The sequence below is a fragment of the Chondromyces apiculatus DSM 436 genome, from assembly GCF_000601485.1.
Taxonomy (GTDB): domain Bacteria; phylum Myxococcota_A; class Polyangia; order Polyangiales; family Polyangiaceae; genus Chondromyces; species Chondromyces apiculatus.
Window position 1 is genome coordinate 1 of sequence record NZ_ASRX01000083.1, and the last position, 57,671, is coordinate 57,671.

Annotated in this window: 45 protein-coding genes and 4 tRNA genes (1 of these 49 running past the window's edge); 29 read left to right on the plus strand and 20 right to left on the minus strand. The window is 69.7% G+C overall.

Annotation, left to right across the window (positions count from 1 at the left end):
* From tuf to CAP_RS36460, 5 genes are all read right to left on the minus strand, one after another.
* A partial coding sequence (gene tuf / locus CAP_RS36440; protein ID WP_044249522.1) for an elongation factor Tu occupies window positions 1-1,184 on the minus strand: 1,184 nt, incomplete at its 3' end.
* A gap of 63 nt (window positions 1,185-1,247) precedes the next feature.
* A tRNA-Thr gene (locus tag CAP_RS36445) sits at window positions 1,248-1,323 on the minus strand.
* 18 nt (window positions 1,324-1,341) lie between these two features.
* Window positions 1,342-1,414 (minus strand) — tRNA-Gly (locus CAP_RS36450).
* A gap of 86 nt (window positions 1,415-1,500) precedes the next feature.
* Window positions 1,501-1,582: transfer RNA gene (locus tag CAP_RS36455), tRNA-Tyr, on the minus strand.
* Between the two features lie 100 nt (window positions 1,583-1,682).
* Window positions 1,683-1,758 (minus strand) — tRNA-Thr (locus CAP_RS36460).
* A 391-nt stretch (window positions 1,759-2,149) separates the two neighbouring features.
* On the opposite strand from CAP_RS36460, the gene CAP_RS36465 reads away from it, so the two are divergent.
* The gene (locus CAP_RS36465) at window positions 2,150-3,919 is read left to right on the plus strand and encodes a serine/threonine-protein kinase (RefSeq protein WP_044249524.1); all 1,770 of its coding nucleotides are present in this window, start codon (window positions 2,150-2,152) and stop codon (window positions 3,917-3,919) included.
* Between the two features lie 809 nt (window positions 3,920-4,728).
* Here the strand turns inward: CAP_RS36465 and CAP_RS46345 are convergent.
* The gene (locus tag CAP_RS46345) at window positions 4,729-6,276 is read right to left on the minus strand and encodes an MXAN_5187 C-terminal domain-containing protein (RefSeq protein WP_052376623.1); all 1,548 of its coding nucleotides are present in this window, start codon (window positions 6,274-6,276) and stop codon (window positions 4,729-4,731) included.
* A 6-nt stretch (window positions 6,277-6,282) separates the two neighbouring features.
* Window positions 6,283-6,888 (minus strand): DUF6250 domain-containing protein, encoded by a 606-nt coding sequence (locus CAP_RS36475; protein WP_231511910.1) that lies wholly within the window; start codon window positions 6,886-6,888, stop codon window positions 6,283-6,285.
* Window positions 6,889-7,158: 270 nt separating this feature from the next.
* Between CAP_RS36475 and CAP_RS36480 the strand changes: the two genes are divergently transcribed.
* The 8 genes from CAP_RS36480 (at window position 7,159) to CAP_RS36520 (ending at window position 17,776) form a co-directional block, all read left to right on the plus strand.
* The gene (locus CAP_RS36480; RefSeq protein WP_052376624.1) at window positions 7,159-8,712 is read left to right on the plus strand and encodes a prolipoprotein diacylglyceryl transferase; all 1,554 of its coding nucleotides are present in this window, start codon (window positions 7,159-7,161) and stop codon (window positions 8,710-8,712) included.
* Window positions 8,713-8,837: 125 nt separating this feature from the next.
* Window positions 8,838-10,706, plus strand: a complete 1,869-nt coding sequence (locus CAP_RS36485) for a thrombospondin type 3 repeat-containing protein (protein WP_044249527.1) — start codon at window positions 8,838-8,840, stop codon at window positions 10,704-10,706.
* Between the two features lie 59 nt (window positions 10,707-10,765).
* Window positions 10,766-12,436 (plus strand): BamA/TamA family outer membrane protein, encoded by a 1,671-nt coding sequence (locus CAP_RS36495; protein ID WP_231511911.1) that lies wholly within the window; start codon window positions 10,766-10,768, stop codon window positions 12,434-12,436.
* Window positions 12,433-13,164, plus strand: a complete 732-nt coding sequence (locus tag CAP_RS36500; RefSeq protein WP_231511912.1) for a hypothetical protein — start codon at window positions 12,433-12,435, stop codon at window positions 13,162-13,164. Before CAP_RS36495 ends, CAP_RS36500 begins: the two co-directional genes overlap by 4 nt.
* A gap of 12 nt (window positions 13,165-13,176) precedes the next feature.
* Window positions 13,177-13,881, plus strand: coding sequence for a precorrin-2 dehydrogenase/sirohydrochlorin ferrochelatase family protein (locus CAP_RS36505; RefSeq protein WP_044249530.1), 705 nt, complete (start codon window positions 13,177-13,179; stop codon window positions 13,879-13,881).
* A gap of 344 nt (window positions 13,882-14,225) precedes the next feature.
* The gene (locus tag CAP_RS36510) at window positions 14,226-15,440 is read left to right on the plus strand and encodes an outer membrane protein assembly factor BamD (protein ID WP_044249532.1); all 1,215 of its coding nucleotides are present in this window, start codon (window positions 14,226-14,228) and stop codon (window positions 15,438-15,440) included.
* A gap of 66 nt (window positions 15,441-15,506) precedes the next feature.
* On the plus strand, window positions 15,507-16,478 hold the full coding sequence (locus tag CAP_RS36515; protein ID WP_044249534.1) for a hypothetical protein: 972 nt from the start codon (window positions 15,507-15,509) through the stop codon (window positions 16,476-16,478).
* A gap of 308 nt (window positions 16,479-16,786) precedes the next feature.
* Entirely contained in the window at window positions 16,787-17,776 is a 990-nt protein-coding gene (locus tag CAP_RS36520) for a hypothetical protein (protein ID WP_044249537.1), read from the plus strand.
* A 90-nt stretch (window positions 17,777-17,866) separates the two neighbouring features.
* Here CAP_RS36520 and CAP_RS36525 read toward each other — a convergent pair whose 3' ends face one another.
* The gene (locus CAP_RS36525) at window positions 17,867-18,187 is read right to left on the minus strand and encodes a hypothetical protein (protein ID WP_044249539.1); all 321 of its coding nucleotides are present in this window, start codon (window positions 18,185-18,187) and stop codon (window positions 17,867-17,869) included.
* Between the two features lie 398 nt (window positions 18,188-18,585).
* Between CAP_RS36525 and CAP_RS36530 the strand changes: the two genes are divergently transcribed.
* Together CAP_RS36530 and CAP_RS52915 are read left to right on the plus strand one after the other, a co-directional pair.
* The gene (locus CAP_RS36530; protein WP_044249540.1) at window positions 18,586-19,806 is read left to right on the plus strand and encodes a tetratricopeptide repeat protein; all 1,221 of its coding nucleotides are present in this window, start codon (window positions 18,586-18,588) and stop codon (window positions 19,804-19,806) included.
* Window positions 19,806-20,510, plus strand: a complete 705-nt coding sequence (locus CAP_RS52915; protein WP_052376625.1) for a hypothetical protein — start codon at window positions 19,806-19,808, stop codon at window positions 20,508-20,510. Before CAP_RS36530 ends, CAP_RS52915 begins: the two co-directional genes overlap by 1 nt.
* Before the next feature lie 39 nt (window positions 20,511-20,549).
* Here CAP_RS52915 and CAP_RS46355 read toward each other — a convergent pair whose 3' ends face one another.
* On the minus strand, window positions 20,550-21,110 hold the full coding sequence (locus CAP_RS46355; RefSeq protein WP_052376626.1) for a Uma2 family endonuclease: 561 nt from the start codon (window positions 21,108-21,110) through the stop codon (window positions 20,550-20,552).
* Between the two features lie 415 nt (window positions 21,111-21,525).
* On the opposite strand from CAP_RS46355, the gene CAP_RS36545 reads away from it, so the two are divergent.
* The 6 genes from CAP_RS36545 to CAP_RS51385 all read left to right on the plus strand — a co-directional run bounded on the left by CAP_RS36545 (window position 21,526) and on the right by CAP_RS51385 (window position 29,723).
* The gene (locus tag CAP_RS36545; RefSeq protein ID WP_044249542.1) at window positions 21,526-22,416 is read left to right on the plus strand and encodes a hypothetical protein; all 891 of its coding nucleotides are present in this window, start codon (window positions 21,526-21,528) and stop codon (window positions 22,414-22,416) included.
* Window positions 22,417-22,820: 404 nt separating this feature from the next.
* Window positions 22,821-24,605, plus strand: coding sequence for a serine/threonine-protein kinase (locus CAP_RS55365; RefSeq protein ID WP_052376627.1), 1,785 nt, complete (start codon window positions 22,821-22,823; stop codon window positions 24,603-24,605).
* Between the two features lie 45 nt (window positions 24,606-24,650).
* Window positions 24,651-25,676 (plus strand): tetratricopeptide repeat protein, encoded by a 1,026-nt coding sequence (locus CAP_RS36555; RefSeq protein ID WP_044249544.1) that lies wholly within the window; start codon window positions 24,651-24,653, stop codon window positions 25,674-25,676.
* A gap of 11 nt (window positions 25,677-25,687) precedes the next feature.
* Window positions 25,688-26,257, plus strand: coding sequence for a hypothetical protein (locus CAP_RS46360; RefSeq protein ID WP_156041471.1), 570 nt, complete (start codon window positions 25,688-25,690; stop codon window positions 26,255-26,257).
* A 374-nt stretch (window positions 26,258-26,631) separates the two neighbouring features.
* On the plus strand, window positions 26,632-28,701 hold the full coding sequence (locus CAP_RS52920) for a serine/threonine-protein kinase (RefSeq protein ID WP_197041509.1): 2,070 nt from the start codon (window positions 26,632-26,634) through the stop codon (window positions 28,699-28,701).
* Between the two features lie 407 nt (window positions 28,702-29,108).
* Window positions 29,109-29,723 (plus strand): cupredoxin domain-containing protein, encoded by a 615-nt coding sequence (locus CAP_RS51385; RefSeq protein WP_156041472.1) that lies wholly within the window; start codon window positions 29,109-29,111, stop codon window positions 29,721-29,723.
* 127 nt (window positions 29,724-29,850) lie between these two features.
* On the opposite strand, the gene hflX is transcribed toward CAP_RS51385, so the two are convergent.
* Window positions 29,851-31,758 (minus strand): GTPase HflX, encoded by a 1,908-nt coding sequence (gene hflX, locus CAP_RS36575; RefSeq protein ID WP_081865637.1) that lies wholly within the window; start codon window positions 31,756-31,758, stop codon window positions 29,851-29,853.
* Window positions 31,759-31,993: 235 nt separating this feature from the next.
* Between hflX and CAP_RS36580 the strand changes: the two genes are divergently transcribed.
* The 6 genes from CAP_RS36580 (at window position 31,994) to thiL (ending at window position 39,192) form a co-directional block, all read left to right on the plus strand.
* The gene (locus CAP_RS36580; protein WP_044249546.1) at window positions 31,994-33,034 is read left to right on the plus strand and encodes a homoserine kinase; all 1,041 of its coding nucleotides are present in this window, start codon (window positions 31,994-31,996) and stop codon (window positions 33,032-33,034) included.
* Window positions 33,035-33,086: 52 nt separating this feature from the next.
* Window positions 33,087-33,980 carry a M48 family metallopeptidase gene (locus CAP_RS36585; RefSeq protein WP_044249548.1) on the plus strand — a complete coding sequence of 298 codons (894 nt, stop codon included), beginning with the start codon at window positions 33,087-33,089 and terminating at the stop codon, window positions 33,978-33,980.
* A gap of 35 nt (window positions 33,981-34,015) precedes the next feature.
* Window positions 34,016-35,842, plus strand: coding sequence for a dynamin family protein (locus tag CAP_RS36590; protein ID WP_081865638.1), 1,827 nt, complete (start codon window positions 34,016-34,018; stop codon window positions 35,840-35,842).
* Window positions 35,843-35,996: 154 nt separating this feature from the next.
* The gene (locus CAP_RS36595; protein WP_044249549.1) at window positions 35,997-36,731 is read left to right on the plus strand and encodes a GTP-binding protein; all 735 of its coding nucleotides are present in this window, start codon (window positions 35,997-35,999) and stop codon (window positions 36,729-36,731) included.
* Window positions 36,728-38,206 (plus strand): sensor histidine kinase, encoded by a 1,479-nt coding sequence (locus CAP_RS36600; RefSeq protein WP_052376631.1) that lies wholly within the window; start codon window positions 36,728-36,730, stop codon window positions 38,204-38,206. The genes CAP_RS36595 and CAP_RS36600 overlap by 4 nt, the downstream gene beginning before the upstream one ends.
* Window positions 38,203-39,192, plus strand: coding sequence for a thiamine-phosphate kinase (gene thiL, locus CAP_RS36605; protein WP_044249551.1), 990 nt, complete (start codon window positions 38,203-38,205; stop codon window positions 39,190-39,192). The genes CAP_RS36600 and thiL overlap by 4 nt, the downstream gene beginning before the upstream one ends.
* A gap of 5 nt (window positions 39,193-39,197) precedes the next feature.
* Here the strand turns inward: thiL and CAP_RS36610 are convergent, their stop codons facing one another.
* The 3 genes from CAP_RS36610 to sppA all read right to left on the minus strand — a co-directional run bounded on the left by CAP_RS36610 (window position 39,198) and on the right by sppA (window position 45,415).
* Window positions 39,198-39,653, minus strand: coding sequence for a hypothetical protein (locus CAP_RS36610; RefSeq protein WP_044249554.1), 456 nt, complete (start codon window positions 39,651-39,653; stop codon window positions 39,198-39,200).
* Window positions 39,654-39,760: 107 nt separating this feature from the next.
* Window positions 39,761-43,015 (minus strand): vitamin B12-dependent ribonucleotide reductase, encoded by a 3,255-nt coding sequence (locus CAP_RS36615; RefSeq protein WP_081865639.1) that lies wholly within the window; start codon window positions 43,013-43,015, stop codon window positions 39,761-39,763.
* A gap of 630 nt (window positions 43,016-43,645) precedes the next feature.
* The gene (sppA, locus tag CAP_RS36620; RefSeq protein ID WP_044249556.1) at window positions 43,646-45,415 is read right to left on the minus strand and encodes a signal peptide peptidase SppA; all 1,770 of its coding nucleotides are present in this window, start codon (window positions 45,413-45,415) and stop codon (window positions 43,646-43,648) included.
* 77 nt (window positions 45,416-45,492) lie between these two features.
* Here sppA and CAP_RS36625 point away from each other — a divergent pair, with 77 nt between their 5' ends.
* The 3 genes from CAP_RS36625 to CAP_RS36635 all read left to right on the plus strand — a co-directional run bounded on the left by CAP_RS36625 (window position 45,493) and on the right by CAP_RS36635 (window position 48,921).
* Window positions 45,493-47,199: a ribonuclease J gene (locus tag CAP_RS36625; protein ID WP_081865640.1), complete on the plus strand. Its 1,707-nt coding sequence runs from the start codon at window positions 45,493-45,495 to the stop codon at window positions 47,197-47,199.
* Entirely contained in the window at window positions 47,196-48,386 is a 1,191-nt protein-coding gene (locus tag CAP_RS36630; RefSeq protein WP_052376632.1) for a CHAD domain-containing protein, read from the plus strand. The genes CAP_RS36625 and CAP_RS36630 overlap by 4 nt, the downstream gene beginning before the upstream one ends.
* Before the next feature lie 166 nt (window positions 48,387-48,552).
* Window positions 48,553-48,921: a YciI family protein gene (locus CAP_RS36635; RefSeq protein WP_044249558.1), complete on the plus strand. Its 369-nt coding sequence runs from the start codon at window positions 48,553-48,555 to the stop codon at window positions 48,919-48,921.
* A gap of 76 nt (window positions 48,922-48,997) precedes the next feature.
* Here the strand turns inward: CAP_RS36635 and CAP_RS36640 are convergent, their stop codons facing one another.
* The 5 genes from CAP_RS36640 to CAP_RS36660 form a co-directional block, all read right to left on the minus strand.
* A complete protein-coding gene (locus CAP_RS36640) occupies window positions 48,998-49,570 on the minus strand; it encodes a peptidylprolyl isomerase (protein WP_044249561.1) in 573 nt (190 codons plus the stop codon).
* A 65-nt stretch (window positions 49,571-49,635) separates the two neighbouring features.
* A complete protein-coding gene (locus tag CAP_RS36645; RefSeq protein WP_044249563.1) occupies window positions 49,636-50,847 on the minus strand; it encodes a thiolase family protein in 1,212 nt (403 codons plus the stop codon).
* A 194-nt stretch (window positions 50,848-51,041) separates the two neighbouring features.
* Window positions 51,042-51,497, minus strand: coding sequence for a hypothetical protein (locus CAP_RS51390; RefSeq protein ID WP_156041473.1), 456 nt, complete (start codon window positions 51,495-51,497; stop codon window positions 51,042-51,044).
* Window positions 51,494-52,894, minus strand: coding sequence for a helix-turn-helix domain-containing protein (locus CAP_RS51395; protein ID WP_156041474.1), 1,401 nt, complete (start codon window positions 52,892-52,894; stop codon window positions 51,494-51,496). Before CAP_RS51395 ends, CAP_RS51390 begins: the two co-directional genes overlap by 4 nt.
* Before the next feature lie 95 nt (window positions 52,895-52,989).
* The gene (locus CAP_RS36660) at window positions 52,990-54,570 is read right to left on the minus strand and encodes a right-handed parallel beta-helix repeat-containing protein (protein ID WP_081865641.1); all 1,581 of its coding nucleotides are present in this window, start codon (window positions 54,568-54,570) and stop codon (window positions 52,990-52,992) included.
* 138 nt (window positions 54,571-54,708) lie between these two features.
* On the opposite strand from CAP_RS36660, the gene CAP_RS36665 reads away from it, so the two are divergent.
* Window positions 54,709-55,479: a TrmH family RNA methyltransferase gene (locus CAP_RS36665; RefSeq protein ID WP_081865642.1), complete on the plus strand. Its 771-nt coding sequence runs from the start codon at window positions 54,709-54,711 to the stop codon at window positions 55,477-55,479.
* Window positions 55,480-55,519: 40 nt separating this feature from the next.
* Here CAP_RS36665 and CAP_RS36670 read toward each other — a convergent pair whose 3' ends face one another.
* Together CAP_RS36670 and CAP_RS36675 are read right to left on the minus strand one after the other, a co-directional pair.
* A complete protein-coding gene (locus CAP_RS36670) occupies window positions 55,520-56,023 on the minus strand; it encodes a hypothetical protein (protein ID WP_044249569.1) in 504 nt (167 codons plus the stop codon).
* Window positions 56,024-56,106: 83 nt separating this feature from the next.
* On the minus strand, window positions 56,107-56,370 hold the full coding sequence (locus CAP_RS36675; RefSeq protein WP_052376635.1) for a hypothetical protein: 264 nt from the start codon (window positions 56,368-56,370) through the stop codon (window positions 56,107-56,109).
* 148 nt (window positions 56,371-56,518) lie between these two features.
* Here CAP_RS36675 and CAP_RS36680 point away from each other — a divergent pair, with 148 nt between their 5' ends.
* Together CAP_RS36680 and CAP_RS36685 are read left to right on the plus strand one after the other, a co-directional pair.
* Window positions 56,519-57,175, plus strand: coding sequence for a 2-hydroxychromene-2-carboxylate isomerase (locus tag CAP_RS36680; protein ID WP_044249571.1), 657 nt, complete (start codon window positions 56,519-56,521; stop codon window positions 57,173-57,175).
* On the plus strand, window positions 57,172-57,671 hold the 5' portion of the coding sequence (locus tag CAP_RS36685) for a 2-hydroxychromene-2-carboxylate isomerase (protein ID WP_044249573.1). Its footprint extends 118 nt past the window's final position; the window shows 500 of its 618 coding nt (coding positions 1-500); the start codon lies at window positions 57,172-57,174; the stop codon falls past the right edge of the window. Before CAP_RS36680 ends, CAP_RS36685 begins: the two co-directional genes overlap by 4 nt.

The following is a 57,671-nucleotide window of genomic DNA, read 5'->3' on the forward strand; positions in this document are numbered from 1 at the left end:
AGGATCTTCGTCACGACGCCGGCGCCCACCGTCTTGCCACCCTCGCGGATCGCGAAGCGCATCTGCTCCTCGAGCGCGACCGGCGCGATCAGCTCGATGGTCATGGTGATGTTGTCTCCGGGCATCACCATCTTCACGCCCTCGGGCAGGTTCACCGTACCCGTCACGTCCGTCGTCCGGATGTAGAACTGCGGGCGGTAGTTGGTGAAGAACGGCGTGTGACGGCCGCCCTCCTCCTTCTTCAGCACGTAGACCTCGCCGGTGAACTTCGTGTGCGGCGTGATCGAGCCGGGCTTGGCCAGCACCTGGCCGCGCTCGATCTCTTCCTTCTCGATGCCGCGCAGCAGACAGCCGACGTTGTCACCCGCCTGCCCCTGGTCGAGCAGCTTGCGGAACATCTCAACGCCCGTCACGGTCGTCTTCTTGGTGTCGCGGAAGCCGATGACCAGCACCTCCTCGCCGACCTTGATGACGCCGCGCTCGATACGGCCCGTGGCCACCGTGCCGCGGCCCTTGATCGAGAACACGTCCTCGACCGCCATCAGGAACGGCTTGTCGATGTCGCGCACCGGCTCGGGGATGTAGCTGTCGAGGGCGTCGAGCAGCTCGCCGATCTTCGCCTCCCACTTCTCGTCGCCTTGGAGCGCGGGCAGCGCAGCGCCACGGATCACCGGGGCGTTGTCGCCGTCGAACTTGTACTTGCTCAGCAGCTCGCGGACCTCCATCTCGACGAGGTCGAGCATCTCGGGGTCGTCCACCGCATCGCACTTGTTCAGGAACACGACGATGTGGTTCAGGCCGACCTGGCGGGCCAGGAGCACGTGCTCGCGGGTCTGCGGCATCACGCTGTCCAGCGCCGAGACCACCAGGATCGCGCCGTCCATCTGCGCAGCTCCGGTGATCATGTTCTTGATGTAGTCCGCGTGGCCGGGGCAGTCGACATGCGCGTAGTGGCGCTTCGGCGACTCGTACTCCACGTGCGCCGCCGCGATCGTCACGGTCTTCGTCTCGTCACGGACCGTGCCGCCCTTCGCGATGTCGGCATACGCGATCGCCTTGGCCAGGCCCTTCTTCGACTGCACCTTGACGAGCGATGCCGTCAGGGTGGTCTTGCCGTGGTCGATGTGGCCGATCGTTCCCACGTTCACGTGGGGCTTCGTACGACTGAACTTCTCCTTGGCCATCGCGATGTCTCCTGCCGAATTTGGTCCGCGGCTACGTGTTCGCTGCGTGTTCTATACCGCTACTGGAGCCCACCATCGGGATTGAACCGACGACCTCGTCCTTACCAAGGACGTGCTCTGCCAACTGAGCTAGGTGGGCGTGATGGGTTTACCTCGGAGCGGGCGACCGGGTTCGAACCGGCGACGTTCAGCTTGGAAGGCTGACGCTCTACCAACTGAGCTACACCCGCAGTTGCTACCTTCAGGGTGGAATCCACTCCGGGGCGGCGTGAGGCTAACCCACTTCGTGTCTTTCGATGCACGAGATGTGCATCGGTGGAGGGTGATGGATTCGAACCATCGAAGGCAATGCCGGCAGATTTACAGTCTGCTCCCTTTGGCCACTCGGGCAACCCTCCAGGGTTCTGCCACTCTGCTTGTCCGTCTACCTACTGTCTGTCTACCTGACCCTCAAACCTGTTTCCCCTTCTACGCTCCTCTCGCTCGCCGGCTTGAACCTGGAGCTGACGAGGGGACTTGAACCCCTAACCCCCTGCTTACAAGGCAGGTGCTCTGCCAATTGAGCTACGCCAGCGACATCCCGCAGCTCTGTTTGTTTCGAAGGTAGACGGGTCCCGTGAAGGGAGGCAGGCTCTTAGCCCCCTGCAAGAGGCGTGTCAAGCATGACCTGATCCTTTTTATCTACCCTCGACGTTGCCCTCCGGTTCACGCCGTTTTCCCTGCTGGATCCTGAGCTTTGCGATCCTGCGCGGACCTCTCCGACAACCCTGCGCAGACCTCCTCGACAACCACTCACGCCCTGGAGCCGACCGCTTGCGTTCTGCGCGGTCCTCTTGCGATCCTGCCCCCCGCAGGCTGTCCGGGTAGGACCCTTGTGGACCACCCCGACACGCGACCGCGAGGCAGCGCCTGCCAAAGGCGCGCCTCGTGTGTCCCCCCGAGCGGTAACGTAGAGGATCGAACGCATGGATTGTCCCGCCTGTCACACGCCCAACACCGACGGAGCCCGCTTCTGCGCCAAGTGCGGCAGCCTCCTGCCCGTCAACGCTCCCGAAGGGGCAGACCCGCTCATCAACCAGGTGGTCGGGGGGCGCTTCCGCATCACTGGCGTGCTCGGGGAAGGCGGCATGGGGCGCGTCTACTTCGGCGAGCAGCAGATGGGCACCTCGGTCCGCAAGGTCGCCGTCAAGGTGCTGCTCGCGCAGTACGCCAAGGACCCCCAGGTCATGGCGCGCTTCAAACGGGAGTGCGGCACCGTCGCCGAGCTTGAGCACCCGAACACCATCCGCTTCTACGATTTCGGCGAGACCCCCACGGGCGACCTGTACATCGCCATGGAGCTCCTCAACGGCCAGTCGCTCGAAGAGGCCCTCGAAAAAGGAGGCGCCCTCGCCCCCGAGCGCGTGGACCGGATCATGGGCCAGGTCTGCGGCTCGCTCGAGGAGGCGCACGACAAGGGCATCATCCACCGCGATCTCAAGCCCGCGAACATCTTCCTGACGAAACGCGGTGGCGAGGCGGACTACGTGAAAGTCCTCGACTTCGGCATCGCCCGTCGCGACGAGCGCAACTCCAAGGCCGAGCAGAAGCTGACGCAGCAAGGCACGGTCCTCGGAACCCCGCCGTACATGAGCCCCGAGCAGTTCATGGGCAAGGAGCTCACCATCGGCAGCGACATCTACTCGCTGGGCATCGTCACCTACGAGATGCTGACCGGACGCCTCCCCTTCGACGCGGACACCCCCTGGGCCTGGGCGACGCAGCACATGACCGCGCAGCCATCCCCCTTCGAGACTACCCAGATCGGCGCCGCCATCCCCGCCAAGATGAAGACGGCGATCCTCCGCGCGCTCTCCAAGAGCCCTGAGCAGCGGCAGCAAACCGTCCGTGAGTTCTACGACGAGCTCACCCTCGGCGCTGGACCACGGCTCTCGGTCCTCGCGTCGGCGCACCATGCCACCTCGCAGATGCCTTCCACCTCCGGTGCCCCGGGCCCTCGGCCGGGAGGCACACAGATCGGCGAGCCCCTCTTCGTCGGCGGCCCTCCTGGCGGTGCCGGCAACACCATCATGGAAGCCAGCCCCCTCATGGGAGGTCCCCCCCCGGTCGTGCACGCGACCACGGGAAGCGCGCAGGTCTACCCTGCTCCTCCCCCCACCAGCCCGACGCCAAAGAAGTCTCCCGTTCCGCTCATCGCAGGCGGAGCCGTGGTCGCGGTCGTCGCGCTGATCGGAATCATCTTCGCCATGAAGGGCTCAGGCAACTCGGATGACGGCGGCGCTTCCATACCCATGCCTTCGAGCAGCTTCTCGACAGCAGTGGTCGCTTCCGACCCGGTCCCCTCCTCGGCGCCCTCCGAAGCGGCCTCCGAAGCGGCCTCGGCGCAGCCCGCGGGCCAGCCGTCGAAACCAAACACCGGCAGCCAGACCGGCCAGGGCTCCCAGCAAACCACGGGCACCCAGCCCACGACGCCCACGGGAGCAGGCGCGGGCTCTGCCGCAGACGAGGCGTGCAAGAAGGCCATCAGCCTCGCCCTCAACCACCCCTCGCTCGCCGTGAACCACTACGCGAACTGCGACGGACCGAACAAGGCAGCGGCCCGCAGCGCCATCGACAGCGGCGCCCGTCGGGCAGTCGCCACGAAGGGTTGCGCCGCCAAGGCAGATGCCCAGGCTGCAGCCAAGATCGGCGCGGGTGGCGCCATGAGTGATCTTCAGAAGAAGAAGTGCCGCTGACCTCACTGCCGGCACACCCTGGTCGGTATCCAACGTGCGAACTGGCTTGCCTCTTCCGCCCCCTGGCTTGACGCCCGAATTTAGCGGGTGCTAGATCCCTGACCGGAGCTGAGCCTCGAAGTCAGACAAGCATTCCAGCCCTCTGGCAAGCTGTTCCACGTCGGCTGCTCCCTCGACAAAAGCAAGGATCGCGGCACTCCCAGCCTTCACACCTCTTGACTTCGTAACCTGGGGGAAAAGGTCGCTCACCACGTATGGGCAGCAAATTTCACTGGATGGCCATTCACATGACGTGGCCGGACATCTGTCGCTCCTCGGATCTCGTCGGACGATGGGTCGCCCTCGATAACGTTCGCTACACCTGCGGGACTTCACACCCAGCGGAAGCGGACGTCGTGGATGCGGACGAAGACCTCGCGGACCTCTGCGCACGCATCCGCGCTGCCGATCGAACCGCGTGTGCGATTCTCTTCGTCGAGCGCGAGCCCGACCTCCCTCCCAGCATCCGCCGCCCCTCCCCGCCGCCCCCCCGCGCCGCGCACCACTGACGCCTGAAGCCGGACGACCTTCCGGCTTCCAGCCTCCACCCAGCACGCTTCGGTTTCCCCTTCATTCATACGGCAGGGGCTCACGCCCCGCCCCCCGCCGAGCAAAGCTCGTCGGAGCCCCCCACTCCGCGCTCCACCTGAGATTTCCAGAGCGCTCTGCCGCTTCGGGCCTGACGCCCGTCGCATCGGGAAGCGGACACTGGCCCCGGCTGCATGTATCAGTCGACGTGCGGCCTTCGTGACGCGCTTCTGGTCAGCGCCTCACTTCAGGATCGGCTTGAGCATCGTCTTGCCGTCCTTGATCACGACCTCGTAATCCACGGACCTCGACGGGTTCTTCTCTCGCAGCTTCGCAGCCTGCGTCCGCAGACTTTCCGCAAGGCGCTCGTACGTGATCCCCGCGGTCGACTCCTGCGCCGCCCGCTTCGCCTCCACATACTTCCCGTAGATCTGGCGCACCCGCTGATCGCTCAGCTCACTGGCAGACGGCGTCCCTGGCGAAGGCGCAGCCGCCGGCTGAGGAGTTGCAGGTCGAGGACCCGGCACCGCAGCTCCACCCGCGCCACCTGCCCCCGCTCTCACGGGCTCAGCTCTCGCAGCCGGCTCAGCTCTCGCAGCCACCTCCGGCCTTGCCGCGGCCTCCGGCCTTGCCGCAGCCTCTGGCCTCGCAGCCGCTTGAGGCTTCGCAGCCACCTCGGCTCGCGCCGCGGGCTCCACCTTCGCCCCTGCCTCTGGCCGTGCAGCACGCGCCGGCCCCGCTGGCGTCGCAGCCTGCCCACCTGCAGACCCGCTGGCAGCAGGGGCTGCGGCCCCTCCTTGCGTCTCCCGCTGCCGCCGCATCTCGGCCGCCAGCTCCGCAACCCTGCTGCGCGCTGGGGCCGCCACCTTCTCGGGAGCACCAGCGGGTGCCTGCGCAGACCCAGCCGCCCCGCCCCCCTTGGCGGCGGCTCCCTCTGCCGGCTGCCCCGCAGCCCGCCCCCGCGCTCCCATCCCGAAACCCAGCCCGAGCAGCGGAGACAGCGGCTTCGCCCCCGTTCCCGGCTTGCCCCCCGGAGCAGGGGACGCCCCCTCTCTCTGAGGCACCCCTGCCGGCGGCGCTTCCACCTGCGGACCTGCCCCCACCCCACTGGATGCAGCCGTCGACGCTTCCGCCGGCTGCCCTGCAGCCCCGGCCTGCGCACCCAGCGGTGGCGCTTCCACCTGCCGGCGTGCCCCGACCGCTGCCTCCTGACCTGCTCCACCACCCACACGCGGCGGGGGCGTCAACCTCCGCGGCGACGCCCCCGCTGGTGGCGGCGGCGGTGGCGGCGGCTCGGAGAACATCTCCTGGAGGTCATCCGCCTCCAGCTCCTCGAACTCTTCCTCCTCCGCCTCGCGCGCCTCGCGCCCGCCCGAGGCCCCCCCTGCGCGCTCCCGCTGCTGCTTCCCCTCGGCCTGCTGCTCCGCGAGCAGCGCGAACCTCTCCGCCCGCTTCCTCCCCACGATGGTCAGCGCCTCCTGCGCCCCCACCCGCTGCGCCGCGCGCACCACGTCACGCCGGTACGTCCCGTGCTCGATCTCGCGGGTGATCCTCCCCCAGTACTGCTGGAACGTGTTGTACCGCTGCACCAGCATCTGGAACTTGAAGCGCAGCCCCGTGTTCCGGATCTGCTCGCGCCGCATCACCCAGATCCGCCGATCCACGTCCTTGCGCGGAATGGTGGGCTCCATCCGCTCGATGCCCATGAAGTACTGCTCGTACAGAGCCCGGAGACGCTCCATCCGCGTCTCCAGCTCGGTGAGTTCCTGTTCGATTTGGGCGGCGTCCATGGTCCGTTACAGCGGCGAAACCCGCACGTTGTCGAAGCACACGGGCGCGTCCCAGTTGTTGAAGCCCAGGTGCTCGTGACCACGCCCTGCGAGCGGCTCGGGATCCGCGAGCTCGAAGTACGAGATCCCGTTGACCGACCACCGGACCGTCCGACCATCGGACCGCTCCACCCGGAACCGGTACACCTGACCGGGCGACACCGGGCGTGCCCGCTCGTCGTCGCTCTCCGGGTCCACCTCCACCTCGAACCTGTCTTCCCCGTGTTCGTCCATGCGGGCCAGCACGTGCATCGTGTTCTTCCAACCCCCCAGGATCACCAGGTAGCTCGTCGCGTCCGTGTAGCTCGTCCCTGTCGCCCCGCTCTGCCCGTCTCCCCACACCTCTGCCTTGAGGTCCCCCGTCTCCGACTCCGCGATCGCGTCGAACTCCACCACCGCGTTCACCGGCAGCGCGCGCCGCAGCCACACCCCTTTGTTCCGCGCCCCCCGCGCGCACAGCCGCCCGGACACGATCTTCCACCGCGGACTCAGCGCATTCCACTCCGCGCCCAGCTCGGCGCGCTCGAAGTCATCCAGGAACGCCGCTTGCGGTCCGCTGGGCACCGTCTTCACCGCCGCCGACCCAGCCGACGCGCTCCCCCGACCCGGGGTCGCCCCATCTCCTGTCGCTGGCCCTTCCGGCACACAGGACGCGGCGGCCAACAGCGCGAGCTGCAAAAAGATTTTGGCGCTGCCACTGCCCCGGTCCACCCCTCGGAGCCTAGCAGCGACCGCCCCCCACGACGAGGGGGCCCCTTCACCCCCCGACGCCCGCCCCCTCCCGCGCCGCCCCCTCCCGGCGCGCTTGCTGGACCCGTGGGCCGGGCGTAAGGAGGGTGCGCCATGCACCCCATCATGCTCCGCATCCCGCTTCCAGGCCCCTGGACGCTGCCGCTCTATGCCACCTTCCTGGCGCTTGCGGCCCTGGCAGGCGTGATCGCGATTGGGCTCTTCGTCACCAAGAGCCGAAGCGGCGCCCTCATCGCTGGCGTCGCCGCGGGAGCGGCTGTCTTCCTGGCCTTCAAGAACCAGGGCCAGACATGGACCACCCCCGCCGAGCTTCCCATCTACAGCTACGGCGTCATGCTCGGCCTCTCCCTCGTGGTCGGCTGGTATCTCACGCTGGGCCTCGCCGAACGTGACGGCCTCCCCAAGGAGGTCATGGCCAACTGCTACGTCGTCACCGCCTTCGCCGCCCTCGCCGGCTCACGCATCCTCTACATCCTCACGAACCTCCACGAGTTCGACTCCATCGCCTCCGTCTTTGCCATGCGCAGCGGCGGCCTCGTCGCCTACGGCGGCTTCATCGGCGGCTTCTTCGGCTCCCTCTTCTACCTCCGCGCCCACGGCATCTCCCTCCTCCCCTGGGCCGACGTCGCCGTCCCGAGCCTCGCCTCGGGCCTCATGATCACCCGCATCGGCTGCTACCTCTTCGGCTGCGACTTCGGCCGCCCCCTCTCCGACGCTGCGCCTGCCTGGCTCAAGAAGCTCGGCTCTTTCCCGCACTGGCCCGAGGGCACCCTCGACCACGGCAGCGGCTCTCCGGCCTGGTCTCACCACCGGCTCACCCGCGGCCTCCCCGACACCGCCGACTACTCGTTCCCCGTCCACCCCACCCAGCTCTACGAGTGCCTCGTCGGCGCGGGCCTCCTCGTCCTCCTCCTCCTCGCCCGCAAGCGCCAGCAGTTCCGCGGCGAGATCTTCTTCCTCTTCACCTTCGCGTACGGCGTCTGCCGCTACCTGCTCGAGATCCTCCGCGACGACGCCGAGCGCGGCTCCATCCCGCCGGCCATGGCCCAGCACTACCTCATCCCCCTCGGCCTGGTGATCTTCGCCGTCGGCTACTGCATCGGCTTCTCCGGCAAGATCCGCAGCATCCCCGTCCGCCGCGTCACCCAGGTCCTCGCCTTTGTCCCCGCGGTCGTCCTCTACGTCGCCCTCAAGCCCGAGACCTTCGCCCCCGACACCATCTACCGCTACTCCACCTCGCAGGCCGTCGGCCTCGTGACCGCCTTCGCCGTCTCGATCGCGTTCGCCGTGTACCACGGCGCGGCGCTCGCCCACCCCGAGTCCGCCATGGCCCTGACGCTACCTTCTGGCTCCGCGCCAGTCCTTGTAGACGACGGCGCCGAGGATGAGGACGACGAGGACGACGAGGACGACGAGGACGACGAGGACGACGAGCAACCCTCCGCGAAGAAAGCTGCAGCCGACAAGGCCGCAGCCAGGAAAGCAGCCGACAAGGCCGCAGCCGAGAAAGCCGCAGCCGACAAGGCCGAAGAAGAAGATGCAGCGATCGAGAAGGCACCGGCCGTGAAGCCCTCGACCAGGAAGAAGGCCACGAAGAAGAAGCCGAAGCCCGCCGAGCCCGAAGACGAGAAACCAGAGGAAGAGTGACCCCTGGCCCAAGCGCCAGAGCCCTCCTCCGCACGTCTCCGACCGAAGAAGCCCTCGCGCCCAGCAACGGGCCGACCGATCATGTACCCTTGCGCCGCTGTCGTCCTTACACGGAGGGCTCCGCCATGAGGCTCCGCGCTTCTGCTGCAACAGGTCTCCTTCTTCTCCTCACCGCTGCTGCCCTCCCCTCCGCGTGCGCGCCCAACGCTGCCGTCCCTCCTGGTGGTGACGGCGGCCCTGGTGATGGCGGCTCTGGCGGTGTCATCATCCAGCCGCCTGCTCCTTGCGAAAACGCCACCGACGCCGACAGCGACTTCGTCTCCGACTTCCTCGATCTCGCCCCCGACACGGACACCGACGACGACGGCACCCCCGACCACGCCGACACGGACAGCGACGACGACGGCGTCCCCGACGCCGACGAAGCCGCGAACCCGCTGCTCGACCCCATCGTCGCCGGCCACGCGCGCACCACCATGTGCGACCCCCTCGCCGACACCGACGGCGACGGCACCCCTGACCTCCGCGACCGCGACAGCGACAACGACGGCGTCCCCGACGACCAGGACCACGGCGAGTGCCGCGTCCTCCCCGACTGCGACGGCGACGGCGTCATCGACATCATCGAGATCGCCGCCGGCACCGACCCCACGAGCCCGGGCTCCATCCCCTCCGATGCTGGCCTCTACTTCGTCCTCCCCTTCGGGGCCGGAGAGCAGACCAAGGAGTTCTCCTTCAAGACCGGCATCGAGAGCGCTGACATCTACTTCCTCATCGACACCACCAGTTCCATGGGCCCCGCCATCGCCGACCTCCGGGCCTCCCTGAGCGACGAGATCCTCCCTGCCATCCTCAACGGCGACCCCAGCGCCGTCCCCCCCATCCCTCCCATCAGCGACGCCTGGATCGGCGTCGGCGCCTTCGGAGATGTCCCCTGGACTCCCTACGGACAGTCCGGTGACAACGTCTACCGACACCGCTTCGACACCCCCAGCGGCACCGTCACCGGCCACGTCTCCGCCCCTCTCCAGAACGGGAACGGCTACCTCCCCCCGGCCAACGTCACCTCCATCCTCGACGTCCTCGCGGCCGCGGGCGGCGGCGACAGCTACGAAGCTGCCACCCAGGCGCTCTGGATCGCCGCCACCAACCAGCCCTACAACCTCACCGGCGGCGGCACCTGGATCTCCGGGAGCCCCTACGGCTGCACCGATCTCTCCATGCGCGGCGCCCCCTGCTTCCGCCCCGGCTCGCTCCCCATCTTCGTCCTCGTCACCGACGCTGGCTTCCACAACGGCCCCAGCAACCAGCAGGCCTACAACCCCGGCCTCGTCGGCGGCGCCAAGACCTACGCCGCTGCCATCGCCGCCATCAAAGACCTCGGCGCCAAGATCGTCGGCGTCCCCGTCAACACCGGCACCCCTGCCCTCGCCCGCAACGACCTCGTCGACCTCGCCACCCAGACCGAGAGCCTCTGGCACGAGACCCTCTCCGGCGGCGCCGATCGCCCCCTCGTCGCCTCCACCGACGTCAGCCCTGCCAACGTCTCCACCGAGGTGGCCCGCCTCCTCGGCAAGCTCGTCGGCGCTGGCCTCAACGACGTCACCACCGCCCGCAGCAACTACGACTGCCCTGGCAGCACCGACTGCAACGGCGATGGCACCCCCGACCCCGAGTACCACAACATCGAGCTCGAACCTGGCCAGGGCCCCTACAACGCCTCCCAGCTCATCACCGCCATCGAACCCGTCCCGGCTCCGGCGCCGCCGCTCCCCTACAACAGCCTCGACGACACCACCTTCCACGGCGTCCGCGGCAACGCCGAGATCACCTTCCGCGTCCACGCCGAGAACACCACCCTGCAGCCCACGAACGTCACCGTCCTCCGCGCGCTCGTCCGCGTCGTCACCCCCTCTGGCCAGCGCCTCGGCGGCCCCCAGGGCATCAAGCCCGTGTACTTCGTCGTTCCCCCGTACATCCCGGTCATCGAGTGACAACCCGGCGCGGCCCCTGGCCTTCGCCGCGCCCTTCCCCTTGCGTGCCGACGTCCCCCGTGTCCTCGCGCCTGCGCCTCGCCTTCTCCTGCACCCTGCTCACCGCCCTCGCGCCCGCGAGCGCCGCGGCCCAGGCCCTCTCGGCCCCCGCGCCCATCGCTCCTGCACCGAGCGCCGCCGCTGCCCCCGCGCCCCTGACGCCCGCACCGAGCGCCGCATTCCCGCCGAGCGCCGCGCCCGCACCGAGCGCCGCACTCCCGCCGAGCGCCGCGCCCGCACCGAGCGCCGCACTCCCGCCGAGCGCCGCGCCCACGCCGAGCGCCGCGCCCACGCCAGCGCCTACCGAGAAGGCCCGCCTCCGTTACCTCCTCGAAGGCGTCGAGATCCGCGGCAACACCCGCACCGCGCCCCGCGTCATCCTCCGCTACGTCCGCTTCCGCGCCGGCGACGTGCTCGACGTCGACGACCCCGAGATCGAACTCACCCGCTACCGCCTCCTCGGCACCGGCTTCTTCTCCGCCGTCGACCTCTCCCTCCGCAAGGGCTCGACCCGCGGCGCCGCCCGCCTCGTCATCGAGGTCGTCGAGCGCAACACCTTCGTCGTCCAGAATTTCTGGCTCTCTCTCGCCGCCGACGAAGACACCGCGCGCAACGCCCGCCCCCAGTCGGCCTTCACGGGCGTCCAGGTCGCCGAGACCAACCTCGCCGGCACTGGCATCACCCTCGGCGCCGGCATCGGCCTCGCTGCCGACCAGCTCGCCCTCCGCACCCGCTTCCTCGATCCCTCGCTCGGCGGCACAGGCTGGTCTGCCGCCGCGACCTTGCTCTACACCGACGCCCGCGACTTTTTCGGCGGCCGCGACGTCTCTTTCGAGTCCCCCTTGCTCGAACAGAGAGAAGTCACCCGCTACGCCGTCGTCTCCTACCAGCGCTTCGGCGCCACCCTCGGCACCGGGCATGACCTCGGCATCTCCTCGTGGTTCTCCCTCGACTACCACCTCGAAGAGATCGACGCCGTCGTCCCCACCGTCGCCTCGCACCTCCGCGGCCAGACCCGCGAACCCCTCGACTTCGACATCCTCCCGGGCTCCACCGTCCTCTCCACCCTCCGCGCGGGCATCACCTACGACACCCGCGACACCCCCTACCTCGCCACCCGCGGCACCTACGCCTCCGCCAGCATCACCGCCGGCATCCCCCCGCTCGGCAGCGACTACGGCTACGCCCGCATCGACCTCGCCGCCCAGCACTGGCTCCGCCTCCCCTGGGCCCGCCACGTCCTCCGCCTCGAAGCCTTCGCGGGCGCCATCGCTGGTGACGCCCCCTTCTTCGAGAAGTTCTACGTCGGAGACTTCACCGACTTCCTCCCCGACCGCGTCCTCGACCTCGCCCCCGATCGCCGCCGCCCCCCGAACCTCCTCGGCACCGACATCGTCGAGGTCCGCTACGGCGACTTCGCAGCCAAGCTCGAAGCCGAGTACCGCATCCCCATCTACACCGGCCGCGGCTCCATTTACGGCATCGACCTCTTCGGCGCCCTCGGCATCTACGGCGTCGCCTCCGCCCGCGACCTCGACTCTCCCCCGAGCGGCTACGAAGGCTTCGCCCGCATCCCCGTCGACCTCACCGGCAACCTCGGCCTGCGCATCGACACCAGCGTCGGAGGCATCACCCTCGCCTTCTCCAACCTCATCGGCCTCATCCCCGCGCGCTCCGGGCCCAGCCGATGACGACCCACCGCGCCCTGATCCTCGCGGCCACCGCGCTCGTGGGCCTCATGCTCGCGCCCCTCCGCGCCCGCGCCCAGAGCGCGCCGCCGTCCCCCGAGACCCCGCCCCCGTCTCCCACCTCCCTGCCCGTCCGCAGCGCCACCATCGGCATCGAGACCACCGTCGTCCAGATGGGTGTCAACTTCCGCGACGTCGTCGACGCCGACATCTCGAAGAAGCTCCTGAGTGGCCTCCCCACCGTCCTCTCCCTCCGCGCCTACGTCTTCCGCGAGACCGGCGGCGACCCCATCGCCCTCGCCGCCCGCACCTGCCGCATCGTCTACGACCTCTGGGACGAGGTCTTCCGCATCCAGCTCACCCAGGCCGGAGGCCAGCTCAACACCGTCGCCGTCAACGTCGAAGGCGTCCTCCGCAACTGCGCCGAGGCCCGCAAGCTCCCCCTCATCGACCGCGGCCTCCTCCGCGACGGCGCCCGCTACTTCGTCGCCGCCCTCGTCGAGGTCAACCCCGTCAGCGCCGAGATCCTCGACCGCATCAAGCGCTGGGTCACCCGCCCCGCTGGCGACACCGCCATCGGCCCCGGCGACGCCCTCTTCGGATCCTTCGTCGGCCTCTTCGTCACCCGCATCGACAGCGCCGATCGCCGCCTCACCTTCCGCACCCAGGCCTTCCTCCCTCCCGACCCTCCGCCCCCTCCGCCTCCGCCCCCGCAACCCCCCCGCAAGTAGCGCCGCCTGCCCATGCGCCTCTTCCCCATCGCCCTCGATCTCAACGGACGCAGCGCCCTCGTCATCGGCGCCCACGGCGAAGCCCCTCACACCATCCAGCGCCTCCTCGCCGCCGGCGCCCGCGTCACCGTCCTCGCGCCCCCGGGCCTCGCAGCCTCCGACACCACGACCCGCGATGCCGAGACGCGCGACAAAGAGACTCCCGACGTCGCTCCTTCCAGGGCCGAGGCTCCCGACATCGATCCCGCGATCCTCGCGGCCGCCGACGCCGCGCGCCTCACCCTCCACCGCCGCCCCTTCCAGGACAGCGACCTCGAAGGCCAGGCCATCGTCTTCCTCGCCCCCCTCGACGACGCCCTCTCCCGCCGCCTCCACCGTGACCTCAGCGCCGCGGGTCGCCTCGTCTGCACCCTGGATCGCCCCGAGGTCTCCACCTTCTCCAACATGGCCGTCGCCGAGGTCCCTGGCCTCACCATGACCTTCAGCACCCACGGCGCGAGCCCCGCCACCGCCCGCCGCATCCGCGAGGACCTCACCGCCCTCTTCTCCGACCCCCGCTTCGCCCGCTACCTCGACGCCCTCCACCGCGCCCGCGCCGCCCTCCCCCGCGGCGAAGCCCGCATGGCCAGGATGCGCGCCGCGGTCCAGGGCTTCGCCATCGAGGCCCGCCTCCGCTTCCCCTCCTGGTTCGACCCCACCGAGCCCACCCCCGACTAGGCGCGGCGCCCCAGCGACATCACGGGGGTAGCGACCATCGGGAGCGTAGGGACCGTAGGTCCCTGATTTGCCGTACGCAGTACCGCGGCGCCCCTGGATCGCGGCCCGTGGCCCTCCTGTCACCCTCCCGTCACCTGCGCCGGGCCCGCTCACGGGCCCTCGCGCGCGCCGGGCCCCTCGCCTCCCGTTCAGGGGAGGGCCCCGGGACCACGAACCACCCCGCGCGCCACGGCCACCCCTCTCACCACACCGGACGACCCGGACGCGAAAACCCTTGCATCGTGCGCGCTTCGGAGGTTTCGTGAGCCCACACGCGCGAGCAAACCGCGAGGAGGACGAGGGGTATGCGTTCACGATCCAGCCGGCTGATGATGTCCACTTCAGCGGCAATGCTGTCAGGGCTTTTGGCATTCGCGAGCGCGAGCTCGGTGCAGGCGCAGCAACCTGCTGCCAAGCCTGCGCAGCCTGGTGGCGCGGCGGCCAAGCCTGCGTCGCCTCCTCAGCCCAGCGATCTCGCTCCCGCCAAGCCCGGGGATCTCGCCCCGGCGCAGCCCGGAGGCGCAGCTCCTGGTGCCACGACGGGCGCTGCCGCCAAGCCTGCAGCTCCTGAGAAGCCCAAGAAGCCGCTCACCGAGAAGCAGAAGAAGGACAACGCCAAGAAGGCCTACAAGGAGGCCGAGGCGAAGTTCGAGAAGGGTGACTACGCTGGCGCGCTCCCGCTCTACCGCGAGGCCGACGAACTCGTTCCTGGCGCGCCCCCCAAGTACAAGATCGCCCAGAGCGTCGACAAGAGCGGCAGCGCCATCGAGGCCGTCGCGGCCTACCAGGTGTACCTCGACGCCAAGCCCGATCCCGAGAAGTTCAAGGACCAGATCGCGTCGGCCCAGGCCCGCATCGACGAGCTGAAGAAGACCCCCGCCAAGGTCAAGGTCGCGGTCGTCCCCGAGACGGCCCCGAACGTGAAGTTCCTTGTCGACGACGTGCAGCAGGCGGGCCCCGAGCTCTCGCTCTCTCCCGGCAAGCACACCATCAAGGTCTCCGCCGATGGCTTCGTCGAGGCCAACCAGGAGCTCGAGGTGAGCTTCGCCGAGACCCGCGACGTCAGCGTGGCCCTGGCCGAGGCTCCCCCGCCCCCGCCGCCCCCCGCCGTCGCCGACCTCCCGGCCACGCCGCCCGCGCCCGAGACGCCTCCGCCGCCGCCCCCCGAGCCCCGCTCGCCGGTCCCGGCGTACGTGACCCTCGGCCTCGCCGGCGCGGGCGCGGTCGTCGGCACCATCTTCGGCGCCATGGCCCTCTCGGCGAAGAGCGACTTCGACGAGACCCCCACCATCGAGAACGCCGACGCGGTCGACCGCAACGCGCTCATCAGCGACATGTCGTTCGCCGTCGCGATCACCTTCGGTGTGACCGGCGCCGTGCTCCTCCTGAGCCGCGACGACGCCCCCCCTGCCACCACGGGCCTCACCACGAAGCGCCCGGCCCCCAAGAAGGGCAACTGGGTCGCCGCTCCTTACGCGACCCCGACCGGCGGTGGCGCCGCGGCCCGCTTCACGTTCTGATCCCGACCGACTGCTGACCGCTCCGTTTCCACATCCCAATTCTCCCTTCCCCTCCGGAGGCACCGCATGAGGCGCTGGCACACCTTTGCTGCCCTGACACTCCTGCTCGGGGCGACGTTCGCCGCGAGCACGGGCTGTGAGCTCATCGTCGCTGTCGACCGCACCACCATCCCCGGCGAGACCGGCGGCACAGGTGGCGCAGGTGGCGACGCCTCCGGAGGCGGGGCGAACGTCGGTGGAAACGGCGGCAGCGGCGCCGGCGGCACCGACCTCCCCATCGGCACCGCCTGCAACACCTCGGATCAGTGCACCAGCGGCTTCTGCGTCGACAACGTCTGCTGCGAGACCGCCTGCGACGCCACCTGCCAGGCCTGCAGCGCCGCCACAAAGGGTGACGGCGCAGACGGCACCTGCGGCAACGCCAAGAACGGCGTGGACTCCCACGACGACTGTGATGACGAAGGCGCCGACACCTGCGGCCTCGACGGCCTCTGCGACGGTGAAGGCGCCTGCCGCGTGTACCCGGCGGGAAGCTCGTGCGGCGCCGAGGCTGGTTGCGAGAACGGGACGCAAACCTTCCCCGATCAGTGCGACGGCGAGGGGGTGTGCATCGTCGTTGGCACGCAGATGTGCGGTGACTACAATTGCGATCCAGCAGGCATGGTCTGCCTGGAGGCCTGCACCACTTCGACCGACTGTGCAGATGGCAGCTACTGCAACGCTGCTAGCGAGTGCGTACCGCAGCGAGACCAGAGCCAGACGTGCGTCGGCGGGGCCGAAGACGAGTGCACCACGGGTTTCTGCGTTGACGGTTACTGCTGTGACACCGCCTGCGACGCCGAGTGCAAGGCATGCTCCAGTGCGAAGACCGGCATCTCTGGCAACGGAACTTGCCGCAACGTCGCCGTCAACACCGATCCGGATGACGAGTGCAACGGCTATACCTGCAGTGCAGGCGCCTGCCGCACTACCTGCGCCAACAACTCGCAGTGCGACATGGGCTACACCTGCTCCAGCATGGTGTGCGAGCAGCCCTGATCCGGTCTGCGTCTCCTGAACCCCCTCACCGGGCGGGAGACACTGGATCTGCGGTTTCACTCACTGTTGCAACGGTGCTCGGAGCCAGCCTCCTGACGCCCCCGTCGCTCCTGCCTCTCAATCGTACCCGCCCAAGCCGATCAAGCTGCGCACCAGCGCGCTGAAACGGCCCGTCTTCCGCATCCAGCGGGACTCCGTGAGCATGCTGGTGCGTCACTCGTGGCCACTATCTGGCGCCCCTGATCGGGCCTTCCGTAGCTTCCGACCTGCCGCACCGCGCGATTCGCAGTGCTGCAAGGAAGGTTCTCATGGAACGGACATCGGTAGCGGTCGCGAATTCATGGCTTCGTCCTGCGATCCTCGGATGGGTATTCACCGCACTGGTTGCTTGCGATGCTCTCTCCGGCATCGATGGCTACCACCGCGTCCACGGCAACGCGCCGAGCAGCGAAGGGGGCTCCTCGGGCGAAGGCGGCTCTCCCGGTCCTGGCGGTACAGGCGGCAGCGGCGCAGGCGGCACCGACCTCCCTGCCGGCACCCCCTGCAACACCTCGGATCAGTGCACGAGTGGCTTCTGCATCGACAACGTCTGCTGCGAGACCGCCTGCGACGCCACCTGCCAGGCCTGCAGCGCCGAGAGCAAGGCCGACGGTGCAGACGGTACCTGCGGCAACGCCAAGAATGGCGTGGACTCCCACGACGACTGTGAAGACGAGGGCGCCGAGACCTGCGGCCCCTACGGCCTCTGCGACGGCGAAGGCGCTTGCCGCGTGTACTACCCCGCGGGCAGCTCGTGTGGCGCCGAAGCCGACTGCGAGAGCGGTACTCAGACCTTCCCCGATCAGTGCGACGGCGATGGGATGTGTGTCATCGGCGGCACGCTGATGTGCGGCAGCTACGCCTGCGATTCGGCCGGCACGGCGTGTCTGACGACCTGCACAACCCAGGCAGACTGTACTGACGGCAATTACTGCAACGCTGCTGGCCAATGTGTGGCGGAGCTGCTTCAAGGCCAGCCCTGCACCGGCGGCATCGATGGCGAGTGCGCTACCGGCTTCTGTGTCGACGACGTCTGTTGCAACACGGCATGCGATGCCGAGTGCCAGGCATGCTCCAATGCCAAGAAGGGCTCTGGGGCGAACGGCACCTGCGGCAACATCGGGGGCAACAACGCCGACCCAGACGACGAGTGCGGCGCCTATACCTGCAACGCAGGCGCCTGCCGCACGAGCTGCACCACCAACAACCACTGCTCCACGGGCTACACCTGCTCCAGCATGGTGTGCGAGCAGCCGTGATGATGTCTTCGTGCTCTTGGATCTCTCACCGGGCGAGGTTCACCTGGCCGCGCACTGACTCATTCCCTGAGTCTCCGTCGTCGCGGCCTCCTACGCCTCCCCCTCTCTGCCCTCCTCTCCCCTCCGATCCGCCTCCGTCGACGTCGCCTCCTCCAGCGCGCGGTTCTCCCGCCGCGCCTTCTCCATCACCTCGCTCCCCGCCCCTCCCGACGCTCCTCCCTCCCCGCTCTCTCCCTCTCCCTCTCCTGCACCCTCGCCACCTCCTCCCGCATCCGTCGCCTCCTTCGGCTTCGGCCGGTGCAGCGGCAGCCCTGGGGCGTCGCCGAACGGCTTGTCCCACGGTTGCCCGGGCACGTCGGTCGCTCCCAGGATCCCCGGCTCGATCTCCCGCGCACGCTTCTGCTCTGCCATGCGTCCTTCTTTCTCTCCGCGCCTCGCCCGCGCTCCGCCCGCGCCTCGCCCGCGCTCCGCCCGCGCCCAGCCCACGCTCAGTGCTCTCGCGCCACGCTCTCCGGCAGCGCCTCCCCACCGGCACACCCGCGCCTCCACCCCTCGATCACCTGCAAGTCGATGGCCTGCACAGGAGTGCTTGCAGCCAGCGCACCCCGACCGGTAGCCCCTCGCCCCCGTGACGCCGTAACTCCCACTCCCCGCTCTCCTCCATCCCGCATCTCCCCCGCGGCGCTCTCCGCTCTTTCCCTCTTCCGCGCGTGCCCAGCGCCACATCTGGCCGGCTGCCTTCCCCTCCGATAGCCTGCTCTGGACCAGCGCGCTCTGCCGCATCTCCCCACGAGCCACCGCTGCCGCTTATGCCCCCCACATCCCGCGCGCCCTCTCGCTCTCGCTCTCGCTCACGTACCCTTGCGCTCGCGCTCCTCGCGGCGCTCCCGGCCGCGCTGTCCACCACGGTGGCCCTCGCCCAGCCTGCGCCGCCCAGGCCCGCGCCCCCCAAGGCTGGACCGGCCGCGTCGCCTGCGCCGCCTCCGCCGGGTCCCGCGCGCAGCGGAGCGCCCACGCGCGCCGATGCCCGCACCGATGCCAAGGCGATCGCCGCGACCACGGCCGCGCGCGCACAGGGCCTGTTCGACGCGGGCCGCTACGAGGAAGCCCTCATCACCTTCCGCCAGTCCGACGAGCAATTCCACGCGCCCACCGTCGTCCTCATGATGGCCCGCGCCCAGATGAAGCTCGGCCACCTCCGCGAAGCGCGCGTCCAGTACCAGCGCGTCCTCGACGAGAAGCTCGCCGACTACGCGCCCCAGGCCTACTTCGACGCCCAGACCAGCGCCGACAGGGAGCTCGACGCCCTCCTCCCGCGCATCCCCACCCTGCAGATCAAGATCGTCGGCGCCGATCCCAAGGGCATCCAGCTCTTCATCGACGGCCAGCCCGCGCCGCACGACATCCCCGTCCTCCACGACCCTGGCGAGCACGCCGTCGCCGCCTGGGCCCCGGGGCGCACGCCCACCACCCAGCTCGTCGAGCTGCGCGAGGGCAAGACCACCCAGATCACCCTCGACCTCAAGCCCGCCACTGGGCCCGTGGCGACCGCTGGCGCGCCCACCATCCCCGCCGCGTCCGCAGCGGCCGGCGCATCCGGCCCATCCGCAGCGTACGGCGACGGCGCAGCGCCTGGTGACCCTGCAGCGCCTGGAGCGTCCGCGTCCCTGAGCGGGCCGCCCGAGACCACCGCGGCGCGGCCCCTGGCCATCACCTCCGCGGTGCTCCTCGCCGCGGGTGGTGTTGGCATCGGCGCGGGCGCCGTCCTCGGGGCCATGGCCGCGGATCGCGTCGGCCAGCTCAAGGCGAGCTGCCCGGGAGGCGCCTGTTACGACGACGTCGCGGGCACCTACGACGCCGCGCAGAACCTCACCACCGCCTCCACCATCAGCCTCGTCGTCGGCGGCGTCGTCGCGGCCGCGGGCGCGGGGCTCCTCATCTGGGACTCGACCCGCGCCCAGCCCACGCCCACGACCGGCATGCAGGTCAGCGCGGGCCCTGGCTCGCTGAGCGTCAAAGGGAGGTTCTGATGCACCGCGACACCCTTCATCGCACGGCAGCCACCGCGCTCACCGCGCTCACCGCAATCTGCCTCGGCGCATGCGGCGTCGTCCTCGGCTTCGACGACCTCGAACGCATCGACGGCCAGAACCCGAACGCCACGACCTCCACCAGCAGCCAGGGCGGCGCTGGCGGCACCGGCGGCACCGGCAGCATCTCACCCACGGGCGGTGGGCAGGGCGGCATCGGTGGTGCGGGCGGCATCGGCGGTGCGGGTGGCGCGGGCGGCGCTGGTGGCACGGGCGGCGCGGGAGGCATGGGCGGCGCGGGTGGCGCGCCTCCGGGGTGTGATCGCGATGGCGATGGCGTCCTCTCTCTGGAGTGCGGAGGCCTCGACTGCGACGACGACGGCGACGGCTTCGGCGCCCCCGAGTGCCCCGGCTTCCCTGGCAACGACTGCGACGACACCAGCCCCGAGGTCAACCCCGGCGCTGACGGCTGGTTCACCCAGCCGCGCCCCGGCACCGCCTCCAGCTACGACTACAACTGCGACGGCGTGCAGGAGCGCGAGGGCACGCAGCTCATGTGCGCAGCGCAGTGCGTCCTCGGCACCAGCGGCTACCTCGACAACACGGCCTGCGGCGCCGCGGGACGCTACGGCCAGTGCATCGCCGGCGAGGCCGGCTGCACGGAGCAGGTCGACATCCCGAACCGGCTCCGCGGCTGCCGCTGAGCGACTCCACCTCGGCGCGCATCCGCCGAGCACCTCACGCTACCCGAACAGCGACATCACCTCGACGCGCAGCCCTGGGAGCGCCTCGCTCCCTTCCAGCGTCTCGCCCGTGCCCAGCACCCGCACGTGGTCGGGCGGCGTCAGCACCACGACCTTCTCCGCGTCCGGCTCGATCACCCACACCATGGCTGCGCCTGCCGCCAGGTACTCCATGCCCTTCTTCAACAAGTTGGCCAGAGGCTGCGCATCCCCGGCGATCTCCACGGCGAGGTCTGGTGCTCCGTCGAGCCAGCCGGCCTCACCGCGGCCTGTCGGACGCCGCTCCGCACGCACCATCGCCACATCGGGTCCACGCAGCACGTCGGGGCCGTGGTGCAGCTTCGTCCCCGGATCGCCGACCGCCACGCTCCACCCCGGGTGCTGTTCGGCGTAGCGGGCCAGGAGCAAACCCACCTTGAGCATCAGCTCTCCGTGACGCCACGTGCTCCTCGTCATCTGCACCCACTCCCCCGCGTCCAGCTCACCGGGGAACTGCTCCGGATCGAGCGCCGCCGCCTCGGCGAAGGTCAACGGCTTCCGATCGATCGCGCGTTCCGCCATGGCTCCCACCGGGGACGATAGCACCGCCACGCCTGGCCACCGACCACCTGCCCGCCGCGGGCCCTACCCCCGACCTGCCGACCATCTCTCCACGGCGAGCCCCTACCCCCCGACCTGCCGACCATCTCTCCACGGCGAGCCCCTACCCCCCGACCTGCCGACCACTTTTCTGGCCGCGAGCCCTCCCCACACAAAAGCTGCCGACCACTTTTCTGCTGCGAGCCCTCCCCACACAAAAGCTGCCGACCACCTGCCCGCCGCGTGCCCTCTCTGCAGGCTGGTCACGGGTGTCTCGCGCCTCCCCCGGGATGATGTGCCCACGGACAACCAGATCTGCCCACGCTGTCCTACCTATTTTGAAATTCTGAACGGTGGGGGGGTAGTTTCTGCGTAATCCCGTCCGTACTTTTTCGACATGAACCAACTACGGACCATCGGACTCGACGAGGACCTCGACGAGGTCGACGTCGAGCTCGCCCACACGGAGGCTGCCACGGCCTCCGACCTGCTCACCGCAACGTTAACTCCGGCGTTCACGCAGCTACGGGAGGATCTCGTCGCGCTGCGGAGCCAGGAGGTGGACCATCACGATGCCGTGCGGAACGCCGCCGCACGCGCCTTCCCCATCGACGATGAGCTGAACGGCATCACGGACCAGGTGAAGGTCCGGACGCTCGCGCTGGCCAGGAACGACTACCAGGACCAGCGCTACCGTCAGTACTTCGGAGATCAGAGCCCGAGCGAGCTGAAACGGCACGTGCTCGGCGAGCAGCTCGAGGTGATGCGCACCTGGGTGGCGATGCTCGACGCGCATGGCGACCCCGAGCTCGCGGAGATCAGCCAGCGGCTCGCGCCCATCGTCGAGAGGGCCGACGCGGTGGTGAACGCGCAGGCCGTGGCGCAGCAGCATCTCGATGCCTTCGAGGTGGGCGCGCGCAAGGCGTTCATCGACCAGGTGAACGGGCAGCGCAAGCTCGCCTTCGGCCGCCTCGGCGAGATCATCCACGCGACCCCGGAGCGCAGGCTGACGTCGAGCTACACCGAGCGGTTCTTCCTGCAGAACACCTCGGCGCGGATGACCAGCGTCGCGGCGCTCCAGCACCAGGTGAAGGTGCAGAAGGCGAAGCTCGCCCGGCTGGAGAAGCGCCTCGAAGAGATGATGTCGAAGCAGGCCCAGGCCAAGCTCGCACAGCAGGAGGCCGCCCTCGAGGCCCGCCGCCGGAAGGTGGCCGAGGCCGAAAAACGCGCCGCTGCCGCAACCGCAGAGCTGGAATCGCTCAAGGCACAACTGGAGGCAACGCGCTGACGGGGTGATGGCTGACAGATGGGTCGTTCTGGCAGGCGCACTGCACCTGAAGGCATTCTATGCTGCCACGTGCGTCGTCCTGACAGGCGCCTCGCGCTGACGGCCATCACGAGCTAACCCGTGCCCCGCACGTCGCCCTCAGCCCTCCCGGGGTGGCGTGCGGGGCTTTTTTTCGTCGCCATCACGCGCAGCGAGAAGCTCGCCCCCCCCTATCACGACGCAGGCGGCGGTTTCGTTCCACGCAGCGCTGCGTTTTTTCGCGACGCCCTCGGGGACACGCGGAGTGCCGGGATCTCCTGTGAGACCGGGACGGATGGCTGGACACGCTTTCGCCCGGAACTGGGCCCTGGCCAACAGCCGCGCGTAGCGTCCCAAGGTGCCCTCCTCCGGGGCACGCGCGGGCCATGCAGATCAACGCGGGAACCATCATCGACAACAAGTACCGGCTCGAACGCCCCCTCTCCCGGGGCGGGATGGGCATGGTCTGGGTGGCGCGCCACGCGCGCCTCGGGTCACCGGTCGCCGTGAAGTTCATGGACGCGGCGTTCGCGTCGTCGTCCACGTTCGTGGCGCGCTTCGAGCGTGAGGCACGCATCGCGGCGAACCTGCAAAGCCCGCACGTGGTCCACGTGCAGGACTACGGGATCGATGGGGGCGTGCCCTACCTGGTGATGGAGCTGCTCCAGGGCGAGGATCTCGGGAGCCGGCTGGACCGGGAGCGGCGGATGTCGCTGCCCCAGGCGGCGCAGATCCTGAGCCAGGTGGGGAAGGCGCTCCGGCGCGCGCACGAGTCGGGTCTGGTGCACCGCGATCTGAAGCCGGGGAACATCTTCCTGGCGCGCGTGGACGACGAGGAGATCGCGAAGGTGCTCGACTTCGGGATCGTGAAGGAGGCGCCAGGCCAGCTCAAAGGCGAGGCGACGCAGCCCGGAGAGGTGCTGGGGTCGCCGCACTACATGAGCCCCGAGCAGGTGCTCGGCGAGAGCGACGTGGACCACCGGAGCGATCTGTGGGCGCTCGGGGTGATCCTGTTCAAGATGCTCACCGGGACGCTGCCGTTCCCGGGCGATCAGCTCGGGGCCGTGATGGGCAAGATCCTGACGGAGCTACCGCCGCAAGCGACGCGGGTGGCGCCGGATCTGCCCGCAGCGATGGACGGGTTCTTCGCGCGGGCGCTGGTGCGCGACCGGAAGCAGCGGTTCCAGTCGGTGATGGAGCTGGTGGACGCGCTGCGGATCATCGCCGGGACCGGGCCGATGAGCCCGCGGGGGCCGGCAGAGAGGTCGACGATCCACTCGTGGACGAACGAGGTGGGAAGCGCGGCAGGCGGAGGCGGGGCGGGTGGAGCAGCGGGCGGGGTGGCGGCTGCGACAACACCGTGGAGCCAGCCAGGGAGCGGGGGGCAAGGGCCGGGGGGGAGCCAGCCAGGGGCGGGGGGAAGGCCGGGGAGCGGTGGCCATCCAGGGGCCGGGACACCGCCAGGGAGCGGGAACTATCCCGGAGGTGGTGCAGCGCTGACGGAGAGGCTGACGCCGGCAGGGTTGTCGGGGAGTGGACCTGCAGGGAGGTCTATGGGCTCGGGCAGTGGGCCGGTGTCCGGTGGGCCACTGGGCGCGGGCAGTGGGCCGGTGGTGGCGGTTCCCCAGGAGGCGCCGATCACCCTGAGCAGCGCCGAGGGACGGACGTCGGGCACGTCTCCCAAGAAGAACTTGGGCGTGGCGATCGCCCTCGTGGGCGGCATCGGGGTGGGGCTGGCCGTTGCGATCGTCGTGGGGGTGCTCGTGCTGCGCTCGCCGGAACCCAAAGACAGCGACAGGTTGGAGGCGACCTCGCAGGCGGCACCGTCGGCGACCGTCGCTGCGGGTGAGCCCTCCTCGACGGCCGCACCCTCCTCCGACCCAGCACATGCTCCTTCTGCGGCGGTGCCCGAAGTGCCACCCACGGCCGTACCAGACACGAGCGCCGTGGCGACGGGCGACGCGCCTCCTTCCCCGGCTTCCGCGGCTGCAAGCGCACCGAGCGCGGCCTTGGCCGCAGGTGCCCCCGGCGCCGCGTCCGCAGACAAGAAGCCCTCTGCCACGAAGGCGCCTGCCGCGAGCACCGCGAAGGGGCATAGGACGACCACGAAGGTCCCGGCCCCGGCGCCGAGTGCCACCACGACGAAGGCACCGAAGCGACCCTGGACGTGAAGCACTACGCGCCCGAAGCACGCAGGGCGCCCGAAGAGGAAGACGATGCACACCCGATGGCTCGTGACCGTGGTGAGTTTGTCAGTCGCGTTCTGCACGATCTCGGTCGCGCCCGAAGCGCAGGCCCAGTCTGCCGACGCGTCGCTCGATGAACGCGAGAAGGCGAGAAAGAAGGCGGAGGCCGCCGCAGACAGAGGCCTGGAGCACTACGAAGCGGGGCGGTACGACGAGGCCATCACCGCCTTCTCGGAAGCTCACCGGATCTATCAGGCCCCGACCTTCCTCCTGGAGATCGCGCACGCGCACGAGAAGCTCGGCCATCTGCGCGAGGCGCGCACGTACTACCAGCGGGTCGTCGACGAGAAGCTCACGCACTACGCGCCCAAGGTGTTCTTCGAGACGCAGGCCCAGGCGAAGACGGAACTCGCGGCGCTGTTGCCGAGGATCCCGACGCTGCAGGTGACCGTCACAGGGGCCCCCCCGGGGCACATCAAGCTCGTCATCGATGGCAAGGCGACGAGCAGCGGGAGCATCGCCCTGAATCCGGGCGAGCACACGGTGAGCGCCAGGGCGCCCCGGAGAGTGCCGCTGACGCGGCGGGTGATGCTGGCGGAAGGAGCGAAGGAGCAGCTCACCCTGACGCTGGAGCCACCTTCGAAGGCCAAGCCACCCACGGACGTCATCGCGGCGCCAGCGCCTCAGGCGGCTCCCGCGGAGAAGCCCACCGCGACCGGGTCGTCCTCCGGGCGGTCTCCGATTCCTGCCATCAGCGCCTTCGGCTTGGCGGGCGTCGCCACAGTCGTGGGCACAGTGACCGGGCTGATGTCGTTCGGAGCCGTCGATTCCCTCCCGAACGAGTGTCGCGACAAGGTCTGCTACGACGACGCCGGCGGGGACAGCTACGACCGCGCGAGCACGATGGCCACGATCTCCACGGTGAGCTTCTGGGTCGCAGGGGTGGGGGCAGCAGCGGGCGTGGCGCTGGTGCTGTGGCCAAGCGCCAAGGACGAGCCGGCGAAGGCCGCGCTGCGCGTGTCGCCGAGCTGGATCGGCGTGCAGGGGAGCTTCTGATGGAGGCCAGGATGCGCTGGAAGTGGCTGGGGATCACCGGCTGGGTGGCGGCGGCGATAGGGAGCGGAGCCTGCACGATGCTCTCGTCCCTCGAAGAGTACGACCGGATGGATGGCGCCGCGTCGAACGACGCTCTTGGCAGTGAGGGCGGCGCGGGCGGGGGAGGCGGCGGATCGGGCGGGGCCGGCGGCGCTGGTGGTGGGATGGGGGGGAGTGGAGGCTCGGGCGGGGCGGGCGGCACGGGCGGCACGGGCGGCACGGGCGGCGGAACTACCACCACGGATGCGTGCCCCGACAATGCGGGGATGGAGTGCTCACAGGACAGTGCGTGCGGTACATGCGCGATCGACTTCGGTGGACCGTGTTACGACGAGTTCGTTGCCTGTGCCAGCGACACAGAGTGCGTCAATTTCGCGGTTTGCATCAACAACTGCAGCAATGGCGACTTCGACTGTGAGGATGCCTGTGTCGCGGCTTATCCCGGCAGCGTGAGTACCTACGACGAGACCCAGTTCTGCGTGATCTGCACGGCATGTCCGCTGGCATGCGATGCCGCCAGCAATCCGACGTGCACGCCCTGAGCTGGTAGCAAGCGCGACGGCATTGGCACTCGCGGACGGTGGTCGGCGGGTGCCACGACGCACTTCGTCGCGTGCCCCTGTGCCGTGAGGGCAGTGAACGCCTGCGTCGTGGGCGCTGTGGGGCGCGCTGTCGTGGGCGCTGTGGGGCGCGCTGTCGTGGGCGCTGCGGGGCGCGCTGTCGTGCGTGCTCTGGGCAGTGCACGCAGGCGGGGACGGACGTGCAGGGCTCGGGGGACGTTCAGGGCTCACGAAGGGCCGTTCGGGGGCTCGTGGAGGTGCCTCCAACCGGCCACTGAGGGGAATACTGTAGTTGCTTTGCGGTGGCGCTCCTGCCTGGTGCCCGCCAGCTTGCCTGGCCGCGGAGGGGGCTTCAGATGCAGGTCGCGCCGGGGGTCGTGGTGGGAGGCAAGTACAGGTTAGAGAAACCTCTCTCTCGCGGCGGCATGGGTGCGGTGTGGATGGCGCGGCACGTCCACCTCGCGTCGCCGGTCGCGGTGAAGTTCATGTACGCGTCGTATGCGTCGTCGCCAGCGCTGCTCGGGAGGTTCGAGCGGGAGGCGCGCATCGCGGCGAGCCTGCACAGCCCCCACGTGGTGCACGTGCAGGACTACGGGGTGGACTCGGAGGTGCCGTACCTGGTGATGGAGCTGCTGCAGGGGGAAGACCTGGAGACGCGGCTGCAGGCGGTGAAGAGGGTGCCGCTGTCCGCGGCGGTGCAGTTCCTGACGCAGATCGGCAGGGCGCTGCGGAGGGCGCACGAGGCGGGGCTCGTGCACCGGGACCTGAAGCCGTGCAACATCTTCCTGGCGCGGTTCGAGGACGAGGAGGTGGTGAAGGTCCTCGACTTCGGGATCGTGAAGGTGCCAGGGAGCCACGTGGCCGGAGAGGCGACGCGGCCCGGGGAGCTGCTCGGGTCGCCGCACTACATGAGCCCGGAGCAGGTGCGGGGGGACGCGAGCATCGACTACCGGAGCGATCTGTGGTCGCTCGCGGTGATCCTGTTCCGGGCGCTGACGGGGGTGCTGCCGTTCCCGGGGGAGCAGCTCGGGAACGTGATGGCGAAGATCCTGGTGGACGGGTTCCCGAAGGCCACGGGGCTGGCGCCGGATCTGCCGCCGATGATCGATGTGTTCTTCGAGAAGGGGCTGTCGCGGGACCGGGAGCAGCGGTTCCAGTCGGTGCGGGCGATGCTCGATGACCTGCGCGCGATCGCAGGGCAAGGGCCGGTGAGCACGCGCGGGGGTGGGTCGGGGGCGTGGTCCCTGGAGGACGTGCCGGTGAGCGCGCCGGACTCGCCGCGCGGGCTGTGCTTCGGGGGGGCCGGGTGGGAGGAGCGGCCCGCAGTGGTGGTGTCGCTGCTGGACTCGGGGGAACGGGAAGCGCCGCTGTCGAGCGCGCGCGCACCGCTGTCGGCGCTGGCGGCACTGTCATCGGCAGCAGCTCCGGCGTCAGGGGAGGTGCTGGCCGCAGGGATGATGAACCGTGGCTGGAGGATGCGCGGGCTGTCGTCTGCGGTGGTGGGGACGCTGGCGAGCGTGCTGCTCGTCTCCCTCGGGGGAGGGATGGCGTTGCTCGAGGTGCGGTCGGCAGGGAAACACGGCAGCGATGCAGGGGCCGAGGTGATGTCGGCAGCGCAGGCGACGGTGGGGGGCGGAGGCACGACGGCGCACGGGGCGAAAGCCGCGGCTGACGCGCGGGGGGCAGCCGCGGGGATGCGGGGTGTGAGGGATGTGGATGGTGCGGGGGATGTGCGCGCCGTGAGGATCGCGGGGGACGTGGATGGTGCGGAGATGCACGCGGGCCAAGGAGAAGCCGCGGGTGGGGACGAGGTGGAGCACGGGGACGAGACGGCGCGCAGGGACGAGACGGCGCGCGGGGACAGTGCGACGACGGCGGGAGAGGGGACGTCGGGGGATGGGCAGGTGGGAGCGCCGCTCCTTGCGGTCGACGCCGACGCGGTGGGGAACGGGATGAAGAGGCGGGCGTCGGACAGGAGCGCCATGGGCGCGGCGCTGGGAGCCGGGGCAGTGGGTCACGACAGGGGGAGGGTGGGAGATGCTGGGGCACGACAAGAACGGGCGGGGGATGCGCAAGGGGACGTGGGGGACGCGAAGGATGGCGCTGGGTCAGGGAAGGACGGCGCTGGCGGTGGCAAGAAGCCGGCGGGGGACGCGGCGGGAAGTGGGGGGGGAGGCGGCAAGAGGTCGTCGGTCAGCGTCGGAGACCGGGGCGCCATGAACGGCGGGAGCCTGCAGGGTGAGGGGCTGGGAAGGGCACGGAGGGGGAGGAGCGGCGGCACTCCAGGGGTGATCGAGGCGAGGCTCCGCATGGTGAGGGCGGTGGTCCTGGAGCCGCAGCCTCGGGCGCCCGTGATGACGTCCGAGGGAGGACGCGCGGCGCCAGGCGCGGGTTCCTGGTTGCTGCCGCACGTGCTGCGTCGCTGAGGGTCGACCCAGGGTTTTGCGCAGCGTGCGCGCAGTGGGCGCGCAGCGTGCGCGCGGTGGGCGGGCGTTGTGCGCTGCGCTCGCTGGGTGTCGGGCGAGGCGTGTGCCGCGCAGCGTGCGCTCGGTGGGTGGCTGCGTGATGTGGTGGAGCGCGGAGCAGGACGGCGGGAATGTTGCGTGATGAGCGCGACGAGACCACCCGGGTTGCAGGGTTTTGCCTGATCAGCGTTGCCATCTCACCGGAGTGGGCCAGCACCACTGCACGGTGATGTGGCTCTCCCTCGCCGATAGCTTCCCTTGCTGCGTGCGGTGTGGCATTGCTGCGCCGGTCGCGTTCAGGACACAGACGTGACCCGGGGTGGCGCGACAGCGTGACCGGGTCGGCAGTACCGAGGGAGATGACGAACATGACGCTTGGAATTCGCACTGGCTTGATCGGCGCGGCTGCGCTGGTGGTGATGGGGCTGCTCGGGGCGTGCGGCGGTGACGACGACGGCAGCACCGGTGAGGGTGGCAGCGGCGCCGGGACGAGCACCAACACCGACACCAACACGGGCACCAACACGGGCACCAACACCAACACCAACACCAATGGTGAGGGTGGCGCTGGCGGCGGCGTGGGTGGTGCTGGCGGCGGCGAGGGTGGTGCCGGCGGTGCTGGCGGCGGCAACACCGCGCAGGCGGTGAACGGCTGCACGATCGACACGGCGACGGACATGACCAACTCGGCCGCCGTCTCCATCGCGTTCGGTGGCGCAGCGGGTCAGACCTACAACCCGAAGTGCCTCCTGGTCGCCGCAGGGACCGTGGTCACCTTCAACGGGTCGTTCCAGAACCACCCGCTGCAGGGCGGCGAGGTTGAGAACGGCACGTCGACGCCGGCGACGACCGGGCCGTTCGCGCAGGTGACCAACACCGGGACCACCAAGGCGTTCACCCTGGATGCCGCTGGGACGTACCCCTACTACTGCGTGCCCCACGCCGCGAACGGGATGAACGGCGCGATCTACGTGCAGCAGTGAGCCAACGCCTGCCGGGCTCCGCGTGACCGCGCGAGCCCTGGCAGCGCGTGAGCATCTGCCGGGCTCCGCGTGACCGCGCGAGCCCTGGCAGGTGACGAAAGCCCCCCTCCTCCGACAAACAGCAGGTTCAGATCCGCAGGACCGAGCGGCGCGGGCGCGCTCCGAGCTCCGCCAGCGTGGTGAGGGAAGCGCTCTCGCCTTGCGCGTCCTGCGCGTCCTGGGCTTCGTTCCAGAGGCTCTCGCCGTCTCCGTCGTCCGTGGCCGCAGTGCGGTGAAGGCTCGGCGCTTCGCCGTCGACAGGCTCGTCGTCCGCGCCGCCCTCGTCGACGGTGTAGGTGGGTACGAGGGCCGAGGCTTCCCACCGGGACTTCAGGCGCTCGGCGATGCGGGCGAGGAGGGGGCGCGCCGTCTCGCGCTCGGTGGCCGAGAGGAGGATGGCGTCGGGGTGGCCTTGCTGGAGCCAGCGGGCTTCGTCGGCGTCGAGGCGGTCGATCTTGTTGAAGACCAGGATGCGGGGGATCTCGACGAGGTGAAGCTCGGTGAGGAGGGCTTCGGTGGTCTCGATGTGCTGGTCGCGGGCCGGGTCGCTGGCGTCGACGACGTGCAGGAGGAGGTCGGCGTCGGCGGCCTCCTCGAAGGTGGCGCGGAAGGCGGCGAAGAGGTCCGGCGGGAGATCGCGGATGAAGCCCACGGTGTCGGTGAGGACGATCTCGCGCTCCTCCGGGAAACGGAGGCGGCGGGAGCGGGGGTCGAGCGTGGCGAAGAGCTTGTTCTCGGCGAGGACGTCGGCGCCAGTGAGGGTGTTGAGGAGGGTGCTCTTGCCGGCGTTGGTGTAGCCGACGATGGAGACCACGGGGACGCCGAGGCGGCCTCTCCGGCGGCGGCGGACCTCGCGCTGGCGGAAGAGGCGCTTGAGCTGGTCTTCGAGGAACGAGACGCGCTCCTTGGCGCGGCGACGGCCAATCTCCAGCTTGGTCTCGCCAGGGCCGCGCCCGCCGATGCCGCCGGTGAGGCGGGAGAGGGAGTCGTCCTTCTGGGAGAGGCGAGGGAGGGCGTACTTGAGCTGGGCCAGCTCGACCTGGAGCTTGCCGTCTCGGGACTCGGCGCGCTGGGCGAAGATGTCGAGGATGAGCTGGGTGCGGTCGATGACCTTGAGGTCAGTGTGCTTGGCGATGGCCGAGGCCTGGGAGGGGGTAAGGTTGCGGTCGAAGACCAGGGTCTCGGCGTCCAGCTCGGCGGCGCGGAGGAGGACCTCGTCGAGCTTGCCCTTGCCCATGACGTGGCGGGGATCGATGCGCTCGCGGAGCTGGAGGACAGTGTCGGCGATCTCGACACCGGCGGTGTCGGCGAGCTCGGACAGCTCGCGGAGGCTCTCCTCGGCGTGGGCGAGCGCGCCGTGCTTGGTCTTCTCGGCGACGTGGACGAGCAGGGCGCGGCCATCCTTGGCGGTGACCTTGCGGGTGCGGGAGCGCTTGGCGAACTCGTCTTCGAGGGCCTGGATGAGCTGGCCGAAGTCGACGTCGACGCGGCCGAGGAGGAGGGGGCCCACCGTGGCGTACGGCAGGTGCTCCTCGATCGACTCGGCGTCGCTGGCCTTCTCGATCTTCTCGTGCGGCGGGGTGTTGTAGGCGTACTGGAGGCTGCGGGGCTCGCCGCCGGGGGTGAGCTGGATGGCGGCGACGAGGTCGAGGCGCAGGCGCACGAGGTCGACGAAGTCGTCGCGGGTCAGCTCTTCGTTCCAGAGGTGGGTGTGCACGAGGCGCAGCGCGCGGAAGCGGCCCTGGGCGGCGCGGAGGCGGCCGATGTCGGGGAGCATGAGGCGGGTCGCGTCGCCGACGATGACGTAGTCGATCTCGCCCGAGCGATGGACGAGCGCGCCGACCTGGCGCCCGGTCTCGTGGGAGGCCTCGGCGAGCGCCTTGATCAGCTCGGGGGTGGCGATGACGTTGAGCGGGACCTTGCGCCGGTAGATGCGCTCGAGGAGCTTGGTGGCGTTCGGGCTGAGTCCGGTGGTGTTTCCGTAGAGGGTAGGCATTCGTTGAAGGTCGGCGCTGCCGGTCGGGAGAGGGTGCGCCAGAGGTGGCGTCCCAGGTCCGGGCCGGTGCCCTCGGTGGATCATAAGCATGCGGCGGGCCGTGGCGAGCCCCTTCGACGCATGACGAGGCGCGTTGGAGGGGTGAGGCGCGGGGTGAGGTGCCCGCTCCAGGTGGTGAGGCGCGGTCGTCGTCGTCGTCGGCGCCAGGGTACGGTCCTTCGGCTACGCTCGCGCGATGGCACTGCTGACGCCCCTGTCAGGCGATGAGGCGCGGGCCCTCGGGGAACGCTACGGGCTCGCGGTGGTGGGGGTGGAGGGGCTCGTCGCGGGGAGCGTGAACTCGAACTTCCGGTTGTCGCTGGAAGGCGATGGGGCGGCGTTCCTGCGGGTGTACGAGGAGCAAGGGACGGAGGGGGCGGCGCAGGAGGCGCGGCTCGTGGAGGCGCTCGCAGAGGGCGGGGTAGCGACGCCGCGGCCGATGCGGGTGCTGGGCGCTCCGGCGACGACACTGTCCCTCCACGCGGGCAAGCCGGTGGCGGTGCTCCCGTGGGTGGCGGGGGAGATGGTGTGCCAGCGGGGGGTGACGCCGGAGCATGCACGGAAGGTGGGAGCTGCGCTCGCGCAGGTGCACGCGGTGGGGGCGCGGGTCGAGGGGGCGGCGGAGAGCCGGTTCAACCTGGAGGCGCTGGGGGAGCGGCTCGCAGGCGTGCGGGCGCAGTGGGAGGCGGGAAAAGGGGAGACGGGAGAGGCGCGCAAGAAGGGGGATGGGGTGGAGGTGCGGTCGGATGTGCGGGCCGATGTGGAGGCGCTCGGGGAGCAGGTGGCACGGCTCAGGGAGGAGGCCCAGGCGCTCGGGGCGGGGCCCTCGGTGGTGATCCACGGGGACCTGTTCCGGGACAACGTGTTGTGGCGTGGGGGCGAGATCGCGGCGCTCCTGGATTTCGAGAGCGCGTCGCGGGGGAGCGCGGCGTTCGACCTCGCGGTGACGGCGCTGGCGTGGTGCTTCGGGGATGCTCTGGACGCGCGGCTCGTCCAGGCGATGGGGGCGGGGTACGCTTCGGTGCGGCGGCTGGGAAGAGAGGAAGAGGGGCGGCTGTTCCACGAGGCGCGGGTGGCAGCCGTGCGGTTCGCGGTCACACGGATCACGGATTACGAGCTGCGGCCCGAGGGGCGGCAGTACCGGGACTACCGGCGGTTCCTCGCGCGGCTCGGCGCGGTGGAGGGGCTCGGGCCGGAGGGGTTCGCGAGGCTGCTCTCGCCCGCTGCGGGGGGCTGATCGCGGCGCGCCCGAGGTTGCGCGGCCCGCGGGCAACCAGTACCTTCGCTGGATGGCGCAGGTCGGGACGCTCGATTTCAAGGCATTTATCGAGAGACGCAAGGAGCTCCGCGCCGGGGGAAGTCAGGGCGGCGGGCATGCGTACGCGTACACGTCCGACCACAAGACGCGTCGCCTCATGGAGAAGGGGGAGGCGGTGGAGCGGGCCGTGACCGTGGCGGTCCGGTTCCTCGAAAAGACGTGGAAGAGCGAGCTGCTCGGTCACGCGGTGAAGGTCGGTCCGAACCAGATCCCGCGCATCCACCGGCTGGCCGTGCGCTGCGCGGACACGCTGGGGATCGCGGTGCCGACGATCTACATCGTGAACAGCCCCCACATGAACGCGGCGACGTACGGTACGAACACCGACTCGTTCATCATGGTGCACGCGGCGCTCATCGATCACTTCACGGACGACGAGCTGCTCAGCGTGATCGGGCACGAGTGCGGGCACATCCACAACTCGCACGTGGTGTACATGACGGCGCTCCGCTACCTGGCGCAGGTCGCGTCGGTGTTCGACAAGAGGGCCATGAACGTGGCGATGCTCGCGCTGGCAGGCTGGTCGCGGCGCGCCGAGGTGACCTGCGACAGGGCGGGGCTGCTCTGCGTGCAAGACGTCGAGGTGTCGTCACGCGCGCTGATGAAGCTCGCGCTGGGGTCGACGAAGCTCTACGACGAGCTGAACCTGGAGTCGTTCCTCGCCCAGTACAAGGAGAGCCGCGGCGGGATCGGTCGCTTCGCGGAGATAACCGCGAACCACCCCTGGCTGCCGGCGCGGGTGCTGGCGCTGCAGGCCTTCGCGGAGAGCGAGCTTTACCGCAGGCACGCGGGGATCGGGGGCGGGGGCGCGAGCATGCAGGACGTGGACACCAAGGTGCACGAGATCATCAAGATCTTGGGCTGAGCGACGGCCTAGAGGCCACAGGAGCGAGGGGACAGATGCTCGAATCCTTCCACAGCCGCAGGGCTGACGTCATCGGGGTGCTGCGCGATCTGGTGGGCTTCGGTGAGGCCATCGGGGCGCGGAGCCTGGCCGGGCGGATCCGGTCGGACCTGGTGCAGAAGCTGGAGGCGGACCGCTTCCACCTGGTGGTGGTCGGGGAGTTCAACCACGGCAAGAGCACGTTCGTGAACGCGCTGCTCGGCAAGCGGGTGCTGCCCTCGGGGGTGACGCCGACGACGGCGGTGATCCACCACCTGGAGTACGCGGAGGAGCCGCGCGCCGAGGTGGTGTACGCCTCGGGGAGGCGGGCGACGCTGCCGTTCGAGGAGGTGCGGTCGTTCACGGTGGGCGGGGAGAAGGCGGCGCAGGCGCTGGGCGAGGGCCATGAAGAGGTGAAGCACCTGGAGGTGTCGTACCCGGCGGAGCTGCTCCGGGAGCGCATCGTGCTGGTGGACACGCCAGGGGTGAACGACCTCTCGCTGCAGCGCGCGGACATCACCTACAGCTACATCCCGCGCTCGGACGCGGTGCTGTTCCTGCTCGACGCGGGGCAGCCGCTCAAGGAGAGCGAGCGGGTCTTCCTGCAGGAGAAGCTGCTCGGGCAGTCGCGCGACAAGATCGTCTTCGTGGTGACGAAGCGCGACATCTGGGACGGCGACGAGGAGGCCGAGGCGCTGTCGTACATCCGGGGCGAGCTGTCGCGGCTCGTGAAGGTGCCCGTGGTGTTCCCCGTGTCGGCGGAGCGCGCGCTCGACGGCCAGCCCGAGGAGAGCGGGATGCCGCAGCTCCTGGACCACCTGACGACGTTCCTCGCCGAGGAGCGGGGCCGCATCCTCCTCGACAACGCGCTCGGCGAGGGGCACGAGGCGGCGCGGCTCCTCCAGAAGGGGCTGGATGCGCGGCGGCGCACCGTGCAGATGAGCCAGGAGGAGCTGACCCGCCGGATCGAGCTGCTGGAGAAGGATCTGGCGGGGCAGTCGAAGACCATCGAGGAGCGCCGGAGCGGCATCCGCGAGGAGGTGGCCGCCATCCGGGCCTGGGTGCGGCGCGATCTGGAGCGGTTCGTGGACGACGTGGGGCGGCAGCTCCCGCAGATCATCGACGAGGCGAAGGCCGACGAGGTGAAGGTCCACCTGGGCTCGTTCCTGGAGAAGACGCTGACCGAGTGGGCGCAGGCGGAGACGAAGGAGATCGCCGACGCGCTGGAGGCCCTGGCCGAGAAGACCATCGCCCTGGTGCGGGAAGACGCGCGCGACGTGGCACGGCGGCTGGGCGACACCCTGGGGATGGACCTCAAGGCGCCCGACGTGGAGGTGGACACCTTCCGCTACGACGTGGGGGTGTTCGCGCTGCTCACCATCGGGGTGGGGGTGATGTTCACGAACGCGCTGCTCGGGGGGTTGCTCGCGCTCGCGGCGCCAGTCCTCGCCGTCTACATGCGGGACAAGGTGGAGGCCGAGACGCGCAAGAAGGCGAAGGAGCTGGCGCCGGAGGCGCTCAAGGAGGCCGCGGCGAAGATCGGGCCGAAGCTCGACGAGATGATCCAGGAGTTCGCGTCACGGCTCGATGCCTGGGTGGTCACCGCCGGAGAGGAGCTGCACCGGGAGGTCATCGAGGTGCTCCGGGCCGCGCGGGATGAGCGGGCGCGGGCGGAGCCGGGCCACGAGAACGTGCTGGTGACCTGTGACCAGCAGGCCGAAACGCTGGCCGGACTCACGAAGAAGCTCGAGGCCCTCCGGAGCGAGCTGTGGAAGCCCGCCTCCGCGGACCCGCCGAACGCCCCGACGCCAGCCGTCCCCGGCCTGCTCGGCGACAACGGGTAGGGCTGTTTCGCCTGGATCAGGAGCCTGTCGGGTCGGCCCTCCCGCAGGCCCCTGTCCCTCGGCACTGCGCAATGCAGTGCGCAAGACGCAGGGATGAGCGTCGAAGCCCCGTACTGTCTGGCTTCAGCCCCGGTCCCCATGAGATGATGCCGACGTGGAGCTCGATTTCGCAGCACGCGAGGTATCGATAAAGCTCGTCTATTACGGCCCTGCACTCAGCGGCAAGACGACCAACCTCGAATCGCTGCACAGCGCCGCCGGCAACGACGCGCGCGGCAGGTTGATGACCCTCAACACGCAGGATGATCGGACGCTGTTCTTCGATCTCCTGCCGCTGACGTTCCGATCCAAGGATGGCGACGTCTCCTTGCGCATCAAGCTGTTCACCGTCCCCGGTCAGCCGATGCACGCCGCGACCCGGCGCCTGGTGCTCAAGCAAACCGACGGCGTGGCGCTCATCGCCGACTCCCGGATCGCTGCCACCCAGAGCAACGCGGACTCGTTCTTCGATCTGAAGGAGAACCTCAAGGAGCACGACAAGCACCTGTCGCAGATGCCGCTCGTGATCCAGTTCAACAAGCGCGACCTGCCCGAGAAGGAGATCCGCAGCGACGAGGAGCTGGAGAAGCTCGCCGCGCGCGGCAAGGAGCCGGTCTACAAGGCCATCGCGACCCGCGGCATCGGCACCGTGGAGACGTTCATGGGCCTCCTGCACCTGACCTGGGAGACGCTGGACAACACCCACCAGCTCTCGAAGCGGATGTCGATCTCGGGCGACGACCTCCTGGCGAGCGCGGCGAGGCAGCTCGGGGCGACCCTCCCGGTGGCCGATCTCCTGGCGAAGCGCATGGGCGGCAACTTCGATCGGAGCGCGCGGATTGTGCCATGAGGCGCGACAGCGAAGGTCGGGCTGACGTGAGGGCGGAGGAAGAGCCCACGGAGGCCGTCGATACACCGCGCGCAGGCAGGACGAAGGCGCCGGACAGCGGCGAGGCCCCGATCACGCTGCCGCCACCCGCTGCCGCGCCGGACGTGGGGTGGATCGGCATCGGACCTCTGGCGCTCGCGGACCTCGTGGACCAGGAGGCGCTCGGGGAGCTGGTCGTCTCGTTCTACAAGGTCTTCGGGGTGCAGATCCGCATCCTCGCTGCGGATGGGATGGTGCTCGCGACCTCGACGCCAGGGGCACCTCAAGGCGCCGCCGCCGGCGAGTCCGATGACGCGCAGTACCGCGTGCAGCCCATCGAGTACGACCGCCGGGTCATCGGCCGGATCCTGATCGGCCCCTACATCCCGGAGGACGCGAGCGAGCCCTCCGCGGTGCCCCGCCCCGGCGGCAAGGTGCCCGAGTTCCAGGGTCCGGCAGAGATCCTGGGCATGCGGCGGATGACGGAGAGGCAGCTCGATCACGCGACGGAGCACCTGCGCGCGGTGCTCGACTCCATCCTGTTCAGCGGTCACCGGGCGCTGCTCACCTCGACCATGCACGTGGCCTCCATCCGAGAGAGCTACCGCGAGCTGTCGGAGAAGAACGCGGAGCTCAGGGCAGCCTACGAGCGGCTCCAGGAGCTCGACCGCCTGAAGTCGAGCTTCCTCGCCACGGTGTCTCACGAGCTGCGTACGCCGCTCACATCCATCATGGGCTACAGCGAGATGCTGGCCGAGGGCATCGGCGGTCCGCTCAACGGCGAGCAGCGCGAGTTCGTGCAGACCATCCGCACGAAGAGCGATCAGCTCCTCGGTCTCATCATGAGCCTGCTGGACCTGTCGAAGCTCGAGAGCGGCACGCTGGCGCTGCGGCGGAGCGACGTGACCATCCAGGAGGTGCTCCTCGAGGCGGTCTCGACGATCATGCCCACCGCCACGAAGAAGAGCGTCGAGCTGCGGGTGTCCTGCGAGCCAGACCTGCCGCTCCTCCTCGGCGACGGTGACCGGCTGCGGCAGGTGTTCATTAACCTGCTCGAGAACGCCGTGAAGTTCACCGAGCCCGGCGGCCACGTGACCCTGAACGCCCGCGGCATCGTCGAGGACCCCGACGACATGCCGGGCCTCATCCTGGTCGCGCCGCTGCGGAGCGAGATCGAGGTCCGGGTGGCGGACACCGGCATCGGCATCCCCGAGAGCCAGCGCGCGAAGGTCTTCGATCCGTTCTACCAGATCGACCAGAGCTCCACGCGAGAGCACGGCGGCACGGGTCTCGGCCTGTCCATCGTCAAGCGCCTCATCGAGGCTCACCGCGGCTCGATCCGGATCGAGGAGAACCACCCGCGCGGCGCGGTCTTCGTGGTCGTGCTGCCGACCGCTGGCAGCGGCGTGGCCCCGGCGAGCAGCATCCAGATCCCCACCACGCGCGTCCTGCAATGAGCGACGGCCCGCCCGAGCGGGACACGAGCGCACCGCGGACCAGCTCGGAATTCGCGCGCATCGACGTCATCCGGCGGCTGCTCACCGAGGGCAGCCCCCTCGCGGCGCAGGTGCTCCTCGGCATCGGCGACGACGCCGCAGCGCTCGCGCCCGTGGACGAGCCGCTCGTCTGGACCGTGGACTGTGCCGTGGATGGGGTGCACTTCCGGCACGATCTGATGAGTTTCGAGGACGCCGGCTACCGCGCGACCATGGCCGCCGCGAGCGACCTCGCTGCCATGGGCGCGCGGCCCCTCGGCCTGCTCGCGTCGCTGATCTTGCCTCGAGGCCTGAGCGATGCGGACCTCGAAGCGCTGGTGCGGGGACAGCGGGCGGCCTGCGACACCATCGGCGCCCCCCTGATCGGGGGCAACCTGGCCCGCGGGCGAGAGCTTTCGATCACCACGACGGCGCTGGGAGCCACCCCGCGGCCCTTGCGGCGTGACGGGGCACGACCAGGCGACGAGCTTGCCCTGGCAGGCCCTGTGGGGCTCGCTGCGGCAGGCCTGCGCCTCGCACAGCAGGGTGGACCCGTCCACGCCGAGGCCCTCGCCGCATTCCGTCGGCCCCTGGCGCGCATCGAGGCGGGCCTGAGCGCACGAGAGGGCGCCCATGCAGGCATCGACATCTCCGACGGCCTCGCGTCCGACCTTGGCCACCTGATCCGCGCGAGCGGCATCCGCGCCGAGCTGGACGCCGCAGCGCTCCTCACGGACTCGCTCCGTGAAGCCGCCACGCTCGTCGGCGCCGACCCGCTCGACCTCGCCCTCCACGGTGGCGAGGACTATGCCCTGCTCGTGGCAGGTCCTTCCGTGGGCGCTCTACCTGGCTTCACACGCATCGGCCGGTGCATGGCGGGCACGCCGGGCACGCCGGAGATCCTGCTCGCCAGCGCCGACGGGCGCGCCACCGCCGTCACGGGCCGCGGGTTCGATCACTTCACGTAGTTGCCTTACTTGCACTCTGCCGGTGCGGCGACGCTGCCGAGCGTGCCCTTGATCGTGGCCATGGCCGATGCCCGCGTGACCTCGCCCTTCTTCACGCGCGCGTCCAGACCGCTGCAGAGCCGGGATGCGGTGAGCGCCTTGGCCTTCGAGTCTGCCGAGCGCCCTGATGACGCGATCCCGCTGAGCGCCGCGCAGCAGCTCTGGATCGAAGCGCCACCTACTCTCGGTGTCGTGGCAGGCGCCTCCGTCGCCGCGGGAGCCGGTGTCGCGGCAGCAGCAGGGTCCGCCGTGACGGCCGGAGCCGCCGAGACAGCAGGAGGCGGATCCGAGGCCACCGGGGTGTTCGACGCCGCCGCCGAGCCTACCGGGATCGTTTGCGGCTCTGGCTCGTCTTTCTTGCAGCCACCGAGGAGAAGAACGCCACTGACGACAAGCAACACAGGCTGGATGCGCGGGAACATACGCCGACTGTAACCCGGCTTCTGGCCCCGCGACTACTCCGTAGCCCCTCGCCCGAAGGCCCACCGAGCGCAGGGGCCGAAGCCCCTGCCTCACAGGACACGCAGCTCTAGCTGCAGCCCATGCTGTTGCCGCAGTTCAGGCACTTGTAGCAGGCGCCGTTCCGGACAGTGATGTGCCCGCAGCCGTCGCAGACTGGAGCGTCGCCCATCATGTCCTCGAGCTGCGCGTCCAGCGCGCTCGCGCTCCGCTCCACCGGCGGCAGCGCCGCCTCCGCCGTGTAGGTGGACGTCTGGCTCTCCTGGGCCCGCGACTCGGTGGGGTCCTGGATGGCGTTCGACTGGGGCTGCACCTGCGCCAGATCGTAGCGGGCCAGGTACTCCACCCCGAGCGCGCGGAAGATGTAGTCCACGATGGAGGTCGCGAGCCGGATGTTCTCGTGTCCCTCCACGATGCCCTGCGGCTCGAAGCGGGTGAACGTGTACTGCTCGACGAACGTCTCCAGCGGCACCCCGTACTGGAGGCCGATCGACACCGCCATCGCGAAGCAGTTCATCAGCGACCGGAAGGCAGCCCCCTCCTTGTGCAGGTCGATGAAGATCTCTCCGAGCGACCCGTCCACGTATTCACCGGTGCGGATGTAGATCTTGTGCCCGCCGACGCGCGCCTCCTGGGTGAAGCCGTGGCGCTTCTTCGGCAGGCGCAGCCGCGTCCGGTCCGCCTCTCGCGCAGAGCGCGGCGACATCACCACTGCCGTCGGCATCGGCATGGGCGTGGCCACTTCGACCTTCTCCGCCTTGTCTGCCTTCTTGCTGTCGCTCGTCGACGACAGCGGCTGAGACGCCTTGCACCCGTCGCGGTACAGCGCCACCGCCTTCAGGCCGAGCTTCCAGCCCTCTTCGTAGATGCGCTGCACGTCCTCCACGGTCGCGTCGTTCGGCAGGTTCACCGTCTTCGAGATCGCGCCCGACAGGAACGGCTGCACCGCCGCCATCATCTTCACGTGCGACATTGGCGCGAGGAAGCGCTTCCCCTTCTTGCCGCAGCGGTTCGCGCAGTCGAACACCGCGTAGTGCGCCTCCTGCAGGTGCGGCGCTCCCTCCACCGTCATCCGGCCGATGATCGCCTCGTTGGCCTCTTCCACCTGCGCCCTCGTGAAGCCCAGGTGCTCGAGCAGCGAGAAGCCAAAGCGTGCCCGCTGCTCGCGGCTCACCCCCAGCCGATCGTAGGCCTCCTCGCCGAGGATCCACGGTCCGAACGCGAGATCGAGATCGAACACCCCCGGGATCGCCGCCTCGACCTTCGCCAGATCCTCCACGGTCAGCCCCCGCTGCTTGAGCGAGGCGCGGTTCACGTGCGGCGCGGCGAGCAAGGTGTTGGTCCCGGAGACGTACGCGACGATCTCCTGCACCTCCACCTCCGGATACCCCAGCCTGCGTAGCGCCTCGGGCACCGACTGGTTCACGATCTTGAAGTACCCGCCACCCGCGAGCTTCTTGAACTTCACCAGCGAGAAGTCGGGCTCCACGCCCGTCGTGTCGCAGTCCATCAGGAGCCCGATGGTCCCCGTGGGCGCCAGCACCGTCGCCTGCGCGTTCCGGTAGCCGTGCTCCTGCCCGAGCTGCACCGCGCTGTCCCAGTCCGCGCACGCCGCGCGCCACAGCGCCTCCGGGCATCGATCCCGATCGATCGCGTACGCCGCCTCCCGGTGCATCCCCATCACCCGCAGCATCGGCTCCCGATTCCGCGCGTACCCCGCGAAGGGTGCCTTCGAGGCCGCCATCTCCGCCGACACCTTGTACGCATGACCGCACATGATCGAGGTCAGCGCCGCCGCCACCGCGCGCCCATCGTCCGAGTCGTACGGCAGCCCGAGCAGCATCAGCAGCGTGCCCAGGTTCGCGTACCCGAGCCCCAGCGGGCGGTAGTCGTGCGAGTTCTTCGCGATGGGTCGCGTCGGGTACGACGAGTAATCCACCAGGATCTCCTGGGCGACGAAGAACACCCGCACCGCGTGCCGGTAGCCCTCCACGTCGAAGCTCCCGTCCGCGCGCAGGAACTTGGTCAGGTTCAGGCTGGACAGGTTGCAGGCCGAATCATCGAGGAACATGTACTCCGAGCACGGGTTCGAGGCATTGATGCGCCCCGTGTTCGGGCACGTGTGCCACTTGTTGATCGTGGTGTCGTACTGCAACCCGGGATCCGCGCAGCCCCATGCAGCCTCGGCGACCGTGCGCCACAGATCGCGCCCGTTCAGCGTATCGATCACCTCACCGGTCGTGCGCGATCGTGTCTCCCAGTTCCCGCCGGTCGTCGCCGCCCGCATGAAGTCGTCGGTCACCCGGAGCGAGTTGTTCGAGTTCTGCCCGCTGATCGTGTGGTACGCGTCGCCGTTGAAATCCGACGAGTACCCGGCCGCGATGAGCGCGTGCGCCTTCTTCTCCTCGCGCACCTTCCAGTTGATGAAGTCCATGATCTCGGGGTGGTCCATGTCGAGGCAGACCATCTTCGCCGCCCGCCGCGTCGTCCCACCGCTCTTCGTCGCGCCCGCCGCCCGGTCGAAGACCTCGAGGAAGCTCATCAGCCCCGAGCTCGTCCCGCCCCCCGACAGCTTCTCTTGCTTGCCGCGGATCGCGCTGAAGTTCGTCCCTGTACCAGAGCCGTATTTGAAGAGGCGCGCTTCGCTCTTCACCAGCTCGTAAATGCTCATCAGGTCGTCCTGCACCGCCTGGATGAAGCAGGCCGAGCACTGCGGCCGCTCGTAAGCGTTTTGCGTCTCGACGATCTCGTCCGGCGCCCCCGTCTTCGTTCCCTCGTTCCAGGCGTAGTTCCCGCCGCTCCCGGTGATGCCGTACTGCTGGAACAGCCCGCAGTTGAACCACACCGGCGAGTTGAAGGCGCCGTACTGGTGCACGAGCAGGTACGACAGCTCGGCCTCGAACGTGTCGGCCTCCTTCGCGCTCGCGAAGTAGCCGCCGAAGTTTTCACCCGCCTCGCGGATGGTGCGCGCCAGCCGGTGAACCACCTGCCGCACGCTCGTCTCCCCGACGTCCTTGTTCCCGTGCAGGCCCGCCTTGCGGAAATACTTGCTGACGACGATGTCCGTCGCGAGCTGCGACCAGTCCGAGGGGATCTCGGCGCCTTCCATCTTGAAGACCACCGACCCGTCAGGGTTCGTGATCACGCTCGAGCGCCGCTCCCAGGTCACCTGATCGAGCGGGTCCACACCCTTCACGGTGTACCGCCGCTCGAACCCCAGCCCCCGCGCCCTGCTCGCCCCCTTCTTCTTCGCTCTCTCGCTTGCTTTCTCGCTCGCCCTCGCGCTGGCCTTGTCGTTCGCCTTCGCGCTGACCTTCTCGTTCATCTTCGCTTGCGCCGTGGAGCGTCCGGACGCCGGACGCCGTCCGGCCCCGTTCCGGGTGCTCGAGGATGTCACAGGGCCCCCCCCTGAAACGCCTCCCAGTGTCGACCTCGATGAGCGGGCTGCCTTACCATTCAGCTCTTCGAACCTGCCCGCGTCCCCCATCAACTCCGACTGGCCCATCCATGCCTCCATGAAAGCCACCACACCAGGCGGTAGCCTTTAGACAAAAGAAAGGCGCCCACGTCTCCGCAGCACGTACTGATAGTGTGAGTAGTACTGCGACCGGACCGTAGGCGCCAGTTTCTCTGTCCGTGACCTGGCTGCTCAGCGCAACCAGACGCGCATAAGACACAATCCCTGGTGGCCTTGTCAATCACGACGGCCATAGGCGGGGGTGACCCCCCGATTCGTGCACCCTTTCCATGGTAACTACGCGCTGAACGGCTGCGCCTCCCCAGGCTCTGACCAGGTTGCACACAGGTCCTCCTTTTTCGAGGAGGTTGGACGTGCCGCGAACCGTCTTTCGCCGCTGTCAAGCCCGGATCGAGAGCCGTCTTCACGCCCTCGATCCACCCTCGATCCAGCTCCTCCCCAGGTCACCCTCCCCTGGGCATCGACCGGGAAACCGCGTCAGCCTTCGGCCCCCGGGAACCAGGTCATCGCCCGCTCTTTCCCCGCGTGCAGCACCAGCGCCACGAGTTCCGCCGCCTTCTCGCCGCCTCGCAACCCCAGCAGCTCCATCACGGCCGGGACTGGCGTCGGCAACTGCGGCGGCGGCGGCACGTACCGCGACACCCTCACGATCGCGGGCTCCAGCCCAGCCGCCGGCGGTCCGATGCGCGTCCGCAGCTCCTCCAGCGCCACCTCGAACCCGCCAAGCTTGTCGATGAGCCCCCGCGCGTGCGCCTCCGTCCCGCTGTACACGCGCCCTCCCGCGAGCGGCTCAATCTCCGCCACCGGCCTCCCTCTCCCGCGCGCCACCACCTCCAGGAACGTCTGGTAGATCGCGTCGAGCTCCCGCTCCATCACCGCGCGCTCCTCCGCGTCGAGCTTCCGCGTCGCCGTGAGCATGTCCGACCGCGCCCCTCGCTTGAGCACGTCGATCGACACCCCGAGCCGCTCCAGCAGCGGTCCCACCGCGATCCGCGCCGACACGACGCCGATCGACCCCGTGATCGACTGCGGCTGCGCCACGATCGCCTGCGCTCCCGCCGCGATGTAGTACCCCCCGCTCGCCGCCACGTTCGACATGTACGCCACGACGGGCTTCACCTCCGCGAGCCGCAGCACCTCGTGGTGGATCCTGTCCGACGCCAGCGCGCTCCCCCCGGGCGAGTCGATGTGCAGCACCACCCCCCGGATCCGCGCGTTCTGCCGCGCCGCCCGCAGGCTCGCCACCAGCCGCTCCTCGCTCGCCAGCGGTATCGACACGCCCGGCACCATCCCCGGCACCAGCCCTGGCATCACCCGCGAGAGCGCCGCCGTGAGCCCCGACGTCAGCGGCGCCTTGTGCACGATCGCCCCGTGCACCTCGATCACCCCCAGGATCGGCCGCGGCAGCATCGGCCTGAACCTCAGCGCCCGCCGCGCCTGCGCGTAGCGCCCCCATGGCACCCGCGGCGGCGACCCGATCACCCCGTCCAGCTCGTCCTCGTACGCCACCGCGTCCACGATCCCGAACTCCAGTGCCCTCGCTGCGCCGTGCGGCCCGTCATCGATCCACCGCGCCGCCGTCGCCCGATCCACCTTCCGCCCCTCGGCCACCGCGCCCACCAGATCGCTGTACCGCGCGTCCAGCAGCGCCCCCGACTGCTCGCGCTGCGCGTCGCTCATGCCGTCGCGCACCAGCATCTCGCCAGCACTCTTGTACTCCCCGCGCGCCAGCACCTCCGGCTCCACCCCCACCTGCTCGAACGCGCGCCGCAGGTACACCCCCTCCGCCGCGTACCCCAGCGCCGCCACCTGCGTCCCCGGCCCGAGCACCACCATCCGCGCCGTCGACGCCAGCATCAGCGCCTGGTTGTCGGCGCCCATCGGCAGGTACGCCACCACGTCCTTCCCGGACGCGCGCAGCCCGAGCAGCACCTCGCGCAACGACGCGAGCGCCGCCGCGCCCCCGTGCACACCACCGATCTGCAGGAGCACCCCGGCCACGCGGCCGTCCTTCTGAATCTCCCGCGCGACCTCCCGCACCCGCTCCACGGAGAGCGGCGGCGGGGTCGACGATGGCCTCAGCATCCGCACGAGCGACCACGGACGCCGCGGAGGCGGCAGGTCCACCACCCCTCCGTCGATCTCCAGGACCACGTACCCACCCCGCGGTGCGGCGCGCCACCACCGTAGCGCGTGAAAGGGCAGGAACAGCAAGCGGAACAGGTTGAGAAGCAGAGAGAGGATCATGGGAACGTGCCCCCGGGGCCGTCGTACGGGTACACTGCCGCGAACCACCCCCCTGGTACGAGCATTGTGCCCGGGCCATGGCACCCCGCAACCCGACCGTGCACTCCGAGCCGCCCCCCACCCCCCCTCAGGACGCCACGGACCCGTCCACCCTGCGCATCGTCCCCCTCGGCGGACTCGGCGAAGTCGGCATGAACTGCCTCGCCCTGGAGCAGGGCGACGAGCTGCTCCTCGTCGACTGTGGCGTCACCTTCCCGAGCTCCGACCTCGGCATCGACATCTACCACCCCCGCTTCGACCACGTCCTCGGACGCAAGGACAACCTCCGCGGCATCGTCATCACCCACGGCCACGAAGACCACATCGGCGGCCTCCCCTACCTCCTCCGCCACGTCGATGTCCCTGTCTGGGGACCTCCGCACGCCCTCGAGCTCGTGCGTCACCGCCTCGAAGAGCACGGCTTCGCCGCCGACGATGTCGAGCTCATCCCCACCCAGCTCGGGCGCGAGATCGCCGTCGGACGCTTCGGCGTCGAGCCCATCCGCGTCGCCCACTCCATCGTCGACGCCACGGCCCTCGCCATCCGCACCCGCGCCGGCCTCATCGTCCACACCGGCGACTTCAAGCTCGACCCGAGCCCCATCGACGGCGAACTCACCGACGAGGCCCGCCTCCGCGAACTCGGCGACGAAGGCGTCCGCCTCCTCCTCTCCGACAGCACCAACGTCGACTCTCCCGGCAGCGCCGGCAGCGAACAGGACGTCGGCGCCGCCCTCCAGGAGCTCATCGAGTCAGCCCGCGCCCGCGTCGTCATCGGCGTCTTCGCCTCCAATGTCCACCGCCTCCTCGCCATGGGCGAAGCCGCCATGCGCACCGGCCGCCGCATCTGCCTCCTCGGCCGCAGCGTCGCCGCCCACGTCCGCGCCGCCCAGGCCGTCGGTCGCATCTCCTGGCCCTCGAACCTGCTCATCCCCCCCGAGATGGCCGCCGCCATGCCCCGCGAGCGCATCCTCGTCGTCGCGGGCGGCACCCAGGCCGAGCGCGGCTCTGGCCTTGCCCGCCTCGCCACCGGAACCCACCCCATGCTCCGCCTCGACGAGGGCGACCGCGTCATCCTTTCGAGCCGTGTCATCCCCGGGAACGACCGCCCTGTGATGGACATGATCGCCGGCCTCCTCCGCCTCGGCGTCGACCTCATCACCTGGATCACCGACAAGCGTATCCACGCCAGCGGCCACGCCCACCGCGCCGAGCAGCAGCGCATGATCGACCTCACCGAGCCCCACGCCTTCATCCCCATCCACGGCACCCTCCACCACCTCGTGCGCCACGCAGCCCTCGCCCGCGAGAGCGGCGTCGCCGACGTGGCCGTCGCCGAGAACGGCCACGTCATCGAGCTTTCCCCCCGCACACCCCTCGAGCGCAGCGGCAAGGTCCCCGTCGGACGGGTCGCCACCGCCGCCGGCGAAGAACTCACCGAGGAAGTCCTCCGCGAGCGCGCCCAGATCGGCCGCAGCGGCGTCGCCTTCGTCTCCCTCGTCATCGACGCCCACGGCGCCCTCGCCGCCGACCCCCAGGTGGTCGCTCAGGGCGTCGTCGACCCCTCCCAGAGCGGCGCCCTCAGGGCTGCAGCCCGCGCCGTCGCCCAGGCCATCACCGACGCCGACCCCCGCAGGCGCCGCGACACTGACCTCATCGAGCTGGCCCGCCTCGCCGCCCGCCGCGCCATTGACGCCAAGACCGGCCGACGTCCCTTCGTTACGGTATCCCTCACCCGCCTATGAACACCGAGCAAGACAGCCCGCCCGCCCCTCCTGTAGCCGCTCCATCCCTGGCCAGCTCCGACGCTGCCCCTCCTGGCGACCAGCGCGCGGCCACCTTCCTCGCCGCCGCCATCCGCCCCCTGCTCGAGACCATCCGCGCCGCCTCCGCCCGCGTCATCGCATCCGGCGCCGCTGCGACCACCTCCGGGTCCTCCAGCACCTCCGGTGCGCCCAACGCTTCGTCCGACGCTTCGTCCGACGCTTCGTCCGACGCTTCGTCCGACGCTCTGCCTGACGCTCCTGGCGCGCACGACCCTCCGGCCCGACCTGGCGCCGCCCACCCCACGGATCCCCCCGCATCCTCCGCGCCCGCGCTCGACACCGAGGCCGTGCACGACCTCCGCGTTGCCATCCGCCGCCTCCGCACCCTCCTCCACCCTGCCCGCACCATCTTCGGCAGGAAGCGCCTCCGCCCCGTGGAGGACGCCCTCCGCCGCGACGCCCACGCCACCAGCGCCCTGCGCGACGAAGAGGCGCTCCGCGAGACCCTCGCCGACCTCGACCTCCCCGCCGAAGCCCGCCGCGAGCTCGACCGCTGGGTCGCCCTCCGCGCCAACTTCGAGCGCACCCACCGCGCCGAGGTCATCGACCTCCTCCAGGGCAACACCCCCGGAAAGAAAAAGAAGACCAGGAAGAAGGCCAGAGCCAAGCACCTCCCCCTCGACACCCACCTCTCCCGCCTCGAACGCCGCCTCGACCGACCGAAGCGCAAGCGCCGCACCGCCTCTGCGCTCGCCCGCAAGGCCACCCTCGACGCCCTGGCCCGCGTCCAGGCCCTCTCCAGCGCCTACACCGCCGACGCCGTCGCCATGCACGAGCTGCGCATTCGCTTCAAACGCCTTCGCTACACCGCCGAGGCCTTCACCCCCATCCTCGGCGATGGCGGCAAGCAGATCGCCAGCTCCTCTGCCCGCCTCCAGAAGCACCTCGGCCACCTGCACGACGTCGACGAGGCCCTCGACCGCGCCTGGAACGCCCGCGACCTCGACGCCGCTGCCCGCGCCGCCCTCCTCGCCGCGCTCACCTCCGAGCGCGCCCGCATCGCCGAGAAGGTCAGCCACGACCTCGCCAAGGAGCTCCCCACCATCGTCGCTGCTCTCGGGGCCGACGATGACAAGAGCCCCACCCCGCCTAGCGACGCTTCCTGACCGTCTCCCTGTCCTCGACCTCCTCCCGCGCCGCGCGCCCACGCGCACCCGCGCCCTCGTTCCGCAGCTCCGGGCCGAGCCCGCAGTGACCGCCCTGACACCAGCAGGCACTCCTGCTGCATTCGCCGATGCCCTGGCCTATGGTCCCGCTCCAGAGGAGGCCACGATGTCGTTCATGCTGATGGTGATGGAGACGGGACCGCGCACGACGAATCCGCTGACGGAGCAGGCTCGCAGCATCGCCGCCGAGCGCATGGAGCGCATGCGCCGCTTCGGCGACGACCTCCAGGCGCGCGGCATCCTCCTCGCCGCCGACTCGCTCCGCTCCGACGCCGAGGGCGTCCGCGTCACCGTCCGTGACGGCAAGCGCAGCCTCAGCGACGGCCCCTTCACCGAGTCCAAGGAGATCGTGGGGGGCTTCTTCCTCGTCGCCGTCGAGACCCGCGAGGAAGCCCTCGCGCTCGCCAGCCAGTGTCCTGCCGCCGAGTGGTCCACGGTCGAGGTTCGCCAGAGCGGCCCCTGCTTCGACGGGTGACCGCCGCCTTGACCCCGCCTCGCCCGACACGTTGAAGCGCAGGGGCCGCGAAGCCCCTGCCCAACGCGCGCAGCCGTTACTGGCGGAAGATCTCCACCTTCTGCAACACCACGTCCGTGTTCGGCCGGTCTCCTGCCCCGCGCGGCGTGTTCGCGATCTTGTTCACCACGTCCTGCCCGCTCACCACGTGACCAAACACCGAGTGCTTGTTGTCGAGGTGCGGCGTCGCCTTCTCGGTGATGAACCACTGCGCCCCGTTCGAGGCCGGCCCCGAGTTCGCCATCGACATCACCCCCGGCCCCGAGTGGCGCAGCTCCGGGTGGAACTCGTCCTGGAACTTGTACCCCGGGTTCCCCCGCCCCCAGCTCCCCGCGAGCTCCGTGTGCCGTGAGTTCGGGTCACCGCACTGGATCATGAACCCGGGGATCACCCGGTGGAACCGCACCCCGTCGTAGAGGGGCGTCCCCTGCGTCGCCTGGCCCGTCTGCGGGTCCTTCCAGGAGATCGCCCCCGTCGCCAGTCCCACGAAGTTCTTCACCGTCTCCGGCGCGCGCTGCTCTTCGAGTCTCACCACGATCTCGCCGAGCGACGTCGTGAGCCGCGCGTGGAGCTGACCATTGCCGGGCACACTGATGGGCGGAAATTGCATGAGCTTCTCCTCGGTGGAAAATGTGTCCGCCTCTTAGCCCATCTCCTGCCCCGACGCAGCGCGCCTCACGCCTTCTCGAACAGCGTCGCGATCCCCTGCCCCACCCCGATGCACAGCGCCGCCATCCCCAGCCGCGCCCCGCGATCACGCATCGCGTGCACCAGCGTGCAGGCGATGCGCGCCCCTGAGGACCCGATCGGATGTCCCAGTGCGATCCCGCCGCCCCGAACGTTCACCTTCGCCGGGTCCAGCTCCAGCGCCCTCACGCACGCCAGCGCCTGCGCCGCGAACGCCTCGTTCAGCTCCACCAGGTCCACGTTCGGCGCCCGCAACCCCGACCGCTGCAGCAGCTTCCTCACCGCCGGGATCGGCCCCTCTCCCATCAGGTTCGGCTCCACCCCCGCCGTCGCCGTCCCCACGACCCGCGCCAGCGGCTTCACCCCCGTCGCCTTCACCACCTCCTCCGAGACCAGCAGCAGCCCCGACGCCCCATCGTTGATCGGCGACGAGTTCCCCGCCGTCACCGTCCCCCCCTCCCGGAACACCGGCTTCAGCTTCGCGAGCGCCTCCAGCGACGCATCCGCGCGCACCGACTCGTCCCGCTCCACCACCACGGCGGCCCCTTTCCGCTGCGGCACCTCCACCTTCACCACCTCGCCCGCGAACTCCCCCGCCTCCCACGCCGCCGTGGCCCGCTCGTGCGACGTCAGCGCGAACCGGTCCTGGTCCTCCCGCCCGATCCCGTACTTCTTCGCGACGTTCTCCGCCGTCTCTCCCATCGACTGCAGATCGAACCGCGCGCTCATCTTCGGGTTCGGATACCGCCACCCGAGCGTGGTGTCGTAGACCGGCGGCGGCGTCCTATCGAACTTCTCCGCCGCCTTCGGCATGGAGAACGGCGCCCGCGTCATGCTCTCCACCCCGCCCGCGATCGCGCACTCCGCCTCCCCCACCGCGATCATCCGCGCCGCATCTGCCACGGCCTCCAGGCCCGACCCGCACAGCCGGTTCACCGTCACCCCTGGCACCTCGTACGGCAGCCCCGCGATCAAGGCCGCCATGCGCGCCACGTTCCGGTTGTCCTCACCGGCCTGGTTCGTCGCGCCGAACACCACCTGGTCCAGCCGCGGCGCCACCCCTGGTTGCCGTTGCACCAGCGCCTGGATCACCAGCGCTGCCAGGTCATCCGGCCGTACCGACGCGAGCCCTCCCGCGTACCGACCGATCGGAGTCCTCACCGCATCGACGACGAACACGTTCCTGAGTGCACCAGCCATGGCCGCACTCTAGCCACCCCCCACGAGGGTTCAACGATAGACCCCCTCCACCCGGCTTGGGGGCGCGCCAGCCTGCTGACCCCACGGCCTGGTTCGTATGCCGGGGCCCGCAGCATCGTTATCATCAACTTCTGGCCCTCCGGACGGCACTGGACATACGGCCATGGAGATACCAACAGCACAGCACAGCCCGGTCAGAGTTCCACGAACTCCACCTCTCCACTCCACACGGCCACGAAATCGTCGCGCGACACGTTCACGGGCTGAAATTCACGCGGAAAGTACGGATCGATCGCCACCAGCATCTTCCCCACCCCATCAACGGCGACGATCACGATGGCATGAAGTCCTCGATCAAGATCACCGTACGGTGATCGCATCTTCCTCAGCCGGGCGAGCACCATCCAACTTGATGCATCCACCGTGACGATCGCAGAGGAGTGACGCCGTACGCGGGCAACGAGCAAATCTACGTTCTCGGCGAGCGACGGATCGAGGAACTCTCCCTCAAGCGCTGGATATCCAGATGTCTCTTCACCTTCGCCGCCCGAGCGAGCGTCGACGATCGCCCGACAGGCAGCCACACAAGAACCACTATCCCGCTGGAGTCGGTGCCACTCCTGAATGAATCCCCTCGGATCCGACTTCATGCCGATGGGTTGGCGCGCTCGGCCTCGAGATTGAACGAGAGCTGCTGCTCGCCGACAGGCTCACCGGACCTGTCGACGATGCTCACCCTCCATCCAGCATCACTGCGGGTTACATTGGCTGGATGATGGCCGACGCGCAGGGCGCGCGCGAGCCGTACGCCGACGATAGCGCGCACGTCTTCCTCTACAGAACGCAACGGTTTGCGCTTCTCATCGGACAGCCACGGGTGTTCCGGGAGCCACTCAGTGAGAGCCAGATCAAGCAAACGATGTGCTTCGACCCGATCGATGCGTCCCTCTGAGAGGGCTCCTGCAACCTCGTCGAGAAGCACCCCTTCGCGGACTCCGCACCGTGTTGGCGGTAGATCGGGATGTTCCGCCGGGTGCCTTTCCACATGCGGCCGTCGCAGCATCTGGCGTCGAAGGTCTTCGCCCAGCCCGAACACGTGCTTGATGCGAGAAACAGCGGTGATGCGCCCTACGCCGAACGCACTGCATACCGCCGTGACAGCGATCTCACTTACTGGATCTTGCCCCGAGAGCACCACACGAAGTGCGTCATCAGGCACTAGGAAGTGAGACGCAAACGCGCTCGCGCGCTGTTCCAGCCAAGGGAAGCTCTTGAACAGCTCCCAGGGACGTCCCCCCGCGGCCCGCGTTCCCAGAGGTGCCTCCGCGTCGCCGGTGCTGGTTGGGCTCACGAGCGCCAGGTTTCGATGCTCGTCTGTAAAGTCGCAGAGGAGGTGGCAGAGTTCGTGAGCGAGTGTCATGCGCGTCCTCCACCAGCATGAGGGCCCCTCAATCAGGTGAACCAGCGCAGTGGGTCGCGGAGAGAGCAGGGACGCGCCGTCAACGAGCGGCGACATCTCTTCCTGTCTCGCCCAGACAATCGTGATGCCGAGTCGCTCGAAGATGTCTCGCATCGAGGGGATGTGCAGGCTCGTAATCCCTAGACGATCTCGGAGCCAGGTCCCCAGCTCGTCGGCCTTGTACGGCGCCTCGGCCACACCGCACCAGAGCTCCGCGGGTGGCTCGGGCAGGGCAGGTCTTCCACCGCTTGATCCGCGTTGGAGGCGTTCGATCGTACGAGCCGTCTCGACGAATAGCGCCAGATCATCAGACAATTTGAGTACATCATCGAGCTTCCCCTCGTGAGCGGTCGCGCGCAGGAACAGGCCTGGCATTGCTGCTTTGGCGAGTTCGCCGTCCAGCAATTCATCAACTGTCAGAGCGAGGGCACGTGCGCAGCGCACAAGGAGGCTTGAGGGTGCGTCCTGAGTTCCAGTGTCCCATGCCTGTATGTCGGCCACGTTGACATCGACCAACGACGCGAATGCCTCGGCACTGAGACCCATCATCTCCTTGGCAGCGCGAAGGGCTCGGGTCGCTGAGTTCATGTGAGATTAAGTAGCCTGCGCATCGTCAGAGCGACACGACAATCCCTCACAAACTGTCCCGCTCGGAAGTCTGCCGTCCTCACCGCTCGCCCCCCCTAACGCATCGCCCTCCACCTCCGCCGCCCCGCGAGCAGCCCCAGCGCCCCCACCGCCAGCCACGCCCCCATCACCCCTCCGGACCCCATCCTCCCGCCGCCAGCCACCCGGCACCCGCACCCCTCGTCCTCGCCGGCTCCGTCACCATCTCCATCTCCGTTCCCCCCGTTCCCGGCCGCACCGCTTCCCCCCTCGCCGGCACCGCTTCCCCCGCTCCCGTTCCCACCCGCGCCGCTGCCTCCCGCACCCCCCGCGCCTTCTTCCAGCTCCTTGAAGCCCGCCACGATCGTCCACCCCGGGTTCCCCCCCTCCTCGAACCGGTACGCCCCCACATCGGCTGTCCCTTCCCGCGACACGCCGTTGAAGTCGTTGCCCACCACGTAGCCCGTGTCCGCCACACCCACGAGCGCCGACCCCACCTTGGGGAACACATCGTTCGGAGGCGCTCCCGTGTAGCTCGCCCCCACGAAGTCCGCCCCGATCTCCCCCGTCGCCGAGAACCCGTCGCTCACCCCCGCGACGCTCCCCACCCCCACGTTCCCGCGCACCGTGACTTGCGCCAGATCGCCGCCGAGGTTCAGCGCGTTCCCCGCCTGCGCGTACAGCGCGTTGTTCGCGATGACCACCGTCCCCGTCGCCCCCATCATCCGCAGCGCATCACCCCCTGCCTTCAGCACCGTGTTGTGGACGATGGTCAGGTTCGACGGGCTCCCGCTCTGGTGCGGCTGGCTCCGGATCCCGTCCTGCGCCGCGTCGAGCACGATGTTGTTCTGCACGATCGCGTCTGCCGCCACCTGGATCCCGTGGTCCCCGCACCCCCACATCACGTTCCGCTCGATGATGTTCACCCCCCCGTTCCCCACCGCGCTGTACGTGAGGATGCACGGGTAGTTCGTGTCATGGATGACGTTGTCCCGGATCACGTTCCCGTAGCTCCCCTCCTTCAGCTCGATCCCGTCCCCTTGCGCCACCGAGGCCTGGTTCGTGTCGTGCACCCAGTTCCCCTCGATCACGCTGTTGAACACCTGGCATTCGTTGTTGTTGCACCCGAGGTACATCCCCTCCCCCGTCCCGTTGGTGTGGTGGATGTTGTTCCTCCGGATGATCAACCCCTCGTAGCCCGACCCGGGGTAGTTCGCGCTCAGCGCCACGTCCGCCGTGTCGTGGATGTTGCACGCCTCGATGGTGATGAACCGGGTGTGGTCCATCCGGATCCCGTGCGACCCCCCCGTCACCTCCAGCCCCCGCAGCACCACGTACTCGTTCTGCACGAGGTTCACCGTGTTCTGCGCCGCGTCGGGCCGGGTGATCACCGGCACCTCTCCCTCCTTCGCCCGGATCACGATCGGCGCCTCCGCCGTCCCGCTCACCCCGATGGTGAGCTTCGACGTCAGCGAGTACGTCCCTCCCTGCAGCACCAGCACGTCCCCCGGCGTGAGCGCCGCGATGGAAGCATTCAGGTCATCTCCCGGACTGATCTCCGTCTCCACCGCCGCCGCTTGCCCTGCCAAGAGCGCCGCTGCGACCCCGAACCCGAGCCCCGCCTGCAACGCGCCACCCTGCTGTCCTGTGCGTGTCATGCCTGAACGCCTCCGAGGTGCCGAGCATACGCGCAACCTGCACCGCACCTCAAAGGCTCAGCCCGACCCCCGCATGCGCCTCCCGGCGCGTCCTCCCCCCGCCCTTCCCTCGGCGACCTGTGCTAGACGCGGCCCACGATGCGACGCTCGACCCCGTGCTGCTCCCCCGTCGCCGTGGCGCAGCGGAAGCTCCTCGACCTCCTGCGCGACCTCGACGCTCGTGCGGTTGCCGAGGTGCTCGAACCCTTCGCCACCCCGGAGCGCATCGCCCGCTTCCGCGGCGTCTTCGCTGCCCGCCTCGACGCCATCACCGTCCTCATGGACGCCTGCTACGACCCCCAGAACGGCGCCGCCGTGGTGCGCACCTGCGACGCCTTCGGCCTGCAGCGCATGCACATCGTCGAGCGCAGCGAGACCTTCCTCGCCTCCACCAACGTCGCCCGGGGCTCCGAGCGCTGGGTCGACGTCCACACCTACCGCACCACCGCCGAGGCCCTCGCCGCCCTCCGCGCCACGGGCCACGAGCTGATCGCCACCCACCCGAACGGCGAGCTCCAGCCCGCGGACCTCCGCCACATCCCCCGCTTCGCCCTCATCCTCGGCAACGAACGCGACGGCATCCACCCCGAACTCAACGCCGCCGCCACCCGCTCCGTCGCCATCCCCATGCGCGGCTTCGCCGAGAGCCTCAACGTCAGCGTCGCCGCCGCCATCCTCCTCCAGCACGCCACCTCGACGCGCGAAGGCGACCTCCCCGAAGCCGAGAAGGCCTACCTTTACGCCCGCGCCCTCATCCTCACCATCCCCCACGCCCCCGAGATCCTCGCCGCGCGCGGCATCTCTCTGCCCGCCCCGCTCCCCATGGCGGCCACCGGGCGCCAGGGCGCGGGACGCGTGCGCTCACCCTGAGCGCTCTGCGCGGGCCCGCCTCACGCGTGGGACGTGCATCTCAGAACTTCCTGCTCCCCGGCCAGTTCCCGGGCGACGACACACCGGGCAACGGGAACTGCGCCAGTGGCGCGCGCCGTGCCCGTTGCACTCCCAGGATTCCCCCCGCGATCGCGGCGCTCAGGCTGAACACCGCGCCCGCCAGCGCCCCCCACAGCGCCGGCTCGGCCACCTGTAGCCCTGGCGACCCGAGCAGCCCCGTCATCATCACGATCACCACGGCCCAGGTGAACGTTCCCGCCAGGGCCCCATCCAGCGGCCGGAGTGACCCGTGCACGAAACCAGTCACCATCCCGGCCACGAACAGCGCCAGCACCTGCGCCGCCACGTTCCATGCCGCGAACCCTTCCGCCAGCACCCCGTCCCCGGTCGAGGCCCCGATGGCCGCCCCCAGGTAACGCAGCACCACGAACACTGCGAGCCCTGTGAACCCCCCCTTCAGCACTGCCGACCACGTCCATGCCCGTGCCGCGCTCGCCGCCACTTCATCGATCACGCGTGCCATCGCCTTCCTCCATACCGTCCCGAGGCGTAACGCAGCCCCTTTGGATCCGGAGGAGGAAGCACGAGTCGCGCCATTCCTCGTGGCTACATGTTCTCGACCGACTTCAGCATCTCCGGGATGAAGTGGACCCGCGGGCGCAGCAACTGCTCACGCCGCCCCACTGCCCGCACCGAGATCTGTGCGGTGTGCGAACCCAGCCCCTCCGCCGTCATCACGTCGTCCGTGAAGACGTACCCGTAGCTGTCGTCCTTCTTCTTCTTGCCCCCCGTCTCCTGCGCGTACGCCGGCGCCGCCATCGCCACGGCCACCAGACCCGCCACGCCCATCACGAACACCTTCGCGCTCATTCCCTGCCTCCTTGCCTCTCTCCGACACCACTCCTCCCGCGCGCTTGGGCACACCGCGCACGATCTTCACCCTCCTCACGAGCCTCGACGCCCATGCCCGCGCCCACCCATCCCAGGCTCCCCCCGCCTCCGTGGTACGCTCCCTCGCGTGAAGCGCGTCGACTTCTTCTATGACTTCTCCTGCCCCTACGCCTACCTCGCCCACACCCAGATCGAGGCTCTCGCTGCCCGCACCGGCGCGGACCTCGCGTGGAGCCCCTTCCTCCTTGGCGGCGTCTTCAAGGCCCTCGATGTCCCCTCGTTCCCTGCCGCGGGCATGCCCTCGTCCAAGGCCCGCCTGAACGGCCTCGACATGCACCGCTGGGCCGACCACTGGGGCGTCCCCTTGCGCATGCCCCCTACCCATCCCAACCGCACCGTCCTCGCCTTGCGCGCGGCGCTCGCCTCCGGCGACGACCTCCCCCGCGCGAGCCGCGCCCTCTTCCGCGCCTACTGGGCCGAGGCCCTCGACATCTCCAGCCCCGACGTCGTCCGCCATGCCCTCGACAGCGCGGGCCTCGACGGCGCAGCCCTCCTCGCGCGCGCCGACGACCCCGCCCTCAAGGACGATCTCCGCCGCCGCACCGACGAAGCCCTCGCCCTCGGCGTCTTCGGCGCCCCCGCCTTCCTCGTCACCACGCCCGACATCCCTGGCGCCCTCTTCTGGGGCCAGGACCGCCTCGACTTCGTCGAGCGCGCCCTCACCGGCTGGATCCCCCCCGACATGCGCACCGCCCATCCTTCTTCCTCCGAGGTGATCTCGTGAAGCATGTCGACTTCTGGTTCGATGTCTCCAGCCCCTTCGCCTATCTCGGCGCCGCCCAGATCGACGCCCTCGCCGCGCGCCACGACGCCACCGTCAGCTACCGCCCCTTCTTCCTCGGCGCCCTCTTCAAGCGCATCGGCACCCCCGAGGTCCCCCTCTTCGCCGCCAGCGCCCCCAAGCAGCGCTACTACTACGCCGACCTCCACCGCTGGGCCGATCACATCGGCGTCCCGTTCCGCTTCCCCACGCGCTTCCCCATGCTCAGCATCAAGCCGCTGCGCATGCTCATCTCCCTGCCCGACGCCGAGCGCCCTCGCCTCGCCCATCCCCTCTTCCGCGCCTACTGGGCCGAGGACCGCGACATCTCCGACGACAAAACCCTCGCCGACATCGCCACCTCCGCCGGCTTCGATCCAGCGCCGCTCCTCTCCGCGACCACCGACGACCAGATCAAGACAAAGCTGCGCGACGCCACCGAAGAAGCCGTCCAGGCAGG

Coding starts and splice junctions, on each gene's coding strand:
- CAP_RS36600 (WP_052376631.1), top strand. CDS start 36,728: ATGAGGCGCGACAGCGAAGGTCGGGCTGACGTGAGGGCGGAGGAAGAG.
- CAP_RS36645 (WP_044249563.1), bottom strand. CDS start 50,847: ATGGCTGGTGCACTCAGGAACGTGTTCGTCGTCGATGCGGTGAGGACT.
- hflX (WP_081865637.1), bottom strand. CDS start 31,758: ATGCCTACCCTCTACGGAAACACCACCGGACTCAGCCCGAACGCCACC.
- CAP_RS51395 (WP_156041474.1), bottom strand. CDS start 52,894: ATGAACTCAGCGACCCGAGCCCTTCGCGCTGCCAAGGAGATGATGGGT.
- CAP_RS36665 (WP_081865642.1), top strand. CDS start 54,709: ATGCGACGCTCGACCCCGTGCTGCTCCCCCGTCGCCGTGGCGCAGCGG.
- CAP_RS36625 (WP_081865640.1), top strand. CDS start 45,493: ATGGCACCCCGCAACCCGACCGTGCACTCCGAGCCGCCCCCCACCCCC.
- CAP_RS36660 (WP_081865641.1), bottom strand. CDS start 54,570: ATGACACGCACAGGACAGCAGGGTGGCGCGTTGCAGGCGGGGCTCGGG.
- CAP_RS36590 (WP_081865638.1), top strand. CDS start 34,016: ATGCTCGAATCCTTCCACAGCCGCAGGGCTGACGTCATCGGGGTGCTG.
- CAP_RS36610 (WP_044249554.1), bottom strand. CDS start 39,653: ATGTTCCCGCGCATCCAGCCTGTGTTGCTTGTCGTCAGTGGCGTTCTT.
- CAP_RS36675 (WP_052376635.1), bottom strand. CDS start 56,370: ATGAGCGCGAAGGTGTTCGTGATGGGCGTGGCGGGTCTGGTGGCCGTG.
- CAP_RS55365 (WP_052376627.1), top strand. CDS start 22,821: ATGCAGATCAACGCGGGAACCATCATCGACAACAAGTACCGGCTCGAA.
- CAP_RS52915 (WP_052376625.1), top strand. CDS start 19,806: ATGCACCGCGACACCCTTCATCGCACGGCAGCCACCGCGCTCACCGCG.
- CAP_RS36555 (WP_044249544.1), top strand. CDS start 24,651: ATGCACACCCGATGGCTCGTGACCGTGGTGAGTTTGTCAGTCGCGTTC.
- CAP_RS36530 (WP_044249540.1), top strand. CDS start 18,586: ATGCCCCCCACATCCCGCGCGCCCTCTCGCTCTCGCTCTCGCTCACGT.
- CAP_RS36525 (WP_044249539.1), bottom strand. CDS start 18,187: ATGGCAGAGCAGAAGCGTGCGCGGGAGATCGAGCCGGGGATCCTGGGA.
- thiL (WP_044249551.1), top strand. CDS start 38,203: ATGAGCGACGGCCCGCCCGAGCGGGACACGAGCGCACCGCGGACCAGC.
- CAP_RS46360 (WP_156041471.1), top strand. CDS start 25,688: ATGCGCTGGAAGTGGCTGGGGATCACCGGCTGGGTGGCGGCGGCGATA.
- CAP_RS36520 (WP_044249537.1), top strand. CDS start 16,787: ATGGAACGGACATCGGTAGCGGTCGCGAATTCATGGCTTCGTCCTGCG.
- CAP_RS51385 (WP_156041472.1), top strand. CDS start 29,109: ATGACGCTTGGAATTCGCACTGGCTTGATCGGCGCGGCTGCGCTGGTG.
- CAP_RS36670 (WP_044249569.1), bottom strand. CDS start 56,023: ATGGCACGCGTGATCGATGAAGTGGCGGCGAGCGCGGCACGGGCATGG.
- CAP_RS52920 (WP_197041509.1), top strand. CDS start 26,632: ATGCAGGTCGCGCCGGGGGTCGTGGTGGGAGGCAAGTACAGGTTAGAG.
- CAP_RS36630 (WP_052376632.1), top strand. CDS start 47,196: ATGAACACCGAGCAAGACAGCCCGCCCGCCCCTCCTGTAGCCGCTCCA.
- CAP_RS36465 (WP_044249524.1), top strand. CDS start 2,150: ATGGATTGTCCCGCCTGTCACACGCCCAACACCGACGGAGCCCGCTTC.
- CAP_RS36485 (WP_044249527.1), top strand. CDS start 8,838: ATGAGGCTCCGCGCTTCTGCTGCAACAGGTCTCCTTCTTCTCCTCACC.
- sppA (WP_044249556.1), bottom strand. CDS start 45,415: ATGATCCTCTCTCTGCTTCTCAACCTGTTCCGCTTGCTGTTCCTGCCC.
- CAP_RS36510 (WP_044249532.1), top strand. CDS start 14,226: ATGCGTTCACGATCCAGCCGGCTGATGATGTCCACTTCAGCGGCAATG.
- CAP_RS36500 (WP_231511912.1), top strand. CDS start 12,433: ATGACGACCCACCGCGCCCTGATCCTCGCGGCCACCGCGCTCGTGGGC.
- CAP_RS36505 (WP_044249530.1), top strand. CDS start 13,177: ATGCGCCTCTTCCCCATCGCCCTCGATCTCAACGGACGCAGCGCCCTC.
- CAP_RS51390 (WP_156041473.1), bottom strand. CDS start 51,497: ATGAAGTCGGATCCGAGGGGATTCATTCAGGAGTGGCACCGACTCCAG.
- CAP_RS36515 (WP_044249534.1), top strand. CDS start 15,507: ATGAGGCGCTGGCACACCTTTGCTGCCCTGACACTCCTGCTCGGGGCG.
- CAP_RS36585 (WP_044249548.1), top strand. CDS start 33,087: ATGGCGCAGGTCGGGACGCTCGATTTCAAGGCATTTATCGAGAGACGC.
- CAP_RS36640 (WP_044249561.1), bottom strand. CDS start 49,570: ATGCAATTTCCGCCCATCAGTGTGCCCGGCAATGGTCAGCTCCACGCG.
- CAP_RS36480 (WP_052376624.1), top strand. CDS start 7,159: ATGCACCCCATCATGCTCCGCATCCCGCTTCCAGGCCCCTGGACGCTG.
- CAP_RS46345 (WP_052376623.1), bottom strand. CDS start 6,276: ATGGACGCCGCCCAAATCGAACAGGAACTCACCGAGCTGGAGACGCGG.
- CAP_RS36615 (WP_081865639.1), bottom strand. CDS start 43,015: ATGAACGAGAAGGTCAGCGCGAAGGCGAACGACAAGGCCAGCGCGAGG.
- CAP_RS36580 (WP_044249546.1), top strand. CDS start 31,994: ATGGCACTGCTGACGCCCCTGTCAGGCGATGAGGCGCGGGCCCTCGGG.
- CAP_RS36635 (WP_044249558.1), top strand. CDS start 48,553: ATGTCGTTCATGCTGATGGTGATGGAGACGGGACCGCGCACGACGAAT.
- CAP_RS36545 (WP_044249542.1), top strand. CDS start 21,526: ATGAACCAACTACGGACCATCGGACTCGACGAGGACCTCGACGAGGTC.
- CAP_RS46355 (WP_052376626.1), bottom strand. CDS start 21,110: ATGGCGGAACGCGCGATCGATCGGAAGCCGTTGACCTTCGCCGAGGCG.